Annotated in this window: 43 protein-coding genes and 2 pseudogenes; 41 read left to right on the top strand and 4 right to left on the bottom strand. The window is 29.9% G+C overall.

Annotation, left to right across the window (positions count from 1 at the left end):
- The 30 genes and pseudogenes from ACRDBA_RS03235 to ACRDBA_RS03090 form a co-directional block, all read left to right on the top strand.
- Window positions 1–368 (top strand): UvrB/UvrC motif-containing protein (locus ACRDBA_RS03235; protein ID WP_438571494.1); only part of this gene is annotated, 368 nt, incomplete at its 5' end.
- A 199-nt stretch (window positions 369–567) separates the two neighbouring features.
- On the top strand, window positions 568–840 hold the full coding sequence (locus ACRDBA_RS03230) for an autorepressor SdpR family transcription factor (protein WP_438571493.1): 273 nt from the start codon (window positions 568–570) through the stop codon (window positions 838–840).
- A 12-nt stretch (window positions 841–852) separates the two neighbouring features.
- Window positions 853–1,443 carry an SdpI family protein gene (locus ACRDBA_RS03225; protein WP_438571492.1) on the top strand — a complete coding sequence of 197 codons (591 nt, stop codon included), beginning with the start codon at window positions 853–855 and terminating at the stop codon, window positions 1,441–1,443.
- Between the two features lie 175 nt (window positions 1,444–1,618).
- Window positions 1,619–4,666: an alkaline phosphatase gene (locus tag ACRDBA_RS03220; RefSeq protein WP_438571491.1), complete on the top strand. Its 3,048-nt coding sequence runs from the start codon at window positions 1,619–1,621 to the stop codon at window positions 4,664–4,666.
- Window positions 4,666–6,528, top strand: a complete 1,863-nt coding sequence (locus ACRDBA_RS03215; RefSeq protein ID WP_438571490.1) for an alkaline phosphatase — start codon at window positions 4,666–4,668, stop codon at window positions 6,526–6,528. The genes ACRDBA_RS03220 and ACRDBA_RS03215 overlap by 1 nt, the downstream gene beginning before the upstream one ends.
- A gap of 327 nt (window positions 6,529–6,855) precedes the next feature.
- The gene (locus ACRDBA_RS03210; RefSeq protein ID WP_438571489.1) at window positions 6,856–8,736 is read left to right on the top strand and encodes a beta-glucoside-specific PTS transporter subunit IIABC; all 1,881 of its coding nucleotides are present in this window, start codon (window positions 6,856–6,858) and stop codon (window positions 8,734–8,736) included.
- Window positions 8,737–8,788: 52 nt separating this feature from the next.
- Window positions 8,789–10,204, top strand: a complete 1,416-nt coding sequence (locus ACRDBA_RS03205; RefSeq protein WP_438571488.1) for a glycoside hydrolase family 1 protein — start codon at window positions 8,789–8,791, stop codon at window positions 10,202–10,204.
- Window positions 10,205–10,322: 118 nt separating this feature from the next.
- Window positions 10,323–11,156 carry a BglG family transcription antiterminator LicT gene (gene licT / locus ACRDBA_RS03200; protein ID WP_438571487.1) on the top strand — a complete coding sequence of 278 codons (834 nt, stop codon included), beginning with the start codon at window positions 10,323–10,325 and terminating at the stop codon, window positions 11,154–11,156.
- A 46-nt stretch (window positions 11,157–11,202) separates the two neighbouring features.
- Window positions 11,203–11,382: a hypothetical protein gene (locus ACRDBA_RS03195; RefSeq protein ID WP_438571486.1), complete on the top strand. Its 180-nt coding sequence runs from the start codon at window positions 11,203–11,205 to the stop codon at window positions 11,380–11,382.
- A gap of 230 nt (window positions 11,383–11,612) precedes the next feature.
- Window positions 11,613–14,438, top strand: a complete 2,826-nt coding sequence (gene uvrA, locus ACRDBA_RS03190) for an excinuclease ABC subunit UvrA (protein WP_438571485.1) — start codon at window positions 11,613–11,615, stop codon at window positions 14,436–14,438.
- Between the two features lie 76 nt (window positions 14,439–14,514).
- A complete protein-coding gene (locus ACRDBA_RS03185; protein ID WP_438571484.1) occupies window positions 14,515–14,967 on the top strand; it encodes an FHA domain-containing protein in 453 nt (150 codons plus the stop codon).
- A 10-nt stretch (window positions 14,968–14,977) separates the two neighbouring features.
- Entirely contained in the window at window positions 14,978–16,213 is a 1,236-nt protein-coding gene (locus ACRDBA_RS03180) for an FtsW/RodA/SpoVE family cell cycle protein (protein WP_438571483.1), read from the top strand.
- A gap of 3 nt (window positions 16,214–16,216) precedes the next feature.
- Window positions 16,217–17,686 (top strand): peptidoglycan D,D-transpeptidase FtsI family protein, encoded by a 1,470-nt coding sequence (locus ACRDBA_RS03175; protein ID WP_438571482.1) that lies wholly within the window; start codon window positions 16,217–16,219, stop codon window positions 17,684–17,686.
- A gap of 223 nt (window positions 17,687–17,909) precedes the next feature.
- A complete protein-coding gene (locus ACRDBA_RS03170; protein ID WP_438571481.1) occupies window positions 17,910–18,455 on the top strand; it encodes a dTDP-4-dehydrorhamnose 3,5-epimerase family protein in 546 nt (181 codons plus the stop codon).
- A 103-nt stretch (window positions 18,456–18,558) separates the two neighbouring features.
- Window positions 18,559–20,427 (top strand): excinuclease ABC subunit UvrC, encoded by a 1,869-nt coding sequence (gene uvrC, locus ACRDBA_RS03165; protein ID WP_438571480.1) that lies wholly within the window; start codon window positions 18,559–18,561, stop codon window positions 20,425–20,427.
- Window positions 20,428–20,605: 178 nt separating this feature from the next.
- A complete protein-coding gene (murB, locus tag ACRDBA_RS03160; protein WP_438571479.1) occupies window positions 20,606–21,523 on the top strand; it encodes a UDP-N-acetylmuramate dehydrogenase in 918 nt (305 codons plus the stop codon).
- Between the two features lie 148 nt (window positions 21,524–21,671).
- Window positions 21,672–22,157, top strand: a complete 486-nt coding sequence (locus ACRDBA_RS03155; RefSeq protein WP_438571478.1) for an LURP-one-related/scramblase family protein — start codon at window positions 21,672–21,674, stop codon at window positions 22,155–22,157.
- Between the two features lie 18 nt (window positions 22,158–22,175).
- The gene (locus tag ACRDBA_RS03150; protein ID WP_438571477.1) at window positions 22,176–22,502 is read left to right on the top strand and encodes a hypothetical protein; all 327 of its coding nucleotides are present in this window, start codon (window positions 22,176–22,178) and stop codon (window positions 22,500–22,502) included.
- 60 nt (window positions 22,503–22,562) lie between these two features.
- Window positions 22,563–22,892: a DUF3784 domain-containing protein gene (locus ACRDBA_RS03145; protein WP_438571476.1), complete on the top strand. Its 330-nt coding sequence runs from the start codon at window positions 22,563–22,565 to the stop codon at window positions 22,890–22,892.
- Window positions 22,893–22,924: 32 nt separating this feature from the next.
- Window positions 22,925–24,040, top strand: a complete 1,116-nt coding sequence (gene hisC / locus ACRDBA_RS03140; RefSeq protein ID WP_438571475.1) for a histidinol-phosphate transaminase — start codon at window positions 22,925–22,927, stop codon at window positions 24,038–24,040.
- Window positions 24,041–24,160: 120 nt separating this feature from the next.
- Window positions 24,161–25,045 carry an RNase adapter RapZ gene (gene rapZ / locus ACRDBA_RS03135; protein ID WP_438571474.1) on the top strand — a complete coding sequence of 295 codons (885 nt, stop codon included), beginning with the start codon at window positions 24,161–24,163 and terminating at the stop codon, window positions 25,043–25,045.
- Window positions 25,045–26,397, top strand: coding sequence for a gluconeogenesis factor YvcK family protein (locus ACRDBA_RS03130; RefSeq protein ID WP_438571496.1), 1,353 nt, complete (start codon window positions 25,045–25,047; stop codon window positions 26,395–26,397). Before rapZ ends, ACRDBA_RS03130 begins: the two co-directional genes overlap by 1 nt.
- A gap of 225 nt (window positions 26,398–26,622) precedes the next feature.
- Window positions 26,623–27,573 carry a DNA-binding protein WhiA gene (gene whiA / locus ACRDBA_RS03125; protein ID WP_438571473.1) on the top strand — a complete coding sequence of 317 codons (951 nt, stop codon included), beginning with the start codon at window positions 26,623–26,625 and terminating at the stop codon, window positions 27,571–27,573.
- 30 nt (window positions 27,574–27,603) lie between these two features.
- A pseudogene (dnaE, locus tag ACRDBA_RS03120) lies at window positions 27,604–29,679 on the top strand (DNA polymerase III subunit alpha); the annotation flags it as partial.
- A gap of 645 nt (window positions 29,680–30,324) precedes the next feature.
- A pseudogene (locus ACRDBA_RS03115) lies at window positions 30,325–31,800 on the top strand (OB-fold nucleic acid binding domain-containing protein); the annotation flags it as partial.
- 446 nt (window positions 31,801–32,246) lie between these two features.
- Window positions 32,247–33,206 (top strand): 6-phosphofructokinase, encoded by a 960-nt coding sequence (gene pfkA, locus ACRDBA_RS03110; protein WP_438571472.1) that lies wholly within the window; start codon window positions 32,247–32,249, stop codon window positions 33,204–33,206.
- A gap of 95 nt (window positions 33,207–33,301) precedes the next feature.
- Window positions 33,302–34,720, top strand: coding sequence for a pyruvate kinase (gene pyk / locus ACRDBA_RS03105; protein ID WP_438571471.1), 1,419 nt, complete (start codon window positions 33,302–33,304; stop codon window positions 34,718–34,720).
- Window positions 34,721–35,257: 537 nt separating this feature from the next.
- Window positions 35,258–35,620 carry a DUF1540 domain-containing protein gene (locus ACRDBA_RS03100; RefSeq protein WP_438571470.1) on the top strand — a complete coding sequence of 121 codons (363 nt, stop codon included), beginning with the start codon at window positions 35,258–35,260 and terminating at the stop codon, window positions 35,618–35,620.
- An 88-nt stretch (window positions 35,621–35,708) separates the two neighbouring features.
- Window positions 35,709–37,073, top strand: a complete 1,365-nt coding sequence (gene rlmD / locus ACRDBA_RS03095) for a 23S rRNA (uracil(1939)-C(5))-methyltransferase RlmD (RefSeq protein WP_438571469.1) — start codon at window positions 35,709–35,711, stop codon at window positions 37,071–37,073.
- Between the two features lie 18 nt (window positions 37,074–37,091).
- Window positions 37,092–37,238, top strand: coding sequence for a hypothetical protein (locus ACRDBA_RS03090; protein WP_438571468.1), 147 nt, complete (start codon window positions 37,092–37,094; stop codon window positions 37,236–37,238).
- Window positions 37,239–37,339: 101 nt separating this feature from the next.
- Here the strand turns inward: ACRDBA_RS03090 and ACRDBA_RS03085 are convergent, their stop codons facing one another.
- A complete protein-coding gene (locus tag ACRDBA_RS03085) occupies window positions 37,340–37,726 on the bottom strand; it encodes a hypothetical protein (protein ID WP_438571467.1) in 387 nt (128 codons plus the stop codon).
- A gap of 133 nt (window positions 37,727–37,859) precedes the next feature.
- Here ACRDBA_RS03085 and ACRDBA_RS03080 point away from each other — a divergent pair, with 133 nt between their 5' ends.
- From ACRDBA_RS03080 to ACRDBA_RS03060, 5 genes are all read left to right on the top strand, one after another.
- Window positions 37,860–38,531 (top strand): response regulator transcription factor, encoded by a 672-nt coding sequence (locus ACRDBA_RS03080; protein ID WP_438571466.1) that lies wholly within the window; start codon window positions 37,860–37,862, stop codon window positions 38,529–38,531.
- A 1-nt stretch (window position 38,532) separates the two neighbouring features.
- The gene (locus tag ACRDBA_RS03075) at window positions 38,533–39,534 is read left to right on the top strand and encodes an ATP-binding protein (protein ID WP_438571465.1); all 1,002 of its coding nucleotides are present in this window, start codon (window positions 38,533–38,535) and stop codon (window positions 39,532–39,534) included.
- Between the two features lie 115 nt (window positions 39,535–39,649).
- Window positions 39,650–40,417 carry an ABC transporter ATP-binding protein gene (locus tag ACRDBA_RS03070; RefSeq protein ID WP_438571464.1) on the top strand — a complete coding sequence of 256 codons (768 nt, stop codon included), beginning with the start codon at window positions 39,650–39,652 and terminating at the stop codon, window positions 40,415–40,417.
- A complete protein-coding gene (locus ACRDBA_RS03065) occupies window positions 40,410–42,347 on the top strand; it encodes an ABC transporter permease (RefSeq protein ID WP_438571463.1) in 1,938 nt (645 codons plus the stop codon). Before ACRDBA_RS03070 ends, ACRDBA_RS03065 begins: the two co-directional genes overlap by 8 nt.
- 76 nt (window positions 42,348–42,423) lie before the next feature.
- Window positions 42,424–43,017, top strand: coding sequence for a GNAT family N-acetyltransferase (locus ACRDBA_RS03060; protein WP_438571462.1), 594 nt, complete (start codon window positions 42,424–42,426; stop codon window positions 43,015–43,017).
- Between the two features lie 31 nt (window positions 43,018–43,048).
- Here ACRDBA_RS03060 and ACRDBA_RS03055 read toward each other — a convergent pair whose 3' ends face one another.
- Entirely contained in the window at window positions 43,049–43,609 is a 561-nt protein-coding gene (locus tag ACRDBA_RS03055) for a chromate transporter (protein ID WP_438571461.1), read from the bottom strand.
- A 3-nt stretch (window positions 43,610–43,612) separates the two neighbouring features.
- Window positions 43,613–44,209, bottom strand: coding sequence for a chromate transporter (locus ACRDBA_RS03050; protein WP_438571460.1), 597 nt, complete (start codon window positions 44,207–44,209; stop codon window positions 43,613–43,615).
- A gap of 245 nt (window positions 44,210–44,454) precedes the next feature.
- Here ACRDBA_RS03050 and ACRDBA_RS03045 point away from each other — a divergent pair, with 245 nt between their 5' ends.
- On the top strand, window positions 44,455–45,819 hold the full coding sequence (locus ACRDBA_RS03045; RefSeq protein WP_438571459.1) for an MATE family efflux transporter: 1,365 nt from the start codon (window positions 44,455–44,457) through the stop codon (window positions 45,817–45,819).
- A 76-nt stretch (window positions 45,820–45,895) separates the two neighbouring features.
- Here the strand turns inward: ACRDBA_RS03045 and ACRDBA_RS03040 are convergent, their stop codons facing one another.
- Complete coding sequence (locus ACRDBA_RS03040; protein WP_438571495.1) at window positions 45,896–46,642, bottom strand: tRNA 2-thiocytidine biosynthesis TtcA family protein; 747 nt, start codon at window positions 46,640–46,642, stop codon at window positions 45,896–45,898.
- A 107-nt stretch (window positions 46,643–46,749) separates the two neighbouring features.
- Between ACRDBA_RS03040 and ACRDBA_RS03035 the strand changes: the two genes are divergently transcribed.
- The 5 genes from ACRDBA_RS03035 to ACRDBA_RS03015 all read left to right on the top strand — a co-directional run bounded on the left by ACRDBA_RS03035 (window position 46,750) and on the right by ACRDBA_RS03015 (window position 54,381).
- Window positions 46,750–47,490 carry an SDR family NAD(P)-dependent oxidoreductase gene (locus ACRDBA_RS03035; protein WP_438571458.1) on the top strand — a complete coding sequence of 247 codons (741 nt, stop codon included), beginning with the start codon at window positions 46,750–46,752 and terminating at the stop codon, window positions 47,488–47,490.
- Window positions 47,491–47,792: 302 nt separating this feature from the next.
- The gene (codB, locus tag ACRDBA_RS03030) at window positions 47,793–49,055 is read left to right on the top strand and encodes a cytosine permease (protein ID WP_438571457.1); all 1,263 of its coding nucleotides are present in this window, start codon (window positions 47,793–47,795) and stop codon (window positions 49,053–49,055) included.
- A gap of 11 nt (window positions 49,056–49,066) precedes the next feature.
- Window positions 49,067–50,329, top strand: coding sequence for a cytosine deaminase (locus ACRDBA_RS03025; RefSeq protein ID WP_438571456.1), 1,263 nt, complete (start codon window positions 49,067–49,069; stop codon window positions 50,327–50,329).
- 164 nt (window positions 50,330–50,493) lie between these two features.
- On the top strand, window positions 50,494–53,115 hold the full coding sequence (locus tag ACRDBA_RS03020; protein ID WP_438571455.1) for a calcium-translocating P-type ATPase, PMCA-type: 2,622 nt from the start codon (window positions 50,494–50,496) through the stop codon (window positions 53,113–53,115).
- Window positions 53,116–53,325: 210 nt separating this feature from the next.
- The gene (locus tag ACRDBA_RS03015) at window positions 53,326–54,381 is read left to right on the top strand and encodes a Fe(3+) ABC transporter substrate-binding protein (protein ID WP_438571454.1); all 1,056 of its coding nucleotides are present in this window, start codon (window positions 53,326–53,328) and stop codon (window positions 54,379–54,381) included.
- Window positions 54,382–54,715: the final 334 nt, after the last annotated feature.

The following is a 54,715-nucleotide window of genomic DNA, read 5'->3' as shown; positions in this document are numbered from 1 at the left end:
TAATCCAAACTATAGGTAGAGCAGCTAGAAACTCTGAAAGTAGAGTTATAATGTATGCAGATAGAATAACTAAGTCAATGGATAAATCAATAAAGGAAACAGAAAGAAGAAGAGAAGTACAAATGAAGTATAATGAGGATCATGGAATAACTCCTCAAACTATAATTAAAGATGTAAGAGATGTAATAGAAGCAACAACTGCTGCAGAAGATGGAATAGCATACGAAGCAGAAAAGATTGAAGAAGTAGCACCTAAGGATAAAAAGAAATTAATTAAAAAGTATACAGATGAAATGATGGATGCAGCTAAAAATCTTCAATTTGAAAGAGCAGCAGAGCTTAGAGATATGATAGAAAAGCTTAAATAATTGTAAGTAAGATAGCAATTTAAGTGGTACTATTTTGGCAGTATATAAGTGTGATTTTAATTATGAAAATAAATCACACTTATAATTTTTTACAAACACATATTTAACTATTTAGCTAAATAACTATTGACTTAGGGTAATTTTGGATCTATTATAATAATATAAGAATATTTAGCTATTTAGCTAAATAATTAAGGGGGTGTTTTTTATAAATAAGGTATTTAAGGCATTAGGTGATCCTACAAGAAGAGAAATTTTAAAAATTTTAAATGATGGAAGTATGAATGCGGGAGATATAGCATCTAAGTTCGATATGTCAAAACCATCTATTTCAAAGCATTTAGATATTTTAAAGGACGCAGAACTGATAGTATCTGAAAAAAAGGGTCAATTTATAATTTATACACTTAACACAACTGTATTACAGCAAGCATTAGGTGGATTCTTAGGTTTATTTAATCAAGAGGGGTAGGAGGATTTTAAAATGAGTATAAAAAAATTAGACTTAACACAATGGTTAATAATAATTGCAAGTGCAATTATTATAGTACTAGGAATAATCAAAGGTGACTCTTCACTTATGAGTGCTATATTTTGTGCAATTATAATAGGTGTTTTAATAATAGTTGATATTAAAGCACCAACTATAGGAAATATTGATAAAGATAATCCAAAGGTTAAGTCTATGAGATTTATGAATAGATTTACTATGATATTAATAGTTGTAATTTCGATAGTTATGACGTTTTTTCCAGAAGGTATTAGTGAAGAGGGAACTAGTGGAATAGTATTAGTTGGAATAACATCTGTTATTATGATGATATTAGGAAATAAGTTGCCACAATTACCTATGAATAGAAATATAGGTTTTAGGCTTCCATGGATTATTAGAAATGAAGTAGTATGGAATAAAACACATAGATTTATGGGAATAACATCATTTGTATTTGCAATATTACAATTTATATTAGTATTTTTCGTAAAATCAGAAGTTGCTGCAAGTATAGGAATACTTGGTTGGATAGGGCTTGGAACTATTTATTCATTATATATTTACTATAAACAGTTCAATTAATAGAAAAATATATTTGATTAGAAGTAAGTCATAAAATAATTTTATGGCTTATTTTTTTATGTTCATTTTAAAGTTAACAAATTTTAACAAAAGATAAATACTGATAACATTTTCTTAATATGGATTTAATTGTAAATTGATATGATTACTTCATAAAAGAATGGAGGTAGTAGGAATGAATAAAAAGTTAAAATATATTATCGCAGCTGCTATTGTTACTGCAATGACTACAACATCAGTATTTAGTACAAGAAATGTAGTGGAGGTAAAGGCTGATGAAAAGGGAAATACTAAAAATGTTATATTTATGATAGCTGATGGAATGAGTACAGAAGCTATTACTTTAGCAAGATATTATAATGGTGGAACTCTTACTATGGATGAAATATCTAGTGGAGCTGTAACTACAAGATGGGCTAATGGTCCTATTACAGATTCTGCACCAGGGGGAACAGCTTATTCAGCTGGGCAAAAAACATTAAATAAGTATATTGCTACATCAACTGAGGAAAAGCCACTTGCTACGTTAATTGAAGGAGCTGAAGCTATAGGAAAATCAACGGGTATAATAGCTACTTCTGAAATAACACATGCAACTCCAGCTGATTTTTCAGCACATACTGATAACAGAGCAAATTATAATCATATTTTAAAGCAACAAATAAATAATGATATGGAAGTTGTTTTAGGTGGAGGATTTGGAGTAGCATCACAGTATAAAGATGTACAAGATTTTAATAAATATAAAGAAGAGAGAATTGAAGAAATAAAATCAGAAGGATTTGATTATGTAACTAGCAAAGAAGAAATGGATAATTATAATGGAGAAAAGCTTTGGGGTTCATTTTCAAATGCAGATGTTAAATATAACTTAGATAGAATTGAATCAAATGATTCAACAGAAGCTAGTTTAGAGGATATGACTAATAAGGCTATAGAAGTATTAAACAAAAATCAAGATGGATTCTTCTTAATGGTAGAAGGAAGTAAAATAGACTGGGCAGCGCACAACAATGAACCAGTTGGAATGGCTAGTGATATAGTTGCATTTGATAATGCAGTAAAGGCAGCAGTAGACTTTGCTAAAAAGGATGGAAATACAATAGTTATAGTTACTACAGACCATGGGAATAGTGGGATAACTATAGGAAGCAAAGAATTTAATGAAAATGTAACATCTTATGACAAAGCTACATTTGAGCAAACTGTAAATAATATTAAAGATGCAAAAATTACAGAAGAATCATTTATGAATTTAATTAAAGGTAAATCCGATTCAGAAATCAGCTCTCTTACTAAAAAATATTATGGTTATGATAATTTAACAGCTGAAGAGTTAAATTTAATAAAAGATAGTTCAAAGGGAATAAAGTCTGTAATTGCAACTAGATGTGGTTTAGGATTTACAACTACAGGACATACAGGAGAAGATGTTTATCTTGGAGTATATGCACCTCAAAACATGGAGAAATTAAGTGGTGTAGTTGATAATACTGAAGTAAATAGATATGTAGAAGAACATTTCCTTGGAAGTGGTGCTTTAGAAAGTCACACAAATAATATTTTCTTAGATGGTGAAACTACATTAAATTCTATAGAAGGAGTTACTGTAGATTTAAACATAGAAAATGGTGATGCTCCAAAGGTATTAGTTGAAAAGGGTGGCAATAAAGTTGAGTTAGAATTATTTACAAATAATTATAAGCTTAATGGAGAAGAAAAAGAATTAAAAACAGTAATGCCATATATAAAGGGGAAATATTATATTCCACAAGAGTTAGTAGATATTATAAAAAATTTAGAAGATAAGCCAGGAAGTCAATATAATCATTATTATGGTGATTTCCATAATCATACAGGATATTCAGATGGTAAGTATGGAAGTACTCCAAGAGATGCATATCAATTTGCATATGATCAAGGTGATGTAGACTTTATGGCAATAACAGATCACTCATCAATGATTAATGATAATGAATGGACAGACACAGTAGCAACAGCAAATGAACTAAATGAAGATGGCAGATTTGTAGCTATTGCAGGTTATGAGCAAACACAACTTTTTGGACATATGAATGTATTTAGTCTTAATGAAGAAGATAAGCCAATAAATGATTGGAATATGGATAGATGGTACACTACATTAAGTCAAATGCCTTATTCATTAGCGCAGTTTAATCATCCAGATGGAACCGATTATGGCGATTTTAAGGATTTCAAATATGTTGAAGAGTTAGATAGTATAGTTAATTTATTTGAAATAGGTTGTGGAGATTCATCAATAGAAGAATCAGACTACTATTTTAGATGGTCAAGATTTGATGGATATTATCAACAATATTTTAATGCATTAGATCAAGGATGGCATTTAGCTCCAGTAAATAACCAGGATAACCATAGAGGAAGTTGGTATGCATTAAATGAATGTAGAGGAGTTGTTTTATCAGATAATCTTTCAAGAGAAGGAATATATGATGCAGTAAGAAATAGAAGATTATATGCAACAGAAGATGAAAATCAAAAGATTAACTTTACTATTAATGGGGAAGTAATGGGAAGCATCTTAGAAAACTCAGAAGAGTTTAAGGGAAATGTTTCTATATCAGATCCTAATAGTGATGATTTAATATCTAAGGTTGAAATATTAGGTGATGGTGGAAAGTTTGTAGATGGAAGATTTGAAATAAATAGTAATTCTTTTGATTGGGACTTTAACATTAATAATGCAGCAGGAAATAGATATTTTGTAGTTAAAGTTACTAAAGCAGATGGTGGAATATCAATAACAGCTCCAATATGGACAGGGCTTGAATTTGATAATTCAGAAGAGGAAGTAGAAAAAGAAGTTGGCATGACTATTTCAAAATCAGAAATAGAAGATATAAATGATACTTTTGAAATATCATTAAATAATTTAAGAAAACCATCAGTAGGTTCTGATTGGGTTGGAATATATGAAAAAGATACAGAACCAGGAAAGAGAAATTCAATTTGGTGGAACTGGTTAAATGATCTAGGGGTAGATGAAGCAGGAAATAGTAAATTTACTGTTGATTTAAATCAATCAATAGAAAGTGAAAAGCATAGATTACAAGCAGGTAAGGACTATAAAGCAGTAGTTTTTTATGGCGGAAGCTATGATGCAAAGGCAGAAGTAAACTTTTCTATTAAGCAAAATAGTAATGATATTGTAGTAGAAACTGAAGTAGGGGGTAGTAACTAATGTTTTCAAAAAAGACAATAAATAAAATTATGGCATTAACAGGATCAGTATTGATGACAGGTTTAATAATATCATCAGGTATTAAGCCGGTTACTGTAAATGCTGATACTAAAAATGTAAAAAAAGTAATATATCTTATTGCAGATGGAATGAGTACAAGTACTATGACTTCAGCTAGATATTACAAGGATTATCAAGATGGTATTTTAGGGAATGATAAGTTATCATTAGATGCAATTCAAACAGGATATGTAAGAACTAGCTGGGAAAATGGACCTATCACTGATTCAGCACCAGCAGGAACTGCATTATCAACAGGATTTAAGACAAATAATGCTCATATTGGAGTTACTCCAGATAAAAAGCCTATAGCAACTATTTTAGAGGCAGCAGAATTAAGTGGTCTTTCAACAGGAATAATAGCTACAAGTGAAATAATGCATGCAACACCAGCAGCATTTTCATCTCATGATTCTGCAAGAAGCAATTATAATAGCATTATGAAGCAACAAGTATATCAAGATATGGAAGTTGTTTTTGGTGGTGGTGATGAATTCTTTGGTCCAACAGGTGGGGGAAAAAGAAATGATGGAAAGGACTTAACTAAGGAAATTAAGGAGTTAGGTTACGAGTATATAACTACTAGAGACCAATTAGAAGCTAGTGATAGTGGAAAGCTATGGGGAATGTTTGCAGATAGAGATTTAGCTTATGAAGCAGATAGAGAAGAGTTTAATAATAGTCAGCCTTCTTTATCAGATATGACATCTAAGGCAATAGAAGTTTTAAATAAAAATGAAGATGGATTCTTCTTAATGGTAGAAGGAAGTAAAATTGACTGGGCAGCCCATGCTAATGATCCAATAGGGGCAATTACAGATACATTAGAGTTTGATGAAGCAGTTAAGGTTGCATTAGATTTTGCTAAATCTAATGAAGATACAATCGTAGTAGTTACTACAGATCATGCTAATAGTGGATTAAGTATAGGAAATAGTGATACAAGCTCAGGATATGATAATTTAACATATGAAGATTCAGTGTTAAATTTAAAGGATGGAAAGATAAGTCAGGAGCAATTTAATAAAATAATAGAAGGAAAATATGATACAGAAATACAAGAGTTAATAACTAAGTATCATGGGTTTAATAATGTATCAGAAGAAGAGGTTAATTTAGCTAAAGAAGGCAAAATAAATGAAGTTGTAGCAAAGAGATGTAAAATAGGATATACAACAGATGGGCATACTGGTGGAGATGTGTATCTTGGGATATATGCGCCAAAAGGTGTGGAAAAATTATCAGGAACTGTGGAAAATACTGAGTTGCCTAAATATATAGAAGCAAATATGGGATTAAATCTTGAAGAAGCAACAAAAGCATTATTTAATAATGTTAAAGAAGAGTTAGAATCAAAAGGTGCTTCATTTACAATAAATGAAGATGATAAGGAAAATCCTTATGCAGTATCATCAAAGGGTGATGTAGAACTTAAAATATTTGCTAATACAAATAAGGTAGAAGTTAAAAAAGTAAATGATGTAAAAACACATGAATTAAATGGTGTAGTTGTTTATAATGGTAGTGATTTTTACTCAACTAAAGAAGTTGGAGAAATATTAGAGTTAGCATTAGAAGACAACAGTGGAAGCAATGGTGGTAATAACAATGGAGGTGGAAATGGTGGAAACAACTCTGGAAATAATTCATCAACAAACAAGCCATCTGGTGGAAATAGTAATTCTAGTAGTAATTCTAGTGGAAAGCTGCCTTACACAGGAGCAGTAGTAGGAACAGGAATGATATTACTTATTGGTGCAGCATCAACAGTATTAGGTGCAAAGTATTATAAAAAGAAATAGTAGGTATAGGGGTATGGCGTAATGTCATACCTTTAGCTTTTTATAAAAAATAAAAAATAATTTAAAAAATCTTATTGCATGTAAATGTTTAATGTGATATTATATGGGTGTAGTAAATGATTACATAAGTGAATATTGATTAACACCTTTGTTAAGGCGTGTTACTGGTAAGCAGGCAAGACCTAAATAGAAGTGGACTATTTTAATATTATTATAGATATATCTGTATCTATATTTAGTATTAATTTGTATAGTTCGTTTTGTTTAGGTCTTTTTTTAGTGCTTAAAAATATTCTTAACATAATAAATTTTTAGGAGTGATTAAAAATGGATTATAAAAAAGTGGGGATTCAGGTATTGGAGTTAGTTGGAGGAGCTAAAAACGTAAGTAAGCTTACTCATTGTGCAACTAGATTAAGATTTGAATTAAATGATATGGATAAGGTTCAAGTAAGTAAAATTGAAAAATTACAAGGTGTAATTAGTGTAGTAAATAAGGGTGGACAATTCCAAGTAGTAATTGGGAATGATGTTCAGCAAGCATATAGAGCAATACTAAAGGAAACCGGCAATTTAGATGGAGGAAGCAAGGCTACTAATAATTCTAATAAAGGAAAGGGAAGTATGATTTCAAGATTTGTAAGTGTAATATCTACAACATTTACACCTATGATACCGGCTATAACAGGGGCTGGAATGATTAAGGCTGTTCTTGCAATATTAACTTTAACGGGGTTATTAAGTGATGAAAGTCAAACATACTTCTTATTAAATACTATAGCAGATGCAGCATTCTTCTTTATGCCAGTTTTACTTGCTTATGGAGCAGCAATTAAATTTGAGTGTAGTCCTATATTAGCAATGACACTTGCAGGAGTATTACTACATCCAAACTTAGGAGCGCTTATGGCATCAGGAGAGCCAGTACATTTTTTAGGTATTAAAGTAACTCTTGCAGATTATGCAGGATCAGTATTACCTATAATTATTACAGTTTGGGTAATGTCTTATATAGAAATATTTGCAGAAAAAGTATCACCATCAATTATTAAGTTCTTTACAAAGCCATTAATAATATTATTAGTTACAGCACCAATAGCATTAATAGCAATAGGACCATTTGGTGTATATTTAAATGACTTAGTAGCATCAGGAGCAGAAATTATTAATTCTAAAGCAAGTTGGTTAATACCATTCTTAATGGGAGCACTTCAACCATTATTAGTAGTAACAGGTACAGCTTGGGCAATGACACCAATCGCAACTATGCAATTATCTAATACAGGATCAGAAATGATAAATGGACCTGGTATGTTAGCATCTAACATAGCTCAAGGTGCAGCAACAGTATGTGTAGCAATAAAATCAAAAAATAAAAATTTAAAGCAATTAGCAGCATCATCAGGTATTACAGCACTTATAGGTATTACAGAACCATCACTTTATGGAGTAACATTAAAGCTTAAAAAGCCATTAATTGCAGCTATGATAGGTGGAGGATGTGCAGGGATATATGCAGGACTTGTAGGACTTGTACGTTATGCATTTGTATCACCAGGGCTTGCAGCACTTCCAGTATTTATTGGAGAAAACCCAATGAATATAGTACATGCTTTAATAACTTGTGTAATTGCTTTTGTAGTAACATTTGCATTAACTTGGATTTTAGGGTTTGAAGATCCTGTAGATGAAGAGGAAGAAGAAGTAGTAGAAGTAGTAGAAAATAGAGAAAAAGTTAGAATAATAGATACAAACAAAGAAGTTGAAATTGTTAGTCCTTTAATGGGTGAATTAGTACAATTATCAGAAGTAAATGATGATGTATTTTCAAGTGGATTATTAGGAAAGGGTGTAGCTATAATACCATCAGAAGGAAAGGTAGTAGCCCCTGTAAGTGGAGAAATTTCAGCAGTTCTTGATTCAAAACATGCAGTAGGAATAACATCAGATACAGGTATAGAAATGTTAATACATGTTGGAATAGATACAGTTAATTTACAAGGAAAGCATTATAAGGCTAATGTAAAAATAGGAGATAGAGTTAATGTAGGGGACTTATTAATAGAATTTGAAATGGAAAAGATAAAAGAGTTAGGATATGAAGTAATTACTCCAGTCTTAATAGTAAATTCAGATAAGTTTACAGAAGTAAAGGGAATAGAAGATAAGAATGTAGAGTTTGGAGAAAATATTATAACAGTTAAATAAATTTATATGCAGTTAATATAGTTATAGTTTAGTTAATAAAAGGAGAATGGTTATGATATATAAAGAAATTAAAAACTTTCCAGAAGATTTTTTATGGGGGGCATCTACATCAGCTTATCAAGTTGAAGGTGCATGGAATGAAGATGGTAAAGGGTTATCAGTAATAGATATGTGTGATCATCCAGAGGGAACGGCAGATTTTAAGATTGCAAGTGATCATTATCATAGATATAAGGAAGATGTAAAGCTATTTGCAGAAATGGGACTAAAGGCTTATAGATTTTCAGTAGCTTGGACGAGAATAATACCAAATGGAACTGGTGAGATTAATCAAAAGGGAATCGAATTTTATAATAATTTAATAGATGAATTATTAAAATATAATATAGAGCCTGTAGTTACAATGTTCCATTTTGACTTACCTTATGCATTAGAAGAAAAGGGAGGTTGGGGAAGCCGAGAAACAATAGATGCCTTTGTGAATTACGCTAAAGTATTATTTGAGAGATTTGGATCAAAGGTTAAATACTGGCTAACTATAAATGAACAAAATACAATGATTCTTCATCCAGGTGCAATAGGAACTCCAAAGGGAAAAGGCCTACCAAGCAAAAAGGAGTTATATGAGCAAAATCACAATATGCTTTTAGCTCAAGCCAAAACAATGGCATTATGTCATGAAATGTGTCCAAATGGAAAGATAGGACCAGCTTTAAATATTACATCAATGTATCAAGAAACCTGTAATCCAAATGATGCAATTGCAGCGCATAATTGGGAGTCAATTCGTTGTTGGAACTTCTTAGATGTTGCGGTTAGAGGAAGATATAATAGTGTGGCATTTAGTTATTTAGTAGATAGAGGAATTGAGCCAACTATATTAGATGGTGATATGGAGATATTAAAAAGAGCTAATCCAGATTTTATAGCAATGAATTATTATTCTACAGCAACTATAGCTGAAAGTAAGAATAATCCATCAGATGTATCAGCTAGAGCTGGAGATCAACAAATAATGCTTGGAGAACAAGGTGTATATCGTGCGGCAGAAAATTCATATGTTGGAAAAACTAAATATGGATGGGTAGTTGATCCCGTTGGGCTTAGAATGACATTAAGAAAAGTATATGAAAGATATAATTTACCTATATTAATAACGGAAAATGGTATAGGTGCCCCTGATTTATTAGAGGAAAATGATGTAGTAAATGATGATTATAGAATTGACTTTATTAGAATACATTTAGAACAATTAAAGCTAGCTATTTCAGATGGAATTGAAGTTATGGGATATTGTCCCTGGTCTGCAATTGATGTTGTAAGTACACATCAAGGATATGGTAAAAGATATGGATTTATATATGTGGATAGAGAAGAGTTTGATTTAAAGGATTTAAGAAGAATTAAAAAGAAGAGTTTTAGTTGGTATAAGAAAGTAATAGAATCAAATGGTAGAATGTTAGTTTAATATGAAAAATAGAATGCTTATTATATTGGGCATTCTATTTTGTCTTATATTTTGTAAAGCTATAAATATGTAATATAATAGATTTATTGCTAATTAGTAGTTTCAAGGGGTGAACATAGTGAGGATAATTAAAGTGCTAAATAATAGTTTAATTTTAGCTGAAGATTCAAATGGAAAAGAAGTTATTGCTATGGGGAAGGGCATTGGATTTAAAAATAAAGCTGGAGATATATTAGATCAAAGTGTTATAGAAAAGGTATATGCACCTAGGGATAATATTGCTGCAAAGGATTATATAAGACTTATAGAGGAAACACCAGTAGAGCATATAGAAATTACAAATAATATAATAAAGATGGCTAATGAAAAGCTAAATGGAGCATTAAGTGACCAGATTTTCATTACATTAGTGGATCATATATCATATGCTTTAGTAAGATATGAAAAAGGTATAGTACTTCAAAATAGGTTAACCTGGGAAGTTAAGAAGTTTTATCCTAAAGAATTTGAACTTGCATTAGAGGCTGTAAATTATATAAATAAAACATTAGATATTTCATTGCCAGAGGAAGAGGCTGCAAATATAGCATTTCATTTTGTAAATGCACAAACTAATGAACAAGAAATGCAGGATACTATATTAAGTGTAAAAATGCAAAAGGATATATTTAATATAGTTCAATATAATTTAGGGGTAAAGTTAGATAAGGATTCAATTAATTACTCTAGATTTGTTACACATGTTCAATTTTTTATTCAAAGATTACTTGAAGGAAAAATGATAGAAGCAAAGGATAGATTTATTTTTGATCAAATAACTAGAGAATATGAAAAAGAAGTAAAGTGTGCAAATTTAATTGGAGATTATGTAAAGAATTTATTAGATAAAGAAATTTCATATGAGGAGTTACTTTATTTAACTATACATATAGTGAGGATTTCTCAAAGATAAATTTATGATATAATACTAAGGAATTTAATTATATGGAGGAATGAGTATGTTCACTAAGGAAGAACTTTTAGTACTTGAAGATGCGTTAAAAATTGCTGATGCCGAATATATAAAATTAATGGATGAAAGTAAAAACAATAAAAATAAGCTAGTAGCTTACAATAGAAAGCAAAAAAAGCTTTGGTTAGTGCAAAATAAATTAAAGAAGCTTATTGCAGAAAAATAAAATATATTAATGTAAGTAGAAAAAGCATGATATTCAAAAGTGAATGATTATGCTTTTTTTATTTAGGGAAACATATTTAAAAGAGTTTAAAAAATTAAATAACTAATAAGGTTTATTAATTGACAAGATATACAAAGAAAATTAAAATATATTTAGGAACGTTTGTTCGAGTTTAATTTATTAAATAAAGTTCAAACTAAAATATGATTTATATAAGGGGGCATTAGTATATGAAAGATAAAATTGTCATAAAAGGTGCAAAGGTACATAATTTAAAAAATGTTTCATTAGAAATACCTAGAGATAAATTAGTAGTGTTTACTGGTTTATCAGGATCAGGTAAATCTTCTTTAGCATTTGATACTATTTATGCTGAAGGTCAAAGGAGATATGTAGAATCTCTTTCATCCTATGCAAGACAATTCCTAGGGCAAATGGATAAGCCAGATGTTGATTATATAGAAGGATTATCACCAGCTATATCTATAGACCAAAAAACTACAAGCAAGAATCCTCGTTCAACAGTAGGAACAATTACAGAAATATATGATTACTTAAGATTATTATATGCAAGAGTAGGAACACCATATTGCCCTAAGTGTAAAATTCAAATTGAACAACAATCTGTTGATCAAATTGTGGATGGTGTTATGGAACTTGGGGATAAAACTAAGCTACAAGTATTAGCTCCTATTATTAGAGGGAAAAAGGGAACTCATGAAAAAGTATTAGATAATATAAAAAAGAACGGATTTGTTAGAGCAAGAATAGATGGTTCAATTTATGATCTTACTGAAGAAGAGGTAACTTTAGATAAGAATATAAAGCATAATATTGAAGCTGTTGTTGACAGAATAGTTATTAAAGAAGGAATAGAAGGAAGACTTTCAGATTCAGTAGAAACGGCATTAAAGCTTGCAGAAGGCTTAGTTGTAATAAATGTAATTGGTGGAGAAGATATATTATTTAGCGAAAAATTTGCATGTCCTGAGTGTGGATTAAGTATAGATGAGCTAGCTCCAAGATTATTTTCATTTAACTCACCTTTTGGAAAATGTGATTATTGTGATGGGTTAGGAGCATTAATAGAATTAGATGAAAATTTAATAATTCCTAACAAGGATTTAAGCATTATGGAGGGAGCTATTGCAACCTGGGGTGATGGAAGATTAAAGGATGATTCTTGGACATTAGCTATAATGAAGGGCTTAAGTAAGGAATATGGATTAGATTTAAATAAGCCTATAAAAGAGTTAAGTAAAGATGACGTAGATTTATTACTTTACGGAACTAAGGGAAAGAAGATTAAGGTTATATACACAAAGGAAGGTGTAAAAGCTCAATATGCTTATGCCTATGAAGGAGAAATAAATTCTTTAAAGAGAAGATATAGAGAAACTAATTCAGATTTAATTAAAGGCGAAATAGAGCAATATATGAGTAATAACAATTGTCCAAAATGTAAGGGGGCAAGGTTAAAAAAAGAAGCTTTAGCTGTAAAGGTTGGAGAAAAAAATATATATGAATTTACAAGCTTATCTATAAAAGAAGAACTTGAATATATTGAATCACTTGTATTTTCAGAAAAAGACCAAATAATTAGTGACCAAATAATAAAAGAAATAAGAAGTAGATTAAAATTCTTAATAGATGTTGGTTTAGATTACTTAAATTTAGCAAGAACTGCAGGAACATTATCAGGTGGAGAGTCTCAAAGAATAAGACTTGCAACTCAAATTGGATCAGCACTTATGGGAGTTTTATATATATTAGATGAGCCAAGTATAGGACTTCATCAAAGAGATAATGATAAGTTAATTAAAACATTGCAAAACTTAAGAGATGTAGGAAACACAGTTATTGTAGTAGAACATGATGATGATACTATAAAGGAAGCTGACTTTATTGTTGATATAGGACCAAGAGCAGGTGAACATGGTGGAGAAATAGTTGCCGCAGGGCCAATTGATGTAATAGAAGCCTGCGAGGAATCTATTACTGGTCAGTATTTAACAGGAAAGAAAAAAATAGATGTTCCTACAGAGAGAAGAAAAGGAAATGGAAACAAAATTACTGTCCAAGGGGCTAAAGAAAATAATTTAAAGAATGTAAATATATCAATTCCATTAGGGACTTTAAGTATGGTAACTGGGGTTTCAGGTTCAGGAAAAAGTACTTTAGTTAATGAAATTCTTTATAAAGGATTAAATAGGATAATAAATAGAAGTAAGAATCCAGTAGGAGCCCACAAGGGAATAACAGGTGCAGAATTTATAGATAAGATTATAGATATAGATCAAAGTCCAATAGGAAGAACACCAAGATCTAATCCAGCAACTTATACAGGAACATTTGATATAATTAGAGAACTATTTTCTACTACACCAGAAGCTAAGATGAGAGGATATAAGCCAGGAAGATTTAGTTTTAATGTTAAGGGTGGAAGATGTGAAGCTTGTTCAGGTGATGGAATAATTAAAATTGAAATGCAATTCTTATCAGATGTTTATGTACCATGTGAGGTATGTAAAGGAAAGAGGTATAATAGGGAAACTTTAGAAGTTAAATATAAAGGTAAATCTATAGATGATGTTTTAAGCATGACTGTAGAAGAGGCTGTAGTTTTCTTTGAAAACATACCAAGAATAAAAAATAAGCTACAAACATTAAATGATGTAGGGCTTGGATATATTAGATTAGGTCAACCATCAACACAATTATCAGGTGGGGAAGCTCAAAGAATTAAATTAGCAACAGAGCTTTCAAAAAGAAGTACAGGAAAAACATTATATATTTTAGATGAACCAACAACAGGGCTTCATATTGAAGATGTTAATAGGTTAATTGAAATACTTCAAAGATTAGTAGATACAGGAAATACAGTAGTAGTTATTGAACATAATTTAGAAATGATTAAGTGTGCAGATTATATTATAGACCTTGGTCCAGAAGGTGGAGATAAAGGTGGAACATTAGTTGGAGCAGGTACACCGGAGAAAATTTGTAAATTAGATAACTCATATACAGGAAAATATCTTAAGAAGATGTTAAGTTAACAGTATAGGACTTGTTATTTCTTGCTAGAAGTTTTAATATATAATGGTAATAATACTTAATTTTAGAGGTGAAGATATGAGTTTTTCAAAACTAACGACCTTAGTCTTTGGAATAGCATTTATGATAGTACTTTACGGTATTATTTATTATGCACTAAAGATTATGTACAAGGATGTCAAAAGTGGTGGAAAGAGAAAACAAGCTTCAGCGAAAAAAAATTATGGGCTAGAGGTATTAAAAGCAGGGGGAAATGAAGGTTTAGAAGAAGGAACGATATTGCTATTAAGAGAACCTATAACCATAGGAAGACGAGAAGGAAACACGGTTAGATTAACAGACCAGTATGCTTCTGGGAATCACGCTAAACTTGTAGTAAAGAATAATGAGGTTTATATTGAGGATTTAAACAGCACAAATGGAGTATTTATAAATGATGAAAAAATAGACTCTAGTGCTAAAGTAAAGCCGAATGACAAAATAAAAATAGGAAGTGCTACATTTAAGATTATAAGATCAGATAAAAAATAGAGGTGAGAATGTGAAAAGTACATTAAAGTTAGAGAAGAGAGTTCTTGTATTAATTTATCTACTATGCTTACTTCTGTTTACTAACCTAGCTTTATTAAAAAAGCCGTTTGATTATAAAGCACTTGGAATGGGAATTGTATTATGTATTATAGTAATGTATTCTCACTATGTAATAAGAAAATTTTATCCTGATGGAGATAAGTTTATGCTTATATTCTCCAGTATTTTAGCAATAGTAGGAGTTGCAGTAATATATAGAATAGATCCAACTATGGCAATGAAGCAATTAGTATGGGTAGTACTAGGAATAATATCCTATATAGCTATAGTAGTAATATTGCCAGATTTAAAAAGTTTTGCGAAATATAAAAAACTATATATGATAATTACTTTAATATTTATGCCAATGGCATTGATATATGGACTAATATTCCAGGTATCAACTAATGGTGCTATGAACTGGGTATACATAGGTTCTTTTGGTTTTCAGCCATCAGAATTTGGGAAAATAGCTTTAGTTTTATACTTATCAGCAGCATTAATGAATTATGAAAGTAAAAATATATTAAAGGAAGATTTTAAACAGCTTATAGAACCAGCTTTAGTAGTAATGTACTCACTAGCATGTATGGTTTTACAAACAGATTTAGGATCAGTGTTAATATTCTTTGGTATATCAGTAACTATGCTTTATATAGCAACATCTAAAAAGAAATATGTTTTCACATGTTTAGGATTATCAGCTGTTGGAGCAATAGGAGCATATGGAATGTTTAGCCATGTTAAGCGAAGAGTTATGATTTGGTTAGATCCATGGATGTATGCTCAAAATGAAAGTTATCAATTAGTTCAAGGTCTATATGCAATATCATCTGGAGGCTTAACTGGTGTTGGGCTAGGGCAAGGATATCCAGAATTTATATTTGCAGTAGAAAGTGATTTTATATTTGCACTTATATGTGAAGAATTAGGAATGATATTTGCAGTAGGTATTATGATTTTATATTTCTTACTTTTCTATAGAGGAATTAGAGCTGCCTTTGTTACTAATGAAAAATTTAGTCAATTAGCAGCAGTAGGATTTAGTACAATGATTGCATGTCAAACCTTAGTAATAATTGGTGGTATATTTGCAGTAATACCTCTAACGGGTATAACATTACCTCTTATTAGTTATGGTGGTAGCTCAATGCTTACTATTTTCTTTGCACTTGGTATTTTACAAAAGATTTCGGAGGAGGCTTAAGACATGAATGATTTAGGCAAAAACGTAAGAAATGTAATGGTAGTATTCCTTTTTTGCTTTGTATCTTTAATATCATATATAGCTTACTTCCAAATATTTAAGGGACCTGATATTGCAGAGGACTCTAATAATGTAAGACTATGGGCAAAAAGAAATGAAGTATTAAGAGGAACTATTTATGATAGAAATGGAGAGCCTTTAACTAAAAGTGAAAGAGTAGATACATTAACTCAAAAAAGAGAATATACTCAAGGTGATTTATATGTTCATGCATTAGGATATGTAGATGAAAGATTTGGGTTAACAGGCTTAGAAGAAGAGTTTGATGATGAACTTTCAAAGTATAATACATTTTCAACAGGTATAAAAAACTTTTTCTCAGATTTTAGCTTTGAAAAGATATTTGTAGGAGCAGATGATGATAAAAAGGTTGGTAATGGAATTGTAACTACATTAGATCCTAATATTCAAAGGGTTGCATATGATGCACTAGGTGATAACAAGGGATCAGTTGTAGCATTAAACCCAAAGACAGGGGAGATATTGGCCCTAGTATCAAAGCCAACATATGACCCTGCAAATTTAGAGGGAGCAATGAATGATGCTAATTCAGGAGCTGATGAAGATAATAAGCTTTATAATAGAGCTTTAAACGGAATCTATCCTCCAGGATCAGTATTTAAGACAATTACTTTAGCTAGTGCATTAGAAAATGATCCTTCAGTAGCAGGGAGAATATTTAGTGATACAGGAAAAATTAGCTTTGCAGATGGATCTTCATTAAATAACTATATGTATCAAGCTCATGGTGATATAGATTTACAAATGGCTTTTAGAGTATCAAGTAACTTTGTATTTGGGTCATTAGCATTAGAACTTGGAAATACAGCTTTAAAAACAACAGCAGAAAAGTTTGGTTTTAATTCAGTTATACCAGGAGTTGGAGTAACTATTTCACCAAGTCAATTCCCAACTCTTCAAAGTTATGAGGAAGGAAATATAGCTCAAAGTGGTATTGGTCAAGGTGGAGTAGTTTCTACGCCAATACAAATGGCTATAATGGCTGCAACAGTAGCAAATGATGGTGTTTTAATGCAACCAAAGCTAGTTAATAAGGTTGTAGACAAGGATGGAAACTTAGTAAAAGAAATTCCAGATAAGGCTTTAAAAAGTGATGTAATATCTCCAGAAGTGGCAGGCACTATAAAGGAATATATGGGATATTTAGTTTCAAATAATATTTATAGATGGCCAGCTTTTGATGGTACAAATGCAGGAGCTAAGACAGGAACAGCAGATTATAATTTACCAGATGGAACTCCAGCAGTTCCTCATGGATGGTTTATATCAGCAGCACCATTAGACAACCCACAAATTGCAGTAGCAGTAATAGTGGAGAATGGGGAAAATGGTGCAGGTCTTGCAGCAGATGTTGCATCTCAAGTTGTAAGAATGGCAGTACTTGGAGAATAAAGATTAAAGTATTATCATAACGAGATCATAAATTAGAAAGTCTAGTAAGAATAAAATTTCTTGCTAGATTTTTTTTTTATATGTATATGGTTACAAATACCATATATTTTTTTATCTAAACACCATTATTAATAATATGGCATATATTATAGTGAAAATGTCGAATATTATTAGATATTTCGATTAACTTGTGAAGATTAAGATGAGAAATGAGGACGAGAGTATGTTTAGAGTAGAATCACTAAATGTGGAGGGATGCTTTTTAATTACTCCAACAGTAATGATGCAAACAACATGTGATTTAATCAATGTTTTTAATGATACACAGTTTAACATTTATGGACTAAGTACAGATTTTAAAGAGGAATATTATGCTATAGCTAGGCCAGGTGCTTTAAGGGGACTACATTTTCAAGCTCCGCCAGTTGCGCATGATAAGCTAGTAACTTGTGTTTTAGGTGAAATACAGGATGTAGTTGTAGATTTAAGAAAGGAATCAAAGACTTATGGTAAATACACTATAGTAGATTTAAATGAAACAAATAGACAGCTAATTTATATACCAAAGGGTTGTGCACACGGATATTACATTAAAGGAAAAAAAGAAGCATTAATTTTTTATAAAGTTACTAAGCCATTTGATTCACAATATAGAGGTGGAATTCATTGGAGTTCACTAAATATACCATGGGATATTAATGGTTCTCTAGAGGTTGAAGCTGAGGATGATACTTGGCCAAAATTTGAAAATTTTGATTCACCATTTTAAAAATAAGAGCCCTACAAAATGTAGGGCTCTTATTGTATTAATCCACAACTATGATAAAATTTAAGATATAAACAGTGGATAAAAATAAAGGGTTGGTGATAAAATGTTTGACTTTGAACATCATATAAAAAATTTACCTGACAAGCCAGGTGTCTATATAATGAAAAACTCTTTAGGAGAAGTAATATATGTAGGAAAAGCAAAGGTACTAAAGAACAGAGTAAAAAGTTATTTTCAAAACTCTAAAAATCATTCTGAAAAAGTAAGAGTAATGGTTAAAAATATTGCAGAGTTTGAATATATAATCACTGATTCTGAAATGGAAGCATTAATATTAGAATGTAATTTAATTAAAAAATATAGTCCAAAGTATAATATTTTATTAAAGGATGATAAGTTTTATCCTTTTATAAAAATAACTACTAATAGTGATTTTCCAAGAGTATTTGTAACTAGAAGATATGCAAAGGATGGAAGTAAGTATTTTGGACCATATACAAATGGAACTGCAGTATATGAAACAATAACATTAATAAACAAGATATTTCCTTTAAGAACTTGTAAGCTAGCAATTAAAGAAGGTGGGGAAAAAGTAAGACCTTGTTTAAATTATCATATAAAAAAATGTTTTGGTCCTTGTGCTGGTCATATATCTAAAGAAAAATATGGTGAAATGATTAGTGATATTATGGATATACTTAATGGTAAGGATAAAACTATAGTAAATCAGTTGAAATCTGAAATGCAAGATGCATCAATGAAGCTAGAATTTGAAAGAGCGGCAAGTTTAAGAGATAAGATATTAGCAGTAGAAGCTATTGGAGAAAAACAAAAAATATTTAAAACTATGGATGGCGATGAAGATTTTATAAATGTATTTTCAGATGAAAAAGATAGCTGTGTACAAATTTTCTTTTCTCGTGAAGGAAAGGTAACAGGTAGAGAGCACTTTATTATTGAAAATACTGTAGATGAAAAAGTAGGGGTAATTTTAGGTGAATTTATAGCATCATTTTATGGTGGAACTGCAAAAATTCCTAAAAATATATATGTGCCAGAAATAGAAGATTTAGATTTACTAGAAGAATTTTTAACAGTTAAAAGAGGATCTAAGGTTTGGGTTAAGATACCTCAAAAGGGTCAGAAAAAAGATATGTTAGAAATGGTAAAAAATAATGCAAAAATAACTTTAGAGCAATTTAAGGATAAATTCTTAAGAGAAAAGGAAATAAACAAAATATCTCTTATGGAGCTTTGTGAAATATTAGAATTAGAAGAAGTCCCTCAAAGAATAGAGGCTTATGATATATCAAATATTCAAGGGGTAGACTCTGTAGGAACTATGGTTGTATTTGAAGAAGGAAGAGCTAAAAATAGTGACTATAGAAGGTTTAGAATTAAGTCAGTTAAGGGTGCTAATGATTACGATAGTATGAGGGAAATACTAGAAAGAAGATTTTCACATGGACTAGAGGAAATAAAGCAAATACAAGAAAGAAATTTAAACTTTTCAGCAGGTAAATTTTCAAGCTTTCCAGATTTAATTATGATGGATGGAGGAAAAGGCCAAGTAAATGTAGCTTTAGATGTTTTAAAGAAATTAAATATAAACATTCCGGTATGTGGATTAGTTAAAGATGATAAGCATCAAACAAGGGGAATTATATTTAATAACCAGGAGTTAATAATTAATAGAAGCTCAAATTTAATGCAAATGATAAGAAGAATACAAGATGAAGTACATAGGTTTGCAATAACATATCATAGAAGTCTTAGGGACAAAAGAACACTTCATTCTATATTAGAAGATATACCTAATGTAGGAGAAAAAAGAAGACGAAACTTATTAATGAAGTTTGGAAGTGTGGAAAACATAAAAAATGCTAAATTTGAAGAACTATTAGATACCCCAAGTATTGATAAAAAATCAGCAGAAAGTATAATAGAGTATTTCAATAAGAAAGAAAAATAAACTGTTTAATAAAATATAATTAAATTTTTTGTAGTAATTTGAAAAAAATTAGTTGTATTAGTAACAAAATAGTTACAATATTAGTATACTAATAAAATATATGGATAAATGGGTTGTTAATTATATTCTTTTATTTTATACTATGTAAAGATATTACTACTGTTTCAAGGAGTTTGTTATGAATAAATTTAAGAACTTTGTAGATTTGTTTAAGGATTTTTATAAAGAAGAAAGCATAAAAGTAGATGAAGAAATGAAGAAACATGTTCACTTTAGAGTTGGTGGACCAGCAGATATACTATTAATACCAGAAAATAAAGAACAAGTGATAAAAACGGTTGAGGCTTGTAGAGAAAACAATATACCTTTTTATGTAGTAGGAAATGGATCAAATTTACTAGTTAAAGATGGCGGAATAAGAGGCGTTGTTATAAAGCTAGGAGAAGTTAAGAATATATACGTAAATGAAGATAAAGTTGTAGCAGAATGTGGAGCTATGTTAAAGGATGTCTCAAATGCTGCATTAAATAATTCATTAACAGGTTTTGAATTTGCATGTGGTATACCAGGAACTGTGGGTGGAGCTGTATTTATGAATGCTGGAGCATATAATGGGGAAATTTCTCATGTTATAGAGTCAGCAGAAGTTATAGATACTAGCGGAAACATAATAAATTTATCAAAAGATGAATTAGAATTAGGCTATAGAACATCAGCTGTTATGAAAAAAGGATATGTTGTATTATCAGCAACATTTAAATTGAGTAGTGGTGATGAAGCAATTATAAAGGAATCAGTTTATGATTTAACATTTAAAAGAGAATCAAAACAGCCTTTAGAATACCCATCAGCAGGAAGTACATTTAAAAGACCAGAAGGGTATTTTGCAGGAAAGTTAATTCAAGATGCTGGATTAAAGGGGTATACTTTAGGTGGAGCAGCTGTTTCAGAAAAGCATTCAGGATTTGTAATAAACAAAAATAATGCAACAGCTAAGGATATACTAGATTTAATAAGTCATATTCAAGCTGAAGTAAAAGGTAAATTTGGTGTAGATTTACACACTGAAGTTAGAATAATTGGTGAAGATAAATAAGATAGAAATAATAATTATAAAGATAGTTAGCATTAATTTGCAGCTATCTTTATTTTTTTGTAAAAAGTTACTTGAAAAACATTAAAAGGTATAATATACTATATTTAGAGATAAAACTAAACGAATTAAAGGGTGAGTGATTATATTTATGAAAAGTTATTATATTAATGAGAAGTTATTTGCTATTGGAGCAAAGTTTGATGTTTTAGATGGAAATGGGAATATTGCATTTAAGGTTGAAGCAGATAAATTTGACATAGGTAAGAATATAAATGTTTATGATGTAAAAACAAATAGAAAAGTTTTATATATGAGACAACAAATTAGAATAGGAGCACATAGATATATAGCATATAACGAAAATATGAGCGAAGTAGCAACTATAAAAAAATCATTTATGGTTCCAGAATATGATATTTCAGGTGATATAGGATTTATGAAAATGGAATCAAATAGTGTATTAGGAAGAAATTATTCTATAACAAAGAACGGAGTAGAAATTGGAAGAATTTCTAAGGAGTTAACTTTTGGAAGAGATAGATATACATTAGAAGTAATAGATGAAGAATATACGTATTTCTTTATTGGACTTTTAGTTATGGTAGATATGATTAGGTTCCATTCAGATAACTAAACAATGGGGTGAGAATATATGAAGAATATTTCTAATTTAAAGGTTAACCTTACTATAGATGAATGCACTAAAAGAATTAGAGAGGGTGGTTATTATACAACATCTTTAGGAGAATTAATAGACGAATATACTTTAGAGATAAATGATAAGAAATGTTGTACTATGGTTTTTAATTACTGGTTTTTTAGATGTGAGTATATATCAATTAGTATAGTTATTGATAACTTTAATGGTTTTACGAGAGTGCATGGAACTGTAAGTGGAGGTCCGATAATAGACTTGGGGGCAAGAAAAAAATATATGAAATTGTTAGAAAGAATTCTAAGTGATTACATTATTGAATAATTGTAAAAATAAACCTGTTAAGGTATAATTGTTGTAACGTTAGATGAGGGAGATGAGGTTATGTCAATGATGATACCAATAATGTTTACAATTTTAGGTACTATATTCTTAATATTTGGGTCAGTAGTAATGTATAAAAAGAATATTAAATTAGTACCAAACATGACACCACAAAAATTAAAGAAAATAAAGAATCCAAATAAATTAGCAGAAGATTATTCAAGAGCTCTTATTTTTATGTCTTGTGCATGTTTTATATCAGGTCTTGCATTAAAGTATTTTCCAGGAATGGGAATGGTATTGGGGATAGTTTTAGTAATGGCGGCATCAGTATATATGAATCGTATAGTAGCTAAGGTAGATGAAAATATAAAAAATAAAGTATATTAATTTGCATAAGTAATAAAAAGGGGGTGTCCAATATGTGGACAAATAATCTAGATTATAAGGTAAGAGGGGAAGTTAAAAAGTTAGAAAGATATGTTGCAGGAAAGCCAATTGATGAGGTAAAAAGGGAATTAGGAATTAGTAAGGTTGTAAAGCTAGCATCTAATGAAAATCCTTATGGTTGCTCACCTATGGTTAAGGAAGCAATTACTGATTTATTAACAGAAGTTAATATGTATCCTGACTCATCTTCTTATGAATTTAAGGACTATTTAAGTAATAAATTAAATATTACAAAGGATATGATTTTCTGTGGGGCAGGATCAGATTCTTTAATAAATGTTTTATGTTCTACTATATTAGAAAAAGGTGATGAAAGTATTATGGCTGAAGTTACCTTTCCAAGATATGAAAGCAATACATTGCTTATGGGTGCTACTCCTGTAAAAGTACCTATGAAAAATAATGGACTAGATATAGAAGCTATGGTGGAGAAAATAACAGATAAAACAAAGGTAATATGGTTTTGTAATCCTAACAACCCTACAGGAGGCATTTTTACAGCTAAAGATTTTGAAGCTGTAATAGATAAAATTCCAAGTAAAGTATTTGTTGTAATGGATGAAGCATATTGTGAATATGTTACTTCTGAAGAATATCCAAATTCATTAGAGTTATTAAAAAAATATCCTAATATAATTATCCTAAGAACATTTTCAAAAGCTTATGGATTAGCATCATTAAGATTTGGATATGGAATAGCTAGGGAAGAGTTTGTTGACTATATAAATAGAGTAATTAATCCTTTTGATTCAAATCTTTTTGCACAAAAGGCTGCGGTTGCAGCATTAAAGGATGAAGAATTCTTAAATTCAGTTAGAGAAAGTAATGAAGCAGAAAGAGATTATTTAAGCTTACAATTTGAAAAAATGGGACTTGAATATATACAATCTCAAACTAACTTTATAATGGTTAATGTAAATGGTGATGATAAGAAAGTTCATGAATACTTATTAAAGCAAGGATATATAATAAGACCTGGATTTTTATTAGATATGCCTGGTTGGATAAGAGTAAGCTTAGGAACTAAGGAGCAAAATAGAGAGTTTTGTGAGCTTTTAAGTGAAGCAATTGAAGAGAGAGATTTATAATAAATAAGACTAGCCAATAATATTGGCTAGTTTTATTATTTTAATATTAAGTTGTAAATAAAATAGAATAAATATGATATAATTTTAATATATAGTAAACTAATCAATGGAGGGCATTAGATGAGATTTATAATAGTAACAGGACTATCAGGAGCAGGAAAAACAGAAGCAACAAGAAGCCTTGAAGATATGGGATACTTTTGTGTAGATAACTTACCACCAAAGCTATTACCTAAGTTTGCAGAGGCTTGTGTTCAAAGCCAAGGTAAAATAGATAAGGTTGCATTAGTAATAGATATAAGAGGTGGAGTATTCTTTGATGATTTATTTGAAAGCTTAAATTATTTAAAGAATAAGGAATTTAAATATGAAATATTATTTTTAGACTCATCAGATGAAGTTTTAGTTAAGAGATTTAAAGAAGCTAGAAGAAGTCATCCATTATCACCTGGTGGAAGAGTAATCACTGGGATAAATGAAGAAAGAACAAGATTAAGAGAAGTTAAAGATAGAGCAGATATAATAATAGATACTTCAAAGTATGCTATAAGAGACTTAAGAGAAGAAATGAATAAAAATTATGGAGATGCAAAGCAACCAGAAAAGCAACTTTCTGTAACTGTATTAAGCTTTGGGTTTAAATACGGAATACCTGTAGATTCTGATTTAGTATTTGATGTAAGATTTATACCAAATCCGTTTTATATTCCTGAATTAAAGCCATTTTCAGGTAATGATGAACCTGTAAAGAAATATGTTTTAGAGCAAGAAGAAACTAAAGGCTTTATAAAGAGAGCTGATGATATGTTAGATTTCTTGATTCCTAATTATAAAAAGGAAGGAAAGAGACAATTAATAATATCAATAGGATGTACAGGGGGAAGACATAGATCTGTTGCTATAACAAATGAGTTATATAGCAAACTTCTAGAAAGAGGTTATAATGTAACAGCAGAGCATAGAGATATTGGGGAAGACGTTCATAGAGGAGCTAAAAAGCTATGATGAATACGAAAGACTGGTTAAAGCCTGGGGTAAGGGTTAAACGATGGTTTTTCTTTGGCATATTTGGAATACTTTTAATTTCATTTGGATTTACAGAGTTAGTTAACCAAAAGGTTTATGGTAGCTATTACAAACTATTTTACTTAGCATTAAACTTTACTGGAATATTTGTTATTTATATTTCAGTAGTTGAAAGTATGAAGGCTATAATAGCATTAAATAATAAGGGTTACTTAAAACTATCTATTGATAGTAGAAAGATGGAAGACTTGATTTATGAAAAAAGGCTTTTAGTTAAGGGGCCTAAAATAGTAGTTGTTGGTGGAGGAACTGGTTTGTCAACAATGCTTAGAGGACTTAAATACTATACTTCTAATATTACAGCTATAGTAACAGTAGCAGATGATGGTGGTGGTTCAGGAGATTTAAGAGAAGACCTTGGAATGCTTCCACCAGGAGATATTAGAAACTGTATATTAGCCTTAGCAGATACTGAGCCTTTAATGGAAGAACTACTTCAATATAGATTTCCAGATGGAAGGTTAAAAAATCAAAGCTTTGGAAACTTATTTTTAGCAGCTATGGATGGTGTAAGTGAAAATTTTGAAGATGCTGTTCAAAAAATGAGTTCAGTTCTAGCTGTTACAGGAAAAGTTTTACCTGTAACATTAGAAGATATGAAATTAACTGCTAAATTAGAAAATGGAAATATTATAGAAGGTGAATCTCAAATTCCTGATGAGGTAATGAGACAAAACTCTAGGATTAAAAAATTAATGATAGACCCTAATGATGCAAAGCCATTACCAGATGCATTAAGGGCGATAAGGGAAGCTGACGCTATAGTTTTAGGACCTGGGAGTCTTTACACAAGTGTTCTTCCAAATCTTTTAGTTAGAGATATAGCAGACAATATAAAGAAAAGTGATGCTATTAAGATATATATATCTAATATAATGACTCAGCCAGGTGAAACTCATGGGTTTAAGGCATCAGATCATATAAAAGTATTAAAGAGATATTGTGGTAAAAACATAGTTGATTGTGTTATAGCTAATAGAGGGGATATCCCTGAAGAGGTAAAGGAAAAGTATGCAGAGGATAGCTCAGAATTAGTTGAATTAGATCGCAAGGAATTAAAGGCATTAGGTGTAGAAGTAGTAGAAGCTACATTAGCTAAAATTGAAAAGAAATATGTAAAACATGATGCTGAATATTTAGCAGAAGTTTTAGTAGATACAATAATGGAAAAGAAACTTTTATATGATAGGAAGAAGATAATTGAATATATGTATTTATCTCAGCGTATAAAGGAAAAGGAAGAGAAGAGAAAAGTTAGAAACGAAAATTAAGAGGGGTATAACTGCTGTCTTCTATGAGTTTTTGTATGACTTTTTGATGATAAAAAGGGAGTTAGATTTTTTAATCAAGCTCCTTTTTTCTATCTATAATTTACATCTAAATAAATACTATTTTTATGATATAATATAAAAATAAAACATATAAATAGATATATAATTTTTCACGAAACATGTGGAAGAGTTGACTATCATATATAGTAAGGAGAAAGAGGGAATATGTCATTTTCATCAAAGGTTAAAGGAGAAATTTGTAGGCATTCAGAGCTAACAAAAGATGATGCATTAGCTGAAATATCGGCAATAATGAAGGTAAGTGGAACAATTTCGTTTAGTGGATCTGGCTTAGCCTTCAGAATAACAACAGAAAATCCAGCATCAGCAAGACACATTTTTAGCTTACTTAAAGAGCATTTTAGTATACATTCTAAGTTAATGGTTAAAAAGAGTAACTCTTTAAAAAAGAATAATATATATATGGTTCTTATAGAAGAAGCTATGGGAGTTAGAGATTTATTAAGAGATACAGGAATATTTAAAGAGGTAGATGGAGTTTTAACATTAGATTATAGAATAGATGAAGAAATGGTTAAAACAGAAGAACTAAAAAGAGCTTATGTTAGAGGTGCTTTTATAGGGGGAGGAAGTATTAGTAACCCTGAAAAAACATATCATTTAGAATTTGTTACTCATAGTGAGGAATATGCAAATGATTTATGTAAGTTAGTAAATACCTTTGGATTAAAAACAAAGGTTATACAAAGAAAAAACAGTTATATTATTTACTTAAAAGAGGGAGAACAAATATCAAATCTTTTAGGTATATTAGGAGCTCATACATCTTTATTAGAACTTGAAAATGTAAGAATAATGAAGGAAATGAGAAATAATGTTAATAGACTTGTAAATTGCGAAACAGCAAACTTAAGTAAAACTGTAAATGCTGCAGTTAGACAGGTTGAAAGCATAAAGCTTATTCAAAAAGAAATAGGGCTTAAAAGATTACCTAAAAATTTAAGAGAAATAGCTGAATTAAGATTAAGCTATCCAGATGAATCCTTAAAGGAATTAGGAGAGATGTTAGATCCACCAATAGGTAAGTCAGGAATTAATCATAGATTAAGAAAAATAGAAAAAATTGCAGAAGAAGTTAGAACAGGAACATATTAGTTAATACTAATAATAAAGAGGTGATGTAAAGTGGATAAAAAGTTTACTCATTTACATCTCCATTCAGAATATAGTTTATTAGATGGTTCAGGAAAAGTAAAAAAGATAATAAGTAAAGCTAAAGAATTAGGTATGGATAGTATAGCAATTACAGATCACGGTGTAATGTATGGTTGTGTAGCCTTTTATAAGGCAGCAGTAGAAGCAGGAATTAAGCCAATATTAGGCTGTGAGATTTATGTAGCTGCAAAGTCGATGGACATAAAGATAAATGACAAAGACAATAGTATTCATCACCTAGTTCTTTTAGTAAAAAATGAAAAGGGATACGAAAATCTTATGGAAATAGTATCTCAAGCTTCTATTAGAGGATTTTACTATAAGCCAAGGGTAGACCGTGAATTTTTAAGAAGTCATAGCGAAGGATTAATTGCTCTAAGTGCATGTTTAGGGGGAGAAGTTCAATCCTGGCACTTAAAAGAAAATTATGAGAAAGCTAAGGAAATTGCATTAGAATACAAGGACATATTTAAAGATGATTTTTATTTAGAAATTCAAAATCATGGGATGGATGAACAAAGAAAGGTTACAGAAGCAAACATTAAGTTATCTAGGGAAACCGGGATACCTCTTGTTGCAACAAATGACGTTCATTACATAAATCAAAAGGATTCAGAAGCTCATGATATATTAATGTGTATTCAAACGGCTAAAACTGTAGATGACCCTAATAGAAGAAAATATCCATCAGATCAATTTTATCTAAAGTCACCAGAAGAAATGTGGGATATGTTTTCATATGTTAAAGAAGCATTAGAAAACACTACAAAGATTGCAGATATGTGTAACTTTGATTATGAATTCCATGTTTCTAAATTACCGAAGTTCCCAGTACCAGATGGTAAAACGCCTTATGATTACTTAAGGGAAGTTTGTTATTTAGGGCTTATAGAAAGATATGATGTATTTAAAGATTACATAAATAAGTCACTAAATGTTGATGAGTTTGTGGAAAACTTTAAAGATAATGAATTAGCTTGTGGATATATAGAAAGATTAGAATATGAACTATCAGTAATAAACCAAATGGGGTATGTAGATTATTTCTTAATAACATGGGATTTCATAAAATATGCAAATGATAATGGAATTCCAACAGGTCCAGGAAGAGGATCAGCAGCAGGTTCAATAGTAGCCTTTACTTTAGGAATAACAAAGATAGATCCAATAAAATATAGCTTACTTTTTGAGCGTTTCTTAAACCCAGAAAGAGTAAGCATGCCGGATATAGATTCGGATTTTTGTTATGAAAGAAGACAGGAAGTTATTGATTATGTTGTAGAAAAGTATGGAGTGGATAATGTATCACAAATAATAACATTTGGTACTATGGCTCCAAGAGCTTGCATAAGAGATGTTGGTAGAGCTATGAATTACTCTTATGCAGAAGTAGATAGAATAGCAAAGATGATTCCTACAATGCTGGGAATTACAATAGATAAGGCGCTGGAATTAAATCCAGAGTTAAAGGCAGCATATGATAATGAGGATAGAGTTAAAGCTCTTATAGATGTAAGTAAGGACTTAGAAGGATTGCCTAGGCATTCATCAACTCATGCAGCAGGAGTTGTTATAGCATCTAATCCATTAGTAGAATATGTGCCATTACAAAAAAATGATGAATCTATAGTAGCTCAATTTGATATGACTACTTTAGAGGAATTAGGACTTTTAAAAATGGATTTCCTTGGTTTAAGAACATTAACTGTTATGAATGATGCAGTTAAAATGATAAAGGAAAACAGAAATGTAGAAATAGATTTAGATAAAATAAACTTTGAAGATAAAGAAGTTTATAAAATGCTTGGAGAAGGTAAAACAGCAGGGGTATTCCAATTAGAATCAGCTGGTATGACATCATTTATGAAGGAATTAAAGCCCGATTGTTTAGAGGATATTATAGCCGGAATATCACTATATAGACCAGGTCCCATGGCAGAAATACCTAGATACGTAGAGTGTAAAAGAAATCCAGATAAAGTACAATATGAAGATAAGCATTTAGAAGCGATTCTAAATGTAACGTATGGAGTAATGGTTTATCAAGGTGCGACTTGTTTCCAAATATAAAATATGTAGAAATACATTACAAAATTGGAGAGGATAATCCTTAACTATTTATCAGAAAGGTAAAACTTCACTAAAACTCCGTTATGCAAGAAATTGTATAAAGCACGGTAAAGTCTACGAAACACAGACCTGAGAAGTGGTTGGTAAAGTAGTAGGGTGGCTAAAAAACTTCTATGACTACGAACAGGAATTGCTTTAAGCTTCGAAACCATTACATTGAGGAAGTAAGAACTCAACTACTAGCAGTAAGATAATTATCTTGGTTAATTATCTTATATCTATATTTATAGATGCATATATGTTGCTAGCGGAGTGTAGGAAAAGTCTAAGGAAGTATGTTAATAGCTATGATAAATGGAACAAGTGAACCATGCAAGATAATATCTAAATAGTAGGAAATGACTATTGAATGCATGGGGCAGCAGCCCGTAGTAGTTATGAAGTAAGGTAACGCTTATGGAGCGAAGGGGCATAGTCAGTTAAGAAAAAATAACCATTAGAATATATTTTTTCTTAATTGATGGAACGCCGTATGAGGTGAAAGTCTCAAGTACGGTGTGAAGTGGGGGAAAAACAAAGCTTAACGTTAATGGCGAAGTTAAAGTTTACCTATCACTATAACAAGTTATGGAAATTGTTATGAAATTAGCTGGATACTCTATGGGAAGAAGTGACCTTGTAAGAAGAGCAATGTCTAAAAAGAAGCACAAGGTTATGGAAGAGGAAAGAAAGAACTTTATTTATGGTATTGTAGATGAAGAGGGAAATGTTGAGGTTCCAGGATGTAAGAGAAATGGAATATCAGAAGAGGCTGCAAATAAGATATTTGACTCTATGATGGACTTTGCATCTTATGCATTCAATAAAAGTCATGCTGCAGCTTATGCAGTAATAGGATATCAAACTGCATATTTAATGAAGTATTATCCTGTAGAAACTATAGCAGCAATGCTTAATTCTGTAATGGGAACTAACGAAAAGGTTGCACATTATATTAACTTTGCAGAAAGCTTAGGAATACAGGTATTACCGCCTGATATAAACGAAAGTTATTCTAAGTTTACAGTTAAGGGTGAGAAAATAAGATTTGGATTAGCAGCTATAAAAAATGTTGGATTAAACGTAGTTGAAAATATAGTTAATTCAAGAAAACAAAAAGGTAATTTTGAATCATTAGTTGATTTTGTAAATAAAATAGATTTATCAGCAATAAATAAAAGAGCAGTAGAAAGCTTAGTAAAGGCAGGGGCCTTTGATGAATTTAATGTATTTAGATCAAAGCTTTTAGCAGTTCATGAAAAGATAATGGATAGTGTTTCAAATGAGAAAAAAAGAAATATAGATGGTCAAATAAGTCTATTTGGAATGGCAGAAGAAACTTTAAAAACTCCAGAAATAAGTTATCCAAATATAAAGGAGTTTTCAAAGAGAAATCTACTAGCTATGGAAAAGGAAATGACGGGTCTTTATTTATCAGGACATCCGTTAGATGAATATGCTCAAAGCTTAAAGGTTCAAACTAGTACTAGTATGGATAAGATATATAAATCTTATGAAATGCTTCAAGAAGTATATAATGAAGATTATCCTGAAGATATGTTAAGAGATGATGAAAGAGTTATCTTAGGTGGTATTATTGCAGAAGTAAATCAAAAGATAACTAGAAACAACACTATGATGGCATTTTTAAAACTAGAAGATTTAACTGGAATCATTGAAGTTATAGTATTCCCTAAAACTTTAGATAAGGTTAGAGAACTAATAAAGGCTGATAGTTTAGTTGTAATAAAGGGAAGAGTAAGTATAAAAGAAGACGAATTACCTAAGTTAATATGTGAAAGCATAGAACCTTTAGAAAAAGTAAATACAGCAAAAGTGTATTTAAGAGTAGATAACCTTGAAAAAGGAAAGGCTTTAAGAAAAGATTTAAAGGAAATGCCAGTAGAGTATTTTGGTGATACAACAGTATTTATATTTACAGCTGAAGATAGAAAGAGTTATAGAATGCCTAGAGACTTATGGTTAAGCCTTGAGTCAGATGCTTTATCTTATTTAAGAGATAAAATAGGTGAAGATAATGTAAAGGTAGTAGAGTAATCTACTGCCTTTTTCTATTTAAATTAATAAACACAACATGCTTATGTTTAAAGCAAAAATAATAAAAAAACTTTAGAATATGCAATGTTAATATAAGTATATTGCGAATTTTAATATAGTGATATGCACAATTTCGATAAAAAAAATTATAAAAATAAATAATAAAAGAAATTATAGAAAAAAACTATTGAAATTTTGAAGATTTGGATATAAAAAAATACTATTAGGTTATAATAAACATGTAGAAGGATGAAAAAAATAAATAAAAAAGATGGATTATGTGTTTATTTTAGTTGCATAAAACCTGCATTACAAGTAAAATAATAATGGTGGTAAAGAAAGTAAAAAATAATTATAACAATATATTAATTATTATATATAAAATATGGATTATTTCACAGAGAGTGGGACAACCTTTGTCCCGGTGGTGTTAAGGAGGAATAAACATGAAAAAGATAGCTATTTTAACTAGTGGTGGAGATGCACCAGGAATGAACGCAGCTATTAGAGCCGTTGTAAGAACAGCTTTATACAATGGTCTAGAAGTTATGGGGGTTCAAAGAGGATACAGTGGATTAATTAATGGTGAATTATTCAATATGGATAGATCATCAGTATCAGACATCATACATAGAGGTGGAACTGTATTAAGAACAGCAAGATGTTTAGAATTTAAACAAGAAGAAGTAAGAATTAAGGCTACTAAAATACTTCAAGCTTATGGCGTAGATGCTTTAGTAGTTATTGGTGGAGATGGATCATTCATGGGAGCTAAGCTTTTATCAAAGCTTGGTATAAAAACTATTGGATTACCAGGAACTATCGATAATGATTTAACTTACACAGATTATACTATAGGGTTTGATACTGCTTTAAACACAGTAATAGATGCTATAGATAAAGTAAGAGATACTTCAACTTCTCACGAAAGAGTTTCAGTAATCGAAGTAATGGGAAGAGACTGTGGAGATTTAGCTTTATATGCTGGTTTAGCAGGTGGAGCTGAATATATAATTACTCCAGAAAAGGGATTCTGTAAAGAAGAGCTTTGCAAAGTAATTTTAGAAGGAAAGCAACAAGGAAAAATACACAATTTAGTTTTATTAGCTGAAGGTGTAGGAGGAGCTCAAGAATTAGCTCAATACGTAGAAGGTGTTACAGGAATTGAAACAAGAGCTACAGTATTAGGTCATATTCAAAGAGGTGGAAGCCCAAGTGCTTTCGATAGAGTTTTAGCTTCAAGAATGGGAGCAAAAGCTGTAGAAGTATTATTAGATGGTGGTACTTCAAGAGTTATCGGAATTAAAGATAACCAAATAATTGATCAAGATATTGATGAAGCATTAGCTTTAGAAAGAACTTTTGATGAAAAATTATTTAAAGTAGCAGACGAAATATCAAAATAATCTGTTATATAAATTGAGATAGATGGAAATCTATATAATTAAAGCAAGCAATAATTTTATAAATATATATTAAGCAATCGAAGGAGTGTTATTACATGAGAAAAACTAAGATGATCTGTACAGTAGGACCAGCTAGTGAAAATCCAGAGATTTTATCACAAATTATTGAAGCAGGAATGAATGCTTCAAGACATAACTTCTCACACGGAGATCACGCTGAGCATGCTGAGAGAATAAACCTAGTTAAGGAATTAGCTAAGAAGCACAATAAGGAAATAGCTATAATGCTAGATACTAAAGGACCAGAAATCAGAACTGGTAAATTCGAACCTAAAAAGGTTGAATTAACAGCTGGAACAGACTTCACAGTATATGCTGGTGGAGATGTTGTAGGAGATACAACTCAATGTTCAGTTACTTACACTGGATTAGCTGAAGATGTTAAGCCAGGAAACGTAATATTAATAGATGATGGTTTAGTAGGATTAGAAGTTAAATCAGTTGAAGGAAACAAAGTTCACTGTGTAGTTATGAACACTGGATTTGTTGGAACTCACAAAGGAGTTAACGTACCAGGTGTTTCAATCCAATTACCAGCTTTAACTGAAAAAGATATAGCTGACCTTAAATTTGGTTGTGAAATAGGTGTTAACATAGTTGCTGCTTCATTCATAAGAAAAGCATCAGATGTTGAGACTATAAGAAATATATTAGTTGAAAACGGTGGAGAGCACATTCAAATATTCTCAAAAATTGAGAACCAAGAAGGTGTTGACAACATAGATTCAATATTAGAAGCTTCAGATGGTATAATGGTTGCTAGAGGAGATCTAGGTGTTGAAATACCAATGGAAAAATTACCAGCTGTTCAAAAGATGATAATTGAAAAATGTAACAATGCAGGTAAAGCAGTTATAACTGCAACTCAAATGTTAGATTCAATGATCAGAAACCCAAGACCAACAAGAGCAGAAGTTTCAGACGTAGCGAACGCTATCTATGATGGTACTGATGCAATAATGTTATCAGGGGAATCAGCTAATGGAGATTGGCCAGTACAATCAGTTCAAACTATGGCTAAAATAGCTTTAGAAGCTGAAAAGCAATTAGATTACGAAGTTGCTATATCAAGAGCTAAGAAGCACATACCTGCTATAGCAGGAGTTATTTCAAGAGCTGCTGCAAATGCTGCTAATGAATTAAAAGCTTCAGCAATAATAACTTCAACTAAGAGCGGAGCTACTGCTAAGAGATTATCTCAATGCAGACCAGACTGTCCAATAGTTGCTGTAACTCCATGTGAAAAAGTTGCTAAGAAATTAGCTTTAAGCTTTGGTGTATATCCAATAGTTGCAGAAAAAATTGAATCAACTGATGAAATGATGGAAAGATCAGTTAAGATAGCTCAAGAAAACGGATTTGTTAACGAAGGTGAAACAGTAGTTATAGCTGCTGGTGTACCAGTTGATAAAATTGGAGCTACTAACTTATTAAAGATAAGCATAGTTGAATAATAACACTCATAAATGAGAAGTATCTTAGGATACTTCTTTTTTTATATAAATAAATTATAAGGAAATAATTTAGAGTGTGTTTAATTAAAGTTTAGCTATATTTGAAATATATATATAATAGTTTATTAAGGTTAAAAGCGCTATAACAAATTACTAAATTATTTTAGGTGAAATCATAGATAAACATATAAATGAAAATAGATATCAATTAAACCTTAAAAAAGGAAAAAAATAGGTGAAAAAACCTCGAAAAAGGGCTAAAAATATAAATGTTAACAAAAAGTTAACATTTATATGTAACAAATATGATATATAATGTATAATATGACTTGTAAAGAGATACAATATTAGTATGGAATTAAATGGCAACCAATTCTGTATCGGCACCTTAGGGTGCTTTTTTTTTGCCTGAAATTATATAAGGAATTATTATAGATTATATAAGATTTAATATAGCTAATTTAAATAGTAAAATTGAATAAAGTAAAATAGCAATGTTAATAATAAGATAAAACAAGAAAAAGGTGGAATTTTATTATGAATAAGTTAACTTGTACAGCAACTAAGTGTGTAAATAATAATTCAGGCTTATGTAGTGCGGCTAATATAGATATAATTGGTGATTATGCCCATCATAATTCAGATACTCATTGCTATACTTTTAGAGAAAATACAGTTAAATCAGCTTTATCAAATTTAAGTAATGTAAATTTCTTTGGAGAAATAAAGCAAATATTTTCTTCAGGGAGTAATACAATAGATCCAGAGGTTATGGGTTCTGCAAGAGAATGTTATCATAATAATGGTGGGAGATGTTCTGCTAATAATATAATGATATCTGGTAGTGGAAGTAGAAGTATGGATGGAACATATTGTGAAACCTTTGTGGAAGCTTATTAGAAAGATAAATACAACATTTATAAATATTGTGTTATAATCAAAGTTATGAATTACGGTAAATAATAAATAAGAGTTAGGTGATTATAAATTGGTAGAAAAGAATAAAGAATACATATTAGATATAGTTTCACAAGGATATGAAGGTGAAGGTGTAGCTAAGATAGATAACACATACCCAGTATTTATTGAAGGTGCCTTAAAGGGTGAAAAGGTTAAGGCTTTAATAGTAAAGGTAAATAAGAAATTTGCTTATGGGAAGTTAATAGAAGTTATAGAATCATCAGAAGGAAGAATATCTCCTAAATGTGAAAACTATAAGAGATGTGGTGGATGCTCTGTACAACATATGAATTATGAAAATCAATTAGATTTTAAATGGGATAGAGTAAAGGATTGTGTACATAAAATAGGTGGATTATCTAAGGAAATAGTTAAATATCCTTTAGGAATGGAAACACCAGAAAGATATAGAAATAAGGTTCAATTGCCTATAGGATTAGTAAATGGAAAGCTTGCTATAGGGTTTTATGCTCCTAGAAGCCATAATATAATAGATTTAAATACATGCTTAATACAAGATGAGGTTGCCGATAAGGTAGCAGCATTAACTAGAGAGTGGATGGAAAAGTATAAAATAATGCCTGCTACAATAGATGGAAAGTTTAATCCAAGTGGAGTAGTTAGACATATAATGATTCGTAGAGGCTTTAAAACAAATGAAGTTATGGTTGTTTTAGTTACTTTAAAAAATAAAGTAAAGCATATAGATGAATTTGTAAGCTTAATAACTAGTAATATAAATGGAATAAAAAGTGTAATACAAAATGTTAATGATAAAGAAACTAATGTAATATTAGGTGAAAAGTGTATTACTTTATGGGGAGAAGATAGAATTACTGATTATATAGGTGACTTTAAGTTTAATATATCACCTTTATCATTCTTCCAAGTAAACCCTGAGCAAACAGAAGTATTATATTCTAAAGCATTAGAATATGCAGGTTTAACAGGAGCAGAAACAGTATTTGATGCTTATTGTGGAACAGGAACTATAACATTATTCCTTTCACAAAAGGCGAAAAAAGTTTATGGTGTAGAAATAATAGAACCAGCCATAGACAATGCAAATGAAAATGCAAAGGAAAACAAGGTAGACAATGCAGAATTCTTTGTAGGTAAGTCAGAAGAAGTGATTCCAGAGCTTCTAGAAAAGGGAATAAAACCAGAAGTAATAGTAGTAGACCCACCAAGAAAGGGCTGCGATATAAAGCTATTAGAGGCAATTGGAAAGGCAAAACCAGAAAAAGTAGTTTATGTATCATGTGATCCAAGCACATTAGCAAGAGATCTAAAAATATTAGAGGAACAAGGCTATAAAACAGAAGTAGTACAGCCAGTAGACATGTTCCCACACACATCACATATAGAAAATGTAGCACTATTAGTAAAATAAGAGATGAGGTAAAATAATATGAATAAAAACGTTGAAATGATGAAAAAGCTTATAGAGGAAAAAAGATCTAAGTGTAACAATAAGCAAGGAAGAATATTACCAACTAAGTACAGCAACCAAAGTAATGGTTCAGGTAAGATAAACAACACAGCATACGGAAAGTAATAAGTATAATAAAAGCTAGTTTAATTATGGACTGCTCTTTATCATTAGATAGGGAGTAGTTCATTTTTACTTTAACTAGCTTTTTATAATAATATTTAAGTTTAATAATAGCAGTAAGGTTTTTCTTCAATTGAATAAGGAATATATCCATAAACTAATACATCAACAGTGTTTTTTCCACTTCCAAGTTCTGAGGTAGCATTTATAGTTAAACCTGTGCCTGGAATATCATATGTTTGAGTAAAAGATGTCCCTGGTTGTAGTGTTACTTCATCCAAGGATGCTATTAATTCACCATCTTGATTTATAATAAGTTTAAATTTAATAGGTTTAGTAGAAATATTTTTATTAGTTAATATTACTCTTATTTTAGGGTAGGATTTTACTATTATGCCTCCTTTAAATTCAGAGGTTAAATTAGTAGTTTGTCCTGATGGTATAGAAACACCACCTGGGGAAGTTCTAAAAGCTAATTTAGTTCCTTTCATAAAATATCCCCCTTCATATAAAAAGTTTATTATTATAGTATGATATTAGAGCTTAAAGTGTGACTACTAAAGGCTAAATTTATGATATACTTTTATTGAAGTTAAATTGGTAAAAAAGGAAATTAAGTGAAATATGTATAGAATTTTAATTGTAGAAGATGATTTAATAATTGCAAAGTCCTTAAAGAATGCTTTAAATCAATGGAGCTATGAAGTAGAATTTGTAACAGAATTTAAGGATGTTACAGCAAAATTTATAGAATATAATCCTCAGCTAGTGCTTTTAGATATATCATTACCTTTTTTCAATGGATATCATTGGTGTAGTGAAATAAGAAAGATATCAAAGGTTCCAATAATGTTTATATCATCAATGTCAGATAACATGAATATTGTTATGGCAATGAATATGGGCGGAGATGACTTTATACCAAAGCCTTTTGATTTAAATGTTATTGTAGCAAAGATTCAAGCTTTATTAAGAAGAACATATTCCTTTGTAGGAGAAATGAACATAATAGAGCATAATGGTGTAGTTTTAAATATAAATGATACTACTATTGAATATAAGGGAAATAAGATAGAACTAACTAAAAATGAATTTAAAATTATACAAATACTTCTTGAGAATATTGGAAAGGCAATATCTAGAGAAGATATTATGGTAAAGTTATGGGAAAGTGATAGCTTTATAGATGATAATACATTAACGGTAAATGTAACTCGTCTTAGAAAAAGTCTTAGTGATATAGGAATTATAAACTTTATAAAAACAAAAAAAGGAATAGGGTATATGGTAGAGTAATATGAAAAATGAAAGCTTTATATGGTTAATTGGAAGATATTTAAGAGGTAACTTAAAAATAATTATAGCTAACATTATTTTTATAATAATATTTAATGTAGTTTTTTATTTATATAACTTAGACATAGAGCCATTTTTATATGCATTTCTATTATGTTTTTTAGTTGCAATTATTTTTATAATATTTAATTTTAATAGTTTTTATAAAAAGCATAGAGGTATATTAGCTTTAAGGAATGAAGTTAATATTAGCTTAGAAAACTTATATAAAAAAACTAATTTAATAGATGAAGATTATCAAAATATTATAGTTGAACTATATAAGAGTAAACTAGATATAATTTCTAAAAATGATTTAAAAGAAACTGAAATGATAGATTACTATTCTCTATGGGTACATCAAATTAAAACACCTATTGCAGGAATGAGATTATTGCTGCAATCAGAAAATATAAATGAAAATAAAGAGCTTTTAACAGAGCTTTTTAAAATAGAGCAATATGTTGAAATGGTGCTAGGTTATTTAAATATAGAATCAGGTGCAGATTTAGTTCTTAAAAAAAGTGATTTATTATCAATTGTAAAGCAAGGAATAAGGAAGTATTCTAATATATTTATAAGAAAAGGTATATCACTAGATCTTAAGGAATTTGATTATAAGGTGTTAACAGATGAAAAATGGATGGTATTTGTTGTAGAACAGCTTTTATCTAATGCTCTTAAATATACAGCTAGTGGTAAGATATCAATTTACATTGAAGATAATAGGTTAGTTATTGAGGATACAGGAATGGGAATATCGGAGGAAGACTTACCAAGGATATTTGAAAAAGGATTTACTGGATATAATGGACGAATGGATAAAAAGGCAAGTGGTATAGGATTATATCTTTGCAAAAGAGTATTAAATAAGTTAGGTCATAAGATTAGTATTACATCTGCTGTTGGAGTTGGAACAAAGGTTAGCATAGATGTATCATCTGTAGTTTCTATTATAGAATAATATACCTTACAAAAGTGTAAGGTTGGATGGGGAAATGTAAGCCAAGATTATGGTTTAGCATTTCCTTTATTTTTATAATAAGTATATAAGTTAAATTAATTAGGAGGATGATTACATGCCATTATTAGAGGTTAATAATTTAAAGAAAATATATACATCAAGGTTTGGGGGCAATCAAGTAAATGCTTTAAGAAATGTTACCTTTTCAGTAGAAGAGGGTGAATATGTAGCTATTATGGGTGAGTCGGGTTCAGGTAAAACCACATTACTTAATATATTAGCTGCTTTAGATAAGCCTACAACAGGAGAGGTTTTATTAAATGGTAAAAGCTTAGTATCTATAAAGGAAGGGCAAATATCTTCATTTCGTAGAGAGAACTTAGGATTTGTGTTTCAAGATTTTAATTTATTAGATACATTTTCATTAAAGGATAATATATTTTTACCACTTGTTTTATCAGGATTTAAATATGATGAAATGGAAAGAAGATTAACTCCAATTGCAAATAAGCTAGGAATTAAAGATATATTATCAAAATATCCTTATGAAGTATCAGGAGGGCAAAAGCAAAGAGCTGCTGTTTCTAGAGCACTTATTACAAATCCTAAGCTTATATTAGCAGATGAGCCAACAGGAGCATTAGATTCTAGATCAACAGACCAATTATTAAAGCTTTTTAGTGAAATAAATAATGAGGGTCAAACAATATTAATGGTAACTCATAGCACAAAGGCAGCAAGCCATGCAAAGAGAGTTTTATTTATTAAGGATGGAGAAGTTTTTCATCAGCTTTATAAGGGATCAATGTCAAATGAAGAAATGTTCGAAAAAATATCAAATACATTAACAGTACTAGCTACTGGGGGTGCTTTAAATGAATAAAGGCCTTTATCCAAAGCTAGCATTTACTAATATAAAGAATAATAGCAAAACATATTATCCTTATTTATTAACTTGTATAAGTACTATAATAATGTTTTATATTATGCATTCAATTTCTATAAACAAGGGATTAGATGGAGTAAATGGCTCACAAAGTCTTAAAATTATTTTAAACTTAGGAACATGGGTTATGGGGATATTTTCTGCAATATTTCTTTTTTATACAAATAGCTTTTTGATAAAAAGAAGAAAAAAGGAGCTTGGATTATATAATGTTTTAGGCCTTGAAAAAAAGCATATAGCAAAGGTATTAATTTTTGAAACATTAATAATTTCAGTTATTAGCTTTGTAGTTGGAATTATAGGTGGAATTATATTAAATAAGCTTATGTTTCTTTTACTTTTAAAGTTACTAGCATTTAAAGTTGAGTTTGGATTTACAATAGAAACTTCTTCAATAGTATTAACATTAATAGTTTTTATAGGTATTTTTATAGTTACTTTAATATCTAATTTGTTTCAAATTAAGGTTTCAAATCCAGCAGAATTATTAAAAGGTGGTCAGCATGGAGAAAAGGAACCAAAGGCTAAATGGTTTATAGCATTAACTGGGTTAATAGCTTTAGCTATAGGTTATGGAATAGCTGTAACTGTTGAAAATCCAATAATAGCTATAAATTTATTTTTTGTTGCAGTAATTTTAGTTATGATAGGAACTTATAATTTATTTATAGCTGGGAGTATAGTTATCCTTAAGCTATTAAGAAAAAATAAAAAGTTTTATTATAAAACTAAGAATTTTATAGGTATATCAGGAATGATGTATAGAATGAAGCAAAATGCAGTAGGATTAGCTAATATATGTATATTAAGTTCAGCTGTACTCGTTATGCTTTCAACAACTGTTTCCTTATATGTTGGAATGGAGGATATATTAAGATATAGATTCCCACAAAATATTATGATGAGTACAGATGATATTTCAACTGATACAATAGAAAAGATAAATAAAATAGTTGATTCAGAAATTGAAAAAAATGGTGTAAAGATAGAAAATAAAATTGATTATAGAAATAGTACAATAGCTTGTATAAATGATAATGGAAACTTTACTACAGTTGATTTTAATGGATATAACCCTAGTACAGTTATGTTAGGGGTAGTTCCTCTTTCAGATTATAATAGATTGGAGGGAGAAAACATAACTCTTGAAGATGATGAAGTTATTATTTTTTCACAAAAAGATAAATTTGGGGAAGAAAATATTAATATTGAAGGAAAGTCATTTAAGGTAAAGAAAGAAATAAATAAGGTTAGCTTTATAGAAAGCAACCCAGACATTATAAAGACATATATATTAATTGCAAATAATATTGATATAATTGGGGACACTGCCAAAGCAAAATATAATATAGGTATTGATGTTAATGCAAGTGATGAAGATATAATGAATATATCAAATAAATTAAGAGAAGCTTTTGCTTCTGAAGGAATATTTGTATCTGTTGATGCTGCAGCAGAAAATAGAGAAGGATTCTTATCATTATATGGTGGATTATTCTTTTTAGGAATGTTCTTAGGCTTATTATTCTTAATGACAACTGTATTAATTATATATTATAAGCAAATTTCTGAAGGTTATGATGATAAGGAAAGATTTAATATAATGCAAAAGGTTGGAATGAGTAAGGAAGAAATAAAGAAAACTATAAAAAATCAAGTTTTAATGGTATTCTTCTTACCACTAGCATTTACAATAGTGCATATCGCATTTGCATTCCCATTAATAACTAAGTTACTTGCAATGTTAAACTTAACTAATGTAAAGTTATTTATGATTGTAACAATAATATCAATAATTATATTTACAGTAATTTATGCAATAGTTTATTCTGTAACAGCAAGAGTTTATTATAAAATTGTAGAATAATTAGGTAGCTCTCAAAGTATTTTGAGGGCTATTGTTATATAATAAAAATAGTATTGGGTAGGGAAGGAGATTACTTATGGATAATAGTATTGTAAATATAAAGGTATTAATGGAAAAAAGAGATATTGAGATTTATCCTAAATATGATTTACCAAAGGGATATTCATTTTGTAATTATTCTTTAGGAGATGAAGATTCTTGGAGTGAGTTACAGTTTAGTGTAAATCATGTTAAAAGTATAGAAGAAGGAAAAGAAATATTTAATGATGTATTTTTATCTAAAATAGAAGATTTAAAAAATAAAATGGTTTTTGTTAAGGATAGTAATGGAGAAATAGTTGGAACAGCTGCATTATGGGATGGAAATCACTTTGGAGAAACTTATCAAAGAATCCATTGGGTTGCTGTATCAAATAAGCATGGTGGAAGAGGAATAGCAAAATCATTAGTCACAAAGGTATTAGATATTTACAATAATTTAGGATATAAGGATTATATATATTTAGCATCTCAAACTAGAAGCTATGATGCCTTAAATATATATTTAAAGTTTGGGTTTAAGCCATATATGGGAGATAGTCCAAAGAATTGGGATTCAAAATCATTTAAAAAAGAAAATGATAGAGCATGGAATATAATTTTTGATAAAATAGAAAATAAAAATATATAAAAAACAGGAGAATTTAACTTCTCCTGTTTTTCTATAATAAAGTATAAGCTAGTGTACCTATTACACCAGATCCGAATATAACTAAAATAGGGTTAACTTTAAATTTTCTAAGGGCTATTAATCCACCTACAAATAATAAGAATTCAACTCCTCTAAAATTAGAAAGAACAATATCATTTTTTTCAGCTTGGAATAATGCTAATGTTAATATTGATAATCCAGCAGAGCTAATTAAAGCAACAACAGCAGGTCTAAGGCTAGCTAAGATAGTTTGTACACCACCGAAGTTACGATATTTATAATAGTAATGAGCCAATGTTAAACAAATTATAAATGATGGAATAATGCAACCAAGAGTACAAATTAAAGCTCCAGGTAATCCAGCAAGTCTAGTTCCAACGAAGGTTGCTGAATTTATTGAAATTGGACCAGGAGTCATTTCAGCAATAGTGATTAAATCTGCAAATTCAGGAAGTGTCATTAAGCCGTGAATATTTACTATTTGATTTTGTATTAATGGTATAGCAGCATATCCGCCACCAACACTAAAAAGTCCTACTTTTATAAAGCTTAAAAATAATTGAAGTATCATTTATTAGCACCCCATTCCTGATTGTTTTTTTGTCTTATTAATATCTATTACAAGGTTTATTAGTCCAACTCCAACACATAGTAAAATTATAGTCATAGCACTAATTCCAATAAAGTAAGTCATTATAAAGCTGACGATCATTAGGGCAATATATAATATACTTTTAGTTTTTATAACATTTATTGCAAGGTTAATAACAACATCACATATTACAGCTGCTACACCTGCACGCATTACAATAAGTGCTGTTGCAATAATAGTATTTTCACGAAATTGTTGATAAAATACTGATATAATTGAAATAATTATTACTGGAGGTATAGTAGTACCAAGAACTGCAACTAATGAACCTAATAAACCTTTCATTCTATATCCTAATATTACTGAAGCATTTATAGGAATAGGGCCTGGAGAAGATTGAGCAATAGCAGTAATATCAAGCATTTCACTTTCATCAAGCCATTGTAACTCTTCTACAAATTTTTTCTTCATAAGAGATACTATTACGAATCCGCCACCAAATGTACAAGCACTCAACATGAAATTTGCTTTGAAAAGATTCCATAATATATTTAAGTTATTATTATCTTTATCTTTCATTAAATTTACACTCCTTCAAATTATATAATTTAGCAATCTATGGTATTATTATAAAAGTTTATTGCATATTAGTAAAATACTTAATTATTATTAAATATATAATGAAATACTTATGATGAAGAAGAAAATGTATAAAGTTTGTAATTAAATGATAATATATTTAAGAAAAAAGTTAAAATATATTGACTATAAAGTTACTCTATACTTTATAATCTTCATAGATTAAAAGCTTTAGGGAGGATTATATGCAAGAACAGAATTTAAGTAGTTATGATGATAATGAAAAGCTTAATAGAAATAGCAAGATAGATTTAGGAAAAGATAGTGTAGTAAAAATATTCTTTTATTATGCAATACCTGCAATTTTAGGAATGTTAGCAATGACATCAGCAGGAATAATAGATGGTATTTTTGTAGGACAATTTGTAGGTTCTAATGCATTAGCTGCAATTAACTTATCAATGCCACTTTTAAATGTTTTATATGGTGTAGGTGTAATGATTGCAATGGGGGGAGCTACCTTAGCCAATATAAAAAGAGGAGAGGAAAATATAAAGGAAAGTAATAATTTCTTTACAGTTACAGTTACTATTATTTTATCAATTTCTCTTGTTTCAACTGTAGTTGGATTTTTATTTAATGGTACCTTTGCAACATTAATGGGGGCAAATATAGATACTCATGAGTTAGTAGCTACATATATAAAAATAATATCATTATTCTTTGTTCCATACTTAGCTAACTTTACGTTAGATATGTTTTTAAGAAACGATGGTTTTCCTGTTTTTCCAATAATATGTACAGTGACAGGTTCTGTAATAAACATAGTATTAGATTATATTTTTATAGCTGAATTTAATATGGGAATAAAGGGAGCTGCAATAGCTACAGGAATAGCACAGGTTATGCCTATGATAGCAATGACTATATTTATATTATTAAAATCTTCATGGAAAATAGTTAAGCCTAATTTTAATTTTAAAGATATAAGAGATATGATGTTTAATGGTTCATCAGAATTATTAAGTAATATATCTGTTGGAGTAAGTGGATTTATCTTTAACATAATAATAATGAGAGAAATAGGAACAATGGGTGTAGCTGCATATAGTGTAGCTAATTATGCCGCATGGATTGCAATAGCAATATTCTTTGGAATTGCATCAGCAATAAATCCAGGAGTAAGCTTTAATAAAGGTAGTGGCAATATAAAAAGAATAAAGGCTTTCAAAAAAATAGGGATTACAGCGAGCTTAGTAGCCGGGGTTATACTTGCAGGAGTTTTAATAAGCTTTGGTGACAAGATTGTGTATATGTTTGTTGGCGGAGATAAAGCAGTACATGATTTAGCCGTTAAAATTATAGATTTCTTTGCAATTGCAATGGTGATTACAGGCTTTAATGTTGTTGCATCTATGTACTATACAGCTATAAATGAACCTCTTAAGTCAGCTACAATAGCAGCATCAAGAAGTTTAGTTGTATTAATTGTAGGAGTTATAGTATTACCTATGATTTTCGGAGAAAATGGTATATGGTCATCAGTAATATTTGCAGAAATAATTACAATGGGAATAGTAATATACTTCTTTAAGAAAAAGCCATATTAATGTATGTTAAAAATATGAAATGAAAAGCTATCATAAGGATAATTGTCCTTATGATAGCTTTTTTAGTTAGCATAAGCTAATTTTTTGTAATAACTGAGTTATCCTTATTAATAGATTCTTTATCCCAAATAAATAGTTGTTCAGAGTTATTTAATGCAGAAAATAACTTGTCTTTTAAGTTAGGAAAATCTCCGCCAAGGTTTTTAATTAATTCTTTGACATCTTGTCTTTTTGTATGTCCATCAGCTTCACATGGATTTTTTACTATTGGGTAGTTATATTCACGTACAGCTTTTTTTATCATATACTCATCAATATAAACCATAGGCCTTATTATAGTTAAATTAAATTTCTCCATATATGATTTAGGTGAAAAGCAATTAACTCTTCCCTCATAAAACATAGTCATAACAAAGGTTTCAACAGCATCGTCTTTATGATGACCTAATGCCACTTTAGTACATCCAAGATCCATTGCAGCAGAGTTTAAAGCACCACGTCTTAGCTTTGCACAAAGGGAGCAAGGATTTTTTTCTTTTCTTATATCAAAAACTATTTTGCCTATATCAGTTTGAATTTCATAAAATGGAACATCTATATTTTTGCATAATCTATGTAAAGGGCTATTATCAACTCCACCTGGATTTAAAGTAATTGCAATTAATTCAAACTTTTTAGGGGAGAACTTTTGAAAGTTTTTTAGGATATGAAGTAAGGTTATACTATCCTTTCCTCCTGAAAGCCCAACAGCCACCTTATCACCATCATTTATCATGTCAAAATCATTTATTGCTTGCCTAGTCTTACTAAGCAATTTTTGCATTGTCATTTGATTTACCTCCTAAACATAATAACAAACTGTTATAATTACGGTAAGAATATTATAACATATAGTAATTTTAAGTTTAATTGAATATTTGGAGGTAGTTTATGAGTAAGAGGGTAGCATTAGTAACTGGTGCAGCAGGGGGAATAGGATATCATATAGCAATTGGATTTGCTAAAAAAGGATATAATGTAATAGCTGTAGATAGAGTAGGGAAAAGCTTTGAAGATAAAAATATAGAATTTTATAAGGCTGATTTAAAAAGTGAAGATGAAATTAAAGAAGTTTTTAAGTTAGTAAAAGAAAAATATGGAGCTATTCATGTTTTAGTTAATAATGGAGCTATAAGTAAGTTTAATAAATCTATTTTAGATATTAAGGTAGAAGAATTTGATAATGTAATAAATGTTAACTTAAGAGGAAGCTTTATTTGTTGTAAAGAGTTTATTAATGCAAATAAAGGTGAGGATTATGGAAGAATAATAAATATAGCATCAACTAGATGGAATCAAAATGAAGCTAATTGGGAAGCATATGGAGCTTCTAAAGGAGGGTTAGTTTCATTAACTAATACATTAGCAGTTTCTCTTGGAGATACTCCAATTACAGTAAATGCTATAAGTCCAGGTTGGATACAAGTTGATGGGTATGAAGAGTTAAAGGAAGTAGATCATAAGCAACATCCATCTGGAAGAGTAGGAAAACCATCTGATATAGTAAATGCTTGTATATTCTTATCAGAAGAAGGTAATGATTTTATCAATGGAGCAAACCTAGTTATAGATGGTGGAATGACTAAAAAAATGATTTATGATAACTCAGATGATTTTTGGAGTGAAAATTAAAATTTATAAATAAGTTATTAATAAAATAATAAAAATATGTAAAAAATATTAATATAAAAAGAATTTAATATAGGATAAAAATTCCTTTGACAAATTTCAACATAGGTGTGATAATTAACTCAATAATAAAAGAGATATATTGGTACCTTTAATTCAGTTCAGAGAAGCTGGCAAGGTTTGCGAAATAGGTTTTTTATATAGATTGGGTAAATCTATATTCCTATATAAGCTTTCTGCCATCTAGGTAGAAAGCTTTTTTTGTAGGTACTAATAGTAATCTAAGAATTACTAGGAGGACAAAAATGTCAAAGAATAATAATCACCAAGATCACGATTTTTCACTAGAGGCTGTAAGTCAAAGCAGCAAAAAAGGGTTTTTATCAATGCTAGTTGTAATGTTAGGATTTACATTCTTCTCAGCAAGTATGTTAACAGGGGGAACTTTAGGGACAAGCCTAGGAATAAAGGATTTCTTAGTAGCTGTATTCTTAGGAAACTTAATACTTTGTGCTTATACGGGACTTTTAGCATATATAGCTGGAGATACAGGACTTTCTACACATTTATTAGCTAGATATTCATTTGGAGAAAAAGGTTCATACTTAGTATCATTCTTATTAAGTGCTACACAAATAGGTTGGTTTGGAGTTGGAGTTGCTATGTTTGCAATACCAGTTTCAAAGGTTACAGGAATTGATGTAGGAGTATTAGTGGTAGTTTCAGGTTTATTAATGACAGCAACAGCTTACTTTGGAATGAAGTCATTAACAATATTAAGTATGATAGCAGTTCCAGCAATAGCAATATTAGGTTCAATATCAGTATTTAAAGCAGTTGGAACAGTAGGTGGATTTAGTGGATTATTAGCGATAGAACCACAACAGACAATGACAATGGGAGCTGCATTAGCTCTATGCGTAGGATCTTTCATAAGTGGGGGGACGCTTACTCCTGACTTTACTAGATTTGCAAAAAATAAAAAGACAGCAGTATCAACAACAATAATAGCTTTCTTAATAGGAAATTCATTAATGTTTATATTTGGAGCTGTAGGTGCAATGGTTACTGGACAAGCTGACATTGCAGAAGTAATGTTTATGCAAGGATTAATAATACCTGCAATAATAATACTAGGATTAAACATATGGACAACTAATGATAATGCATTATATGCATCAGGATTAGGGTTTTCAAATATTACTAAAATGCCAAAAAACAAATTAGTTATAGTTAATGGTATAATAGGAACATTACTAGCAATGTTTTTATACAACAACTTTATGGGATGGTTAAACTTCTTAAACTCATTTATGCCAGCAGTAGGTGGTGTAATAATAGCAGATTACTTTATATTAAATAAAGGTAAGTATGCTGAAATGAGCAAGGTTAAATTTATGAATGTAAATTTAGTTGCAGTATTTTCATGGTTAGTAGGTGTTATAGCAGCTATGATTTTACCAGGAATAGCACCAATAAATTCAGTTATAGTAGCTATAGTAGTTTATGTAGCAACAAGTAAGGCTACACAATTAGCAAAGGATAAAAAAGAAATAGTAAATAATTAGGAGGGATTTTTATGTTAATAAAAAATGCTAAGCTTAGAGAAAAAGAAAATTTAGTAGATATATTAATTGAAAACGGAAAAATCACTAAAATAGGGGAAAACTTAAGTGCTAATAGTGAGGAAGTTATAGATGCTAAAGGAAGCTTAGTATTACCTCCTTTTGTAGAGCCACATGTTCACTTAGATACTACATTAACAGCTGGAGAGCCAAAGTGGAATGAAAGTGGAACATTATTCGAAGGAATAGAAAGATGGTCTGAAAGAAAGGAATTATTAACTAAAGAGGACGTTAAAAATAGAGCAAGAACAGCTATAAAATGGCAAATAGCAAATGGTATTCAATATATAAGAACTCATGTAGATACAACAGATCCAAACTTAGTAGCTTTAAAGGCTATGGTGGAATTAAGAGAAGAGTTAAAAGATTTTATTACATTACAAATAGTTGCCTTTCCTCAAGAAGGAATACTTTCTTATCCTAATGGATTAGAGCTTGTAGAGGAAGCTGTAAAGTTAGGAGCAGATGTAATAGGAGCAATACCTCATTTTGAATTTACAAGAGAATATGGTGTTCAATCTATAGAAAAAATATTTGAATTAGCTAAAAAATACGATACATTAATAGATGTTCATTGTGATGAAATAGATGATGAGCAATCAAGATTTATAGAAGTATTAGCTTGCAAGGCTTATGAAAACAATATGGGTGAAAAAGTAACTGCAAGTCATACTACAGCAATGCATTCATATAATAATGCTTATGCTTATAAATTATTTAGACTTTTAAGAATGTCTAAAATGAACTTTGTAGCAAATCCATTAGTTAATATACATCTTCAAGGAAGATTTGATACTTATCCAAAGAGAAGAGGTATAACTAGAGTTAAGGAAATGTTAGAAGACAACATAAATGTTTGCTTTGGTCATGATGATATATTTGATCCATGGTATCCATTAGGAACAGGAAACATGCTACAAGTACTTCATATGGGACTTCATGTATGTCAAATAATGGGATATGGTCAAATAAATGAATCAATTGACTTAATAACAAATAATAGTGCAAGAGCATTACATATACAAGATCAATATGGAATAGAAGAAGGTAAACCAGGAAACTTAATTATATTACCAGCAGAAAATCCATATGATGCTATAAGAAGACAAGTACCAGTAGCTTATTCAATAAGAAATGGTAAAGTTATAGCAAATACTGAAATAACAAAAACTCATGTTTATATAAACGGAGAAGAAGAAATAAACTTCCAAAAATAATATTTTGCCTCATAAGTAAATTTACTTGTGAGGTATTTTTTTATGTAAAAATATAGTGAAGAATAATTTTATTAATAATATAAGAATAACTAGGTAATACTAAGAAAATAATAAGATGAAATTATAAGTAATTTATTTAAGTTTTTAGTAGAGGGGAGTTAGTTATGGCTTATAGAAAAGAGTTTACAGATGTTATAAAAGAGCAAAATACTCCAGAACAAGGGTTATCAAGCTCTGAAGCAAAATCTAGAATTGATAAATATGGATATAATGAAATAAAAGAAGGTGAAAAAACACCTATTTGGAAGATGTTTTTAGAAAGCTTTAAGGATCCACTAGTAATAATTTTACTTATTGCAGCTGTAGTCCAAGTTTTTTTAGGAGAGTGGGTAGAATCACTAATAATATTTGTGGTAGTTATATTAAACTCAGTATTAGGCGTTACTCAAACTAGAAAGGCAGAAAGTTCATTAGATAGTTTAAAGAAACTTTCATCACCTAATGCAAAAGTATTGAGAGATGGAAATAAACTCACTGTACCAGTTAGAGAACTGGTGGTTGGAGATATAGTATTTTTAGAAGCTGGTGATTATATACCAGCAGATGGTCGTCTTATAGAGGCACAAACATTAAAGGTTGTAGAAGGTATGTTAACTGGTGAAGCAGAGGCAGTATTAAAGCATACTGATAAAATAATTGAGGAAGTTGGTATTGGAGATCAAAGAAATATGGTCTTTAGTGGAGCAACTGTAGTTTATGGTAGAGGAAAGCTAATAATTACTCAAACAGGAATGAATACTGAAATGGGTAAGGTAGCTACTTTACTTGAAACAGCAGGAAATAAGCAAACTCCATTACAACAAAAGTTAGATGATTTTGGAAAGAAGCTTGGAATATTTATAATGATACTTGCAGCAGCAATATTTGGTGTTCAAGTATTTAGAGGATATATAGGTGGTGGAGAGTTAAAAACGCTTGTTTTTGATTCATTTATGTTTGCAATTGCAGTAGCAGTAGCAGCAATTCCAGAGGCATTATCATCAATAGTTACTATTGTTCTTGCAGTTGGAACTAAGGATATGGCTAAAAAGCAAGCTATAGTTAGAAAGCTTCCAGCCGTTGAAACACTAGGTTCCACAAGTATAATTTGTACAGATAAAACAGGAACATTAACACAAAATAAAATGACTGTTGTTGATTTCTTTATGTATGGAATGTCAAAGGAAGAAGTAGCAGCAGATACAGAGGATTCTCCACAAGTAGAGGCAATAGATTTAGGTTCTACTTTATGTAATGATTCAGAAATTACAGAAACAGGACAGGAAATTGGAGATCCAACAGAAGTAGCCTTATTAAGATATGCAGAAAAAAGAGGAATAGATTATAAAGAAATAAGAGATAAGTATGATAGATTAAATGAAATTCCATTTGATTCAGATAGAAAGCTTATGTCCACGGTAAACTCTATAAATGGCAATGCTATTATGTTTACAAAGGGAGCACCAGATGTGGTATTTAGTCGTTGTAAGGAAGCTTTAGATGATGGTGACCATGTTCCAATGACAGATGCAGTATTAGAAGCTTATAAGAAAACAAATGAAGATTTTTCAGATAGAGCATTAAGAGTTTTAGCTTTTGCTATAAAAGATGTTCCAGATGAAAACTTTGTCCCTTGCCTTGAAGATGAAGTTGATATGACGTTAGTTGGATTAATGGCAATGATAGATCCTCCAAGAGATGAGGTTTATGATGCCGTTAAGGAAGCAAATAGAGCTGGAATAAAGACAATAATGATAACAGGTGACCATAAGACTACTGCAGCAGCTATTGCTAAGGATATTGGAATTATGAGTGAAGGAGATAAGGCTTTAACAGGAAAAGAATTAGATGCCTTATCAGAACCTGAATTAGATAAAGATTTAGAACATATAAGAGTATATGCAAGAGTATCGCCAGAAAACAAAATACGTATAGTTAAGGCTTGGCAAAAGAAAGGTATGATTACAGCTATGACTGGAGATGGTGTAAATGATGCTCCAGCATTAAAGCAAGCTAATATAGGTATAGGAATGGGAAGTGGAACAGATGTAGCTAAGGATGCATCTGCAATGATATTAACTGATGATAACTTTGCAACTATAGTAAGTGCAGTTGAAGTAGGAAGAACTGTTTATAGTAATATTAAAAAGGCAATTACATACTTATTTGCAGGTAACTTAGGTGCAATAATAGCAATATTATTTGCAGTAATAGTTAACTGGGCAAATCCATTTACAGCATTACAATTATTATTTATTAATTTAATTAATGACTCATTACCAGCAATTGCGTTAGGTCTTGAACCAGCAGAAAAGAATATTATGGATAATCCACCAAGGGATATGGATGAAGGTATTTTACAAGGTGGAACTTGGCAGGCAGTACTTTTAAGAGGGATTATCATAGGTATAGTAGTTATAATAGCTCAATTTATAGGAAATAAAACATCACCTATATTAGGAGCAGCTATGGCATTTTCAACTGTTACCCTAGCTAGAATATTCCAAACTCTAGCAGCAAGATCAGATAAGGATACATTATTAAAGTTAGGCTTATTTACAAATAAATACGTTCTTGGAGCAGTAGGAGTATGTTTAGTATTGTATTGTTTAGTATTAATTCCAGGAGTTCGTGGAGTTTTCGAAATACCAGATACATTTAAACTTACACAAATAGGTATATGCTTAGGGTTAGCATTAATTTCAACTGCTATAATGGATTTAAGCAAGTTATTTAAAAGAGGGTAATTATATTTTGTAAAGCTATGAATTTATTTTCATAGCTTTATTTATGGGTAAAAAACAAATGATAATAATTATCATTTTTGTTGACATAGATAAATTTATATGATAATTTATAGTTGTAAATAATAATTATTATCAATAGATTATACTTATCATTTAAATTAAGATATAATACGAAATTAAATATATGAAAAAATTAACGGAGGGATAAAGATGAAAAGAAAGAAATTATTAGCGTCAGTAATGGCATGTATGTTATCAGTAGGACTATTTGTAGGATGTTCAGGAAATGGAGCTACTGAAGAAAATAAAGAAGCAGGAGTTTTAAATTTATATACAAGCAGACATTATGATACAGATGATATTTTATATGATGAATTTACAAAGGAAACTGGAGTGAAAATCAATGTTGTTGAAGGTAATCCAGATGAGTTATTAGAAAGACTTGAAAGAGAAGGAGCTGACACAGAAGCAGATTTATTTATTACTGCTGATGCTGGAAGATTAGATGCAGCTAAAAATAAGGGATTACTTCAACCAGTAGAGTCAAAGGTTTTAAATACTAATATACCAGAAAATTTAAGAGATGTAGATAATAACTGGTTTGGATTAGCAGTTAGAGCAAGAGTATTAGTTTATGATAAAGAAAGAGTAAATCCAGAAGAATTATCAACTTATGAAGCTTTAACAGAAGATAAGTGGAATGGAAAGATTTTAACAAGATCATCAAGCAATATATATAACCAATCATTATTAGCATCATTAATTGCTATTGATGGTGAAGAAAAGGCTGAAGAATGGGCAAGAGGACTTGTAAATAATTTTGCAAGAGACCCTAAGGGAAGCGATAGAGACCAAGCTAAGGCAGTAGTTGCAGGAGAAGGTGATGTTGCAATAATGAATACTTACTATGTTGGTAAGCTATTAAATTCAACAGATCCAGAAGAAGTTAAGGTTGGTGAACAAGTAGGAGTATTCTTCCCTAACCAAGAAACTACAGGAACTCACATAAACGTTAGTGCTATTGGATTAACAAAGAATAGTAAGAACAAAGAAAATGCTATTAAGTTTATGGAATTCTTATCATCAGAAAAGGCTCAAAAGGAATTTGCTGAAACAAACTTTGAATACCCAGCAAACCCAGCAGTGGAAGCTTCAGAATTATTAAAATCATGGGGAGAATTTAAACCTCAAGATATTAATCTTTCATTATTAGGTGAATACAATGCAAAAGCAGTTGAAATAATGAACAAGGTTGGATGGAAATAATAAAGCTTATTTAAAATAAGCTTATGTTTTAAAAGTGTCCATGTTAGCTTAAGTTAAGCTAACATGGACATATGTTTAAAAAATGTATTAGATAAAGTAATAAATTAATATTTATTGTTAGCTTATTAGTTTATCTAATTATCATTTAATTTTAATAGTAATTTTAAATGAAGGCTATGGAGGAAAGAAATAAATTTTAATAATAGGAAGTGATAAAATGAAAAATTTAAATAAGGTATTTAAGAAAAATTTAAATATATGGACTATATTAAGTATAGTAGCAGTATTAATGGTTTTAATGCCTACATTTGATATAGTAACAAATTTGTTTAAA

Origin of the sequence: Clostridium sp. (assembly GCF_051654825.1) — a bacterium.
In the GTDB taxonomy this organism is placed as follows: Bacteria; Bacillota; Clostridia; order Clostridiales; family Clostridiaceae; genus Clostridium.
Note: the sequence above shows the minus strand (reverse complement) of the source record. Positions and strands in the feature narration are given on the sequence as shown.

What these genes read in the sequence shown, in the direction of transcription:
- ACRDBA_RS03035 (WP_438571458.1), top strand. Translation starts at nt 46,750, where the DNA reads ATGAGTAAGAGGGTAGCATTAGTAACTGGTGCAGCAGGGGGAATAGGA.
- rapZ (WP_438571474.1), top strand. Translation starts at nt 24,161, where the DNA reads ATGAGATTTATAATAGTAACAGGACTATCAGGAGCAGGAAAAACAGAA.
- ACRDBA_RS03210 (WP_438571489.1), top strand. Translation starts at nt 6,856, where the DNA reads ATGGATTATAAAAAAGTGGGGATTCAGGTATTGGAGTTAGTTGGAGGA.
- uvrC (WP_438571480.1), top strand. Translation starts at nt 18,559, where the DNA reads ATGTTTGACTTTGAACATCATATAAAAAATTTACCTGACAAGCCAGGT.
- ACRDBA_RS03195 (WP_438571486.1), top strand. Translation starts at nt 11,203, where the DNA reads ATGTTCACTAAGGAAGAACTTTTAGTACTTGAAGATGCGTTAAAAATT.
- ACRDBA_RS03020 (WP_438571455.1), top strand. Translation starts at nt 50,494, where the DNA reads ATGGCTTATAGAAAAGAGTTTACAGATGTTATAAAAGAGCAAAATACT.
- ACRDBA_RS03220 (WP_438571491.1), top strand. Translation starts at nt 1,619, where the DNA reads ATGAATAAAAAGTTAAAATATATTATCGCAGCTGCTATTGTTACTGCA.
- ACRDBA_RS03070 (WP_438571464.1), top strand. Translation starts at nt 39,650, where the DNA reads ATGCCATTATTAGAGGTTAATAATTTAAAGAAAATATATACATCAAGG.
- pfkA (WP_438571472.1), top strand. Translation starts at nt 32,247, where the DNA reads ATGAAAAAGATAGCTATTTTAACTAGTGGTGGAGATGCACCAGGAATG.
- ACRDBA_RS03025 (WP_438571456.1), top strand. Translation starts at nt 49,067, where the DNA reads ATGTTAATAAAAAATGCTAAGCTTAGAGAAAAAGAAAATTTAGTAGAT.
- ACRDBA_RS03155 (WP_438571478.1), top strand. Translation starts at nt 21,672, where the DNA reads ATGAAAAGTTATTATATTAATGAGAAGTTATTTGCTATTGGAGCAAAG.
- uvrA (WP_438571485.1), top strand. Translation starts at nt 11,613, where the DNA reads ATGAAAGATAAAATTGTCATAAAAGGTGCAAAGGTACATAATTTAAAA.
- ACRDBA_RS03150 (WP_438571477.1), top strand. Translation starts at nt 22,176, where the DNA reads ATGAAGAATATTTCTAATTTAAAGGTTAACCTTACTATAGATGAATGC.
- ACRDBA_RS03065 (WP_438571463.1), top strand. Translation starts at nt 40,410, where the DNA reads ATGAATAAAGGCCTTTATCCAAAGCTAGCATTTACTAATATAAAGAAT.
- ACRDBA_RS03075 (WP_438571465.1), top strand. Translation starts at nt 38,533, where the DNA reads ATGAAAAATGAAAGCTTTATATGGTTAATTGGAAGATATTTAAGAGGT.
- hisC (WP_438571475.1), top strand. Translation starts at nt 22,925, where the DNA reads ATGTGGACAAATAATCTAGATTATAAGGTAAGAGGGGAAGTTAAAAAG.
- ACRDBA_RS03130 (WP_438571496.1), top strand. Translation starts at nt 25,045, where the DNA reads ATGAATACGAAAGACTGGTTAAAGCCTGGGGTAAGGGTTAAACGATGG.
- ACRDBA_RS03040 (WP_438571495.1), bottom strand. Translation starts at nt 46,642, where the DNA reads ATGCAAAAATTGCTTAGTAAGACTAGGCAAGCAATAAATGATTTTGAC.
- ACRDBA_RS03045 (WP_438571459.1), top strand. Translation starts at nt 44,455, where the DNA reads ATGCAAGAACAGAATTTAAGTAGTTATGATGATAATGAAAAGCTTAAT.
- ACRDBA_RS03085 (WP_438571467.1), bottom strand. Translation starts at nt 37,726, where the DNA reads ATGAAAGGAACTAAATTAGCTTTTAGAACTTCCCCAGGTGGTGTTTCT.
- ACRDBA_RS03205 (WP_438571488.1), top strand. Translation starts at nt 8,789, where the DNA reads ATGATATATAAAGAAATTAAAAACTTTCCAGAAGATTTTTTATGGGGG.
- ACRDBA_RS03215 (WP_438571490.1), top strand. Translation starts at nt 4,666, where the DNA reads ATGTTTTCAAAAAAGACAATAAATAAAATTATGGCATTAACAGGATCA.
- ACRDBA_RS03090 (WP_438571468.1), top strand. Translation starts at nt 37,092, where the DNA reads ATGAATAAAAACGTTGAAATGATGAAAAAGCTTATAGAGGAAAAAAGA.
- ACRDBA_RS03050 (WP_438571460.1), bottom strand. Translation starts at nt 44,209, where the DNA reads ATGAAAGATAAAGATAATAATAACTTAAATATATTATGGAATCTTTTC.
- ACRDBA_RS03145 (WP_438571476.1), top strand. Translation starts at nt 22,563, where the DNA reads ATGTCAATGATGATACCAATAATGTTTACAATTTTAGGTACTATATTC.
- ACRDBA_RS03175 (WP_438571482.1), top strand. Translation starts at nt 16,217, where the DNA reads ATGAATGATTTAGGCAAAAACGTAAGAAATGTAATGGTAGTATTCCTT.
- murB (WP_438571479.1), top strand. Translation starts at nt 20,606, where the DNA reads ATGAATAAATTTAAGAACTTTGTAGATTTGTTTAAGGATTTTTATAAA.
- ACRDBA_RS03170 (WP_438571481.1), top strand. Translation starts at nt 17,910, where the DNA reads ATGTTTAGAGTAGAATCACTAAATGTGGAGGGATGCTTTTTAATTACT.
- ACRDBA_RS03185 (WP_438571484.1), top strand. Translation starts at nt 14,515, where the DNA reads ATGAGTTTTTCAAAACTAACGACCTTAGTCTTTGGAATAGCATTTATG.
- ACRDBA_RS03225 (WP_438571492.1), top strand. Translation starts at nt 853, where the DNA reads ATGAGTATAAAAAAATTAGACTTAACACAATGGTTAATAATAATTGCA.
- ACRDBA_RS03015 (WP_438571454.1), top strand. Translation starts at nt 53,326, where the DNA reads ATGAAAAGAAAGAAATTATTAGCGTCAGTAATGGCATGTATGTTATCA.
- whiA (WP_438571473.1), top strand. Translation starts at nt 26,623, where the DNA reads ATGTCATTTTCATCAAAGGTTAAAGGAGAAATTTGTAGGCATTCAGAG.
- ACRDBA_RS03080 (WP_438571466.1), top strand. Translation starts at nt 37,860, where the DNA reads ATGTATAGAATTTTAATTGTAGAAGATGATTTAATAATTGCAAAGTCC.
- ACRDBA_RS03100 (WP_438571470.1), top strand. Translation starts at nt 35,258, where the DNA reads ATGAATAAGTTAACTTGTACAGCAACTAAGTGTGTAAATAATAATTCA.
- codB (WP_438571457.1), top strand. Translation starts at nt 47,793, where the DNA reads ATGTCAAAGAATAATAATCACCAAGATCACGATTTTTCACTAGAGGCT.
- ACRDBA_RS03055 (WP_438571461.1), bottom strand. Translation starts at nt 43,609, where the DNA reads ATGATACTTCAATTATTTTTAAGCTTTATAAAAGTAGGACTTTTTAGT.
- pyk (WP_438571471.1), top strand. Translation starts at nt 33,302, where the DNA reads ATGAGAAAAACTAAGATGATCTGTACAGTAGGACCAGCTAGTGAAAAT.
- ACRDBA_RS03060 (WP_438571462.1), top strand. Translation starts at nt 42,424, where the DNA reads ATGGATAATAGTATTGTAAATATAAAGGTATTAATGGAAAAAAGAGAT.